Source organism: Flavilitoribacter nigricans DSM 23189 = NBRC 102662 (assembly GCF_002646595.1).
Lineage (GTDB): Bacteria > Bacteroidota > Bacteroidia > Chitinophagales > Saprospiraceae > Flavilitoribacter > Flavilitoribacter nigricans.
On sequence record NZ_PDUD01000057.1, the window covers coordinates 1 to 57,671 of the forward strand.

Sequence of the window (57,671 nt, forward strand, 5' to 3'; positions counted from 1 at the left end):
TTACATACCGAACGGCTTTTTGAAGCAGGTGACTCATCGGCCTTATCTCGCTCTTCCTACTCTTATTCTAATATTCTTTCACTATTTTGGGTTCAATCGCAATGTACGATGACTCATGTCTGATATTTTCCTTCCGGCCTACCGGCTCGCGGCTCAAAGGTCCGTTTCTCCAAAACTTACCGCCAGGTGACGATAGGTCAGTTCCATAGGCGGTTTGTTAAACAGGAAGAAAAGAAAGACCATACCTTTCCCTTCCCGGAACAGGGTAATGAGCTGACAGGTCTGCTTGTTGCTGAATTCCTCTTTGGGCGTGAAAGTGAAAAGCTTTCCCCAGTCTGCCCGAAAATCTTCCTTCAGTGATTTTTCCGAAAGGGATATCGTCGAGACGATGGCGTCTTCCTGGTTGGACGCCACCTGCATCATTACCTGCATGGCTTTGACGTGGGGAGCGTAAAAGGTACGGTTCTCTACCTCAAAGGGGAGGATCTTGTACCGGATCTCCATTTTCTCTTTCCGCGAACGGATGGAGAAGTCATAATCCATCCAGCGATTCTTCAGCGGACGGATGTCTTTGTAGTCCGCTTCAACCGGCAATACCAGCTGAGCGTCCACTTCCGTCAGTAACTGATTGAAATCATCACTCAGATCGACCCTTTGCGCTCCGAGAGCGCCGGGCAACAGAAAAATGGCACCAAGTATAACACAAAAGCAAATAACTTGAAAGCGGGATAGTGTCATCGCAAAATAGGTTTTTCGCTGACTAAAGTACAACTTCCTGCTTATGCAAACAAACGATCTGTAATTCCGTCACAACGACCCGCAAACAGCTGGGATTCCCGGCCTTGCCGCGTATCGGTAAGGAAATTATCGTCTTGCCTTGCTGGTTGGTTAGTTACTCGGTGCGCCTGGGTTCAGGTGGATAAAGGCGGTTACAAGTTAGGTGGAACAGATTCGTTCGGAGAGATCTTAATTTTGTCCTTAATAGATTGGATAAGCGCGGGAGAGGGTTTTCTACGGTGGATTTTTCCTTTGATAAATTCTCTAAATGACTTTTCCTGACTAAGTATTCTTAAATAATGAGGATTATCTTTTATCTCTCGGAGCAGTGCTCTTTCTTCGCGTTCACTTAATTCATTGTCCAGGTACATCGTGACCTTTTTGACGAGCTCCAGATAATTTTGATCTCTCATGACGTTCTTTTTTTACTTGCCGTCCTGTTTCGTTCCCTTAGACCAATGATCATCCACAAATGCCCGGTCCGAGCCGCCAATACATCCACACCCAAAGGGCGCCGTACCGGGGCCTAAGGGGCGGGGAGAGGTATATCCTGCTGTTCGATTATTTTTTTGAACTCGGATCATTGTTTTAACATTTGTCGATAAAGCCTGCCGGTAACTGTGTGCCAAAAGAGATCCATGGAAACTGGAGTTTCCGGTTTCTCTGGGGCAGTCTTAGGGTTACTGGCAGGCTTTTCGGGGAAATACGCCAGGAGGCGTTCGGTTAAAGAATGATGATATAAAAGCAAAAATGAGGATTGAGGAATAAGAACCGAGCAAAGATACTCATTTCTTATTCCCCTTTCCTCATTTCTATTTTTGCCGCTTGTCCTTATAGCCTAAGGTCGAAGCATAATTTTTCAATTGTTCTTTCAACATATTCCGTGCGCGGTGCAAACGGGACCGTACCGTACCGATCGGGATGTCGATGATCTTCGAGATCTCTTCGTAGGTAAAGCCTTCGATATCGCACAGCAGGATCACTACACGGAAATCAACGGGCAGCGCATTGATGGCGTTGGTCACTTCGTCGCCCATCATATGCTGGAACATCTCTTCCCGCAAATCCAGGTAGCCGGAGTACTGGGTATCCTCTTCGTCGTGGAAAGTAGCCACTTCTTCGTAGTCTACCCGCGTCGGCTGTTTGCTGCGCTTGCGGTACTGGTTGATGAAGGCATTCTTCAGGATCTTGAAAAGCCAGGCTTTGGCGTTGGTTCCCTCGTTATAGTGCTTGATAAAGCGGTATGCCTTCAGGTAAGTTTCCTGTACCAGGTCATTGGCATCTTCCTCATTGTACGTGAGGTGATACGCAAAAGTGTATAATGCATCGATCTGAGGCCAGAATTCCTCCTGGAAGATGCGATCGTACTGCCTGGTTAGGTTTTCGTTAGTCATTACCATCATAAAGATAGTTTTTTTTAAGAATGGTCCAATAGCTGGATGACATTCCCTGAAAGAAAATACCGCTTATTATGGCGGAATACAATGTGACTAACCGGACGCAGAATTTAAAAGTTCCCCGCTCATCTTTTTTTTTAATTATTTTATCGACTTCTTTCGTCCGTAATTCAACACTCTTGTTAAGATCGCGTTAAACCATAGTGGGATTGTATCCATGGATGCAGCTATCTGGTTAGATTTATACTCCTTAGGATAGTGGTCTTCACGCCCTGGTCAGCAGCCCTCTGCTCCTGGCCGGCGAACTACTGACGAACGACCGCTCCACACAAACAAAAGATCATTCGACTAAATACCAACGCAATGAAACAACTTTTTTCGATGCTTATCGCCGGAATGCTTGGAGGCCTGATCACTTTTGGCGGTATTTACCTGCTACAAGACGATCAGGATGCCGCAAACCTGAGCGCATTACCCACCAGCCATTTTGTGAAAAACGTCAACCGTAGCCCGGTTACGGCCCCAACTACGAAATTCCCTTTTGATTTTAAGGATGCCGCCCGCAAGTCTATGCCGGCCGTGGTGCATATTTCATCCAAGGTCAGCGGCAACGGACAGGAAGAGGGTATGAACCCGCTGCGATACTTTTTTGATAACGGAGACGCTCCCCAGGTCGGTACCGGTTCGGGGGTGATCTACACCTCAGACGGATACATCATCACCAACAATCACGTGGTGGACAACGCCGATGAGATCGAAGTAACCCTGTTTGACAACCGGACCTTCGAAGGCCGGGTGATCGGCACGGATAAAAAGACGGATCTGGCCATCGTAAAGATCGAGGGCGTGGATCTGCCGACCCTGGAAGTAGGGGATTCCGATTCGGCCGAGATCGGCGAGTGGGTACTGGCCGTGGGCAATCCCTTCGATCTGACCTCTACGGTCACCGCGGGGATCATCAGCGCCAAAGGCCGGAGTATCCGGATCCTGGGCGGAGGTGATGCGATCGAGGCTTTCATTCAGACCGACGCCGCCGTGAACCCGGGAAATAGTGGGGGAGCGCTGATCGACACCGACGGCCGCCTCCTGGGCATCAATACCGCCATCGCCACCCGTACGGGGGCCTACCAGGGATATTCTTTCGCCATTCCCGTCAATTTGGTGACGCGCATCGTGGACGACATCATCGAATACGGAAGTTTTCAGCGGGCTTACCTCGGGGTCAGCATTGCCGAAATGGACAGCGAGGATGCCGAAGAACTGGGGATCGACCTGAGTCAGGGCGTGATCATCCTGGATCTGGTAGACGGCGGATCGGCTCAGTACGCCGGCCTGTTGCCCAAGGATATCATCACCCGCATCAATGGGAAAGAGATCAAGGGCGTACCCGAATTGCAGGAAACCGTCGGTCGCGCCAAGGTCGGCGATCAGATCATGGTAACCGTCATGCGACGCGGCCAGGAAGTAGAAGTACCGGTGCGCCTGAAGGCCTACGACAACTAAATTTTTGAGATAAGTCATAAAATCCGGACCGGAAAGGAATTTTTTTTTAGGATCAATAACCCCTTTCCGGTCCTGATACCGTCTCCGGGAATCGAATATACCCGCAGTGGTTCCGGGAAATCAAATTGCCTCCCGTTTCAAAATCCGTATGATTATAGGAAGATCTTCCGTGATCCGGCAGTAGAAAATTTGCCGGTGACGTACCAGCGGGCGCTGGGCAGGGAATAAGATCCGGTAAGGAAAGGCCTCCGGAAATTTCGTGTACAGACACGGACCGCTGGCAAGATGTACTAATTAAAGGCCCAAACCTTTAGGGAATTTTAATTTTTTTGTAATTTTGCCAGGTCTTTTTGTGAAAAATTGAAACATTTTTCTCGAAAAAGGAGTTTCTATCAGAACAAAGACTAATTTAGAGTCTGTTCAAAAAGCAAATTCAAGGGTACTACCCTTTAAAGATACTTGTTTAAAGTTGGTTTTTCGTTTTGTTTTGATGCGTCTGTCGCGCTTGGCGAGGCAGACGTTTTTTATTGCGTTTATCTGAAAAGATCCTTAACTTAAGTCTTTCATAAAACGCGCTCAAATGATATACCAACTTTTCTTAGGGGAAAGGGGTGGACTTGTCGATCAGTTCGGCAAGCTACTGGACCTTTTTTTCCCAGACTTTGTCTAGCCTGTGATGCCCACCTTCCACCGGGAAACGAGATTTTCTGTCTGTTTTGTCAACATCGGTTCCCCCGTACAGACTTCCATCTGATACTGGAGAATCCGTTTACAAAACGATTCTGGGGTCGTTTACCCTTACATCATGCTTGTAGTTTATACCATTTTAACAAAGGTGGCCGGGTGCAACGCCTGATCCACCAGCTCAAATACCACCACCGGCCGGAGATCGGATACCAACTGGGACTGATCCACGGACGATATCTGCGGGAAAGCCCGTACTATTCCGATGTGGATCTGGTGGTGCCCGTTCCGCTGCATCCGAAAAAACACCACACCCGCGGCTACAACCAAAGCGATCACTACGCGCGTGGACTGGCCGAGGGATTGCAGGTGGACTGGGCGGCCGACGTACTGATCCGCCGGATCTACACGCGTACCCAGACCAAAAAATCACGACTGGAACGACTGGACAATGTAGAAGCGGTATTTGGCCTGGCGCCGGGCGCAGCTATTGCCGGACGCCACCTGCTGCTGGTGGATGACGTCATCACGACCGGTGCAACCCTCGAAGCCTGCGGCATCGCTTTGCAGAAAGCTCCCGGTGTACGATTGAGCATGGCGACGATCGGTTTTGCAACCTGAATAGCCACGGCGGGATCGGACCGGGTAGCTCGGTTTTGTATTATCGCAAATTTGCGTATCTTTCGATATGTTTTAAAATGCATATTGAAATGTCAAAAAGGCCGCACACTGAGATCCGCATCCGTATCTACACGGAAGACGAACCGTTTCTGGGGATCGGTCGCATTCAACTGTTGGAAAACATCATCGAACACGGCTCGATCGCCAAGGGCGCGGCGGCCATGAATATGTCTTACCGAAAGGCCTGGCAACTCGTGGAATATATGAATGCCATGGCGGAACGCCCGCTAGTTGAAAAAAGACTGGGCGGCAGCAAGGGAGGAGGCGCTTATGTTACCGAAACCGGGCAGGAGCTGATCCGGAAATTCCACGAACTACGGCTAAGTGCGGAACAATTCGTAGCGCAGAAAGCAAAAGAAATAGGATTATAAATTTTTTAACCATCAGTATGTATTTCAATACATATCGTCATAAACGTCTGCTGCCCGGTCTGCTATTCGGTCTGCTGTTACTGGCCTGCCAGCCGTCCCGGGAAGACAAACTGACCATTGCCACGGCGGCGAATATGCAATTCGCCATGGAAAACATCATCGCGGAATTTACCGAGACTACCGGTATCGCCTGCGAAACGGCGATCAGTTCGTCCGGCAAACTAACCGCCCAGATCGAAGAGGGAGCACCCTTCGACATTTTCATTTCCGCGGATATGAAATACCCCACCCGGCTGTTTACGGAAGGCCTAAGTCTGGAAGAACCGAAAGTATACGCCTACGGCAAACTTGTACTCTGGAGTATGATCGATAATCTGGAGCCCAGTATTGAACGGCTGACCGATCCGGAGATCCATCATGTAGCGCTGGCCAATCCAAAAACTGCTCCGTACGGGGCCGCCGCTGTTCAGGTGCTGGAGAAGTATCAGTTGCAGGAGGCGCTACAGGCGAAAATGGTGTACGGAGAGAGTATTTCCCAGACCAACCAGTTCATTATATCCAGGGCGGCGGAATTGGGCTTTACCGCGAAATCGGTAGTGCTTTCTCCCCAGATGAAAGGCAAAGGGAAATGGAAAGACATTGATATGGAGCTGTATTCCCCCATCGCCCAGGGCGTTGTGATCCTGAAACACCGGGATCAGAACCTGGAGGCCGCAAAGCAGTTCTATGATTTTCTCTTTTCCCGGCAAGGCAAGGATATCCTTTCGGAATTTGGTTACGAAGTCGGGCAGGAGATCAGTCAGGAATAACCCCTCTTATTTTTTTACATTTTCTCCTTTGGATATTATTGGCAATATTTAACTGCGGTTATCTGTAGGTACAAATGGCCGCAAACAGACGGTTACGACAAAGTACCGTTAAGAAGTCCAACCTACGTTTTATATTTGTCAGACAAAACTTACGATCAACTTTACAAAATTTCCAAGCAAAATGAAAAACCACATTCTGTTCGGCCTATTGCTGACCGGCCTGTTCTTTAGTTGTCAACAAAGTGCCGATAAGAATACCCTTCTCGCGCCCGAGGAGCTGAAAAAAGTCGTACTGGTGGGCGGTTCGCTGATCTCCGGCATGGAGGAGTACGGTTTTTTTGAAAGATCGCTTACGACCTACTTCGCCAGTGAGGACCTTAGTTTTAGAAATATCGGCTGGCCGGCGGATGACGTTTACGGTAAGGCCCGATCTCAGTTCGGGTCCGCGCAAAACACCAGATCCTGGGCACCACCCTCGATGGAGGCAGGTTTTGGATCCAAAGTACTGGTGGAGCACATTGAAGAAACGGCCCCGACTACCCTGATCATCGGATACGGAGGGGAAGCGGCATTTGTTGAAAGTGAAGCTGATTTTAATTTGTTCACCAGCGGTTATATCCGACTGTTGGATACGGTGGAGGCTAAAGGCCGGAAGATCATCTTACTCTCCGCTCCCAAACACGAAGCGGTTTACGCTTCGACCGAAACCTGCAAAAAGCAAAACGAATGGCTGGGCCGGGCCAGTGATTTCATCCGGGAACAGGCCGATACCAGAGGCCATCATTTTGTCGACCTATACAGCGAACTGATCACCAATCCCGATCAACCGCAATTTACGGACAACGGCGTGCAGCTGAACCGGGCAGGCTATGCCAAAATGAACGAGATCCTCCTCCGTCAGCTGGAGATACCGGAAAAGCAGCATTTTACCATCAATATCGATAAAAAGGCTGCCATACTTAGCACGGCAAACTGTGAGATCACCGACTGGACACCTACGGTGCGCGGCGTGAGTTTCAATCTGACCCCCGAACAATTACTGTATTCCGGCCGGATCATTTCCGAAGAACCGGTGGCGGTATATGTGAACGGGCAGCTGGTGGCCAACAGCCAGGATACACTCTCGTTGATCCGGCTGGTGGCGGATTCCCTGCAGCAGGAGCGGATCACCAACACGATCAAAGAGAAAAACCGGCTGCACCGCTATCGCCTCCGACCTTTGAATGAAGCCTATATTTATCTGTTCCGCCGCCACGAGATGGGACACCTGGCCTACGAAATGGATAACCTCAAATTGCTGGTGGAAGAAAAGGAACGGGAGATCAGCCGACTGCTTTCCTCCAGCCGTACCTATGATGTAGAGATCGAGTTGATCCAACCCTGGCAACCGCCGAAAAACTATCCGGAAGACGAAGTCCCCGCCTTCGTTCCCGAGCCGGATATTGCCGCCGAGCTGGCGGCTTTTCAGATCGCGGATGGATACGAGATCAGTCTTTTCGCTGCCGATCCGATGATTGCCAATCCCATCAACATCAACTGGGACACGAAAGGCCGGGCCTGGGTGGCCACCAGCAGTACCTATCCGCATATCATTCCGGGCCGGGAACCCAACGACCGGATCATCATTCTCGAAGATACCGATCAGGACGGCGTAGCGGACAAACACACCGTTTTTGCCGAAGACCTCTTGGTCCCACACTCCGTAATGCCCGTTCCGGGAGGAGCATTCGTTACGGCGACGACCCAACTACTCTTCCTGGCTGATACGGACGGCGACGATGTGGCCGATGAACGGCGCGTTATTTACGACGGCTTCGGTAATGCGGACGTGCACCACATGATCCACGGGCTGCGCTGGGCGCCCTGGGGCGACCTCTACTTTACCCAATCGATCTATATCAATTCCTTTGTGGAAACGCCCTACGGTCAGCGTATACTCAACGGATCGGGTACCTGGGCCTTTCGCCCGGAAACGGAGCGGCTGGAGGTCTTCAGCCGGGGATTGATCAATCCCTGGGGCCAGACTTTTGACCAGTGGGGCCAGTCTTTTGCCACTGATGGCGCGGGTTCTTCCGGCATCAATTACATCTTCCCCGAATCCGCACACGCTTCGGCGGTAGGTGCCGCTCAGGTCTTACCCGGCCTGAACAGCAATACGCCGAAAAATACCGCTGCCGAGATCGTTTACAGCCGCCATTTTCCGCGCGACTGGCAGGGCAGTATCATTACCAATGACTTCCGGGCTAATCGGACGGTACGGTACCAGATCAGCCCGCACCAAAGCCACTATCAATCGGAAGAAGTGCAGACCATACTGCGTTCCGAGCATCGCTCTTACCGGCCGGTGGATGCCAAGATCGGCCCGGACGGCGCCCTGTATATCGTGGATTGGTACAATCCGATCATCGACCACGGAGAAGTTGATTTTTACCACCCGATCCGGGATAAAACGCACGGCCGGATCTGGAAACTGACCCGAAAGGGTAGTCCGCTACTGTCGCCGATAGATATGCAGGGGGCGGCCCCGGCCACCTTACTCAACTATCTGAAATCCCCGGAACAGTTCACCCGCCTGCAGTCCAACCGGGCCTACGTTGAACAAGAAGGGGATCCCACACTGGTCATCAACTGGATAAAAAAACTACCGGCCGGCGATCCTGCCTCCGCTACCCACCGGCTGGAAGGGCTCTGGCTACTCACAGCCCTGAATCACTACGAAGAGCCACTTATTCTGGCAGCTCTACGGGCGGCCGATCCGCGCGAAAGAGCTGCTGCCGTCCGCTTACTGGCCCACTGGAAAAAGCAAACGGATCACCTGCCCTTATTGGCGGAGCTGATCCGGGATCCGCACCCGCAGGTCCGCTTGGAAACCCTGCACGCTTTGCGGGAAATGGGTGGCGCTCCGGCATTGACCCTGGCCATGCAGGTACTGGAACAACCGATGGACGAGTATCTGGATTTCGCCCTGAATTTGACCCTCAGCACTTTGAAAGGGGCCTGGCTGCCGACTTTTGCAACGAAAGGCGACCGGTTTGCCTGGGATGTGCACAAACAACTCTATGCCCTGGTAGCCGTGGAAGATACGATGGTAGTTCCTCCCCTGCTCGATCTGTTGGAGCAGGCTGATCTGGACTCCACACTGGTTGAAAAAGGCTGGTCGCTACTGGCCAAGATCGGCAATTCGACGGCCCGGAGCGAAGTGTTTCGCAAAGCGGTTGCCGATGAAGATATTGCTTTACTGAACGCCCTGGCGAACGCGCCGGCGGCCAGGAATGCCGTACCCGAAAATCTGGCTTTACTCGAGTCGGTCCTATCCCACGATAGTCTGGATAACCGGATTGCGGGTTTGCGTCTGGCGAGCCGGTGGAAAGCCGGGCAGTACGAGGCCCTGATCTCGGATAGGGTGGAGACGGCTTCCGATCTGAGCGAAAAAGTGGTTGCCTGCCGGGCCCTGGTGGCAATGGATCAGCTCGACCGGGTCCGTAAGCTGGCGCAATCGGCGGATGATCCCGCCGTTCGGACGGCTGCCTGTGCGGTCTGGGTGGAAAAAGCTCCCGAAGATGCCGTGGAGCGGGCGGTGGATCTATTAGCGGGGCTGGAAGATCCCGAACAGGCAGAATTGATCTTTAATACGTTCAGAAGGCAGGGAGACGGCCCGGAAATACTGCAACGGGCACTGGTGGGCAAACAGCTACCGGAGTCGGTTGCCAGTGTCGGCCTCCGGGTAGTACAAACCTCCGGCCTTAATTTGTTCGATCTGGAGGAAACGCTGCGTGCGGCGGGGGGCATTCGCGCCATCGGTATGGAAATGTCAAAAGCGGAGAAGGAAGACCTGATCCGGGAGGCGGTCGAATCCGATCGTCCCGGCCGGGGGCGGCAGATCTATCGGAAAAAAGAATTACTGTGCGCTACCTGTCACCGGATGGATGGGATCGGCGGGCTTACAGGGCCGGACTTAACTACCGTCGGGTCTTACATGACCCCCAATTCCATTCTGGAGTCCATCCTAAATCCCAGTTCGGATATCAAGCAGGGATACGAAACGGTTTTGCTAACCAAAACGGATGGAGAGATCATCAGTGGTCTGTTACACCGGAAAACCAATAACGCTACTTTGATCCGCTTGCCCAGCAATCAGATCATTGAGGTGCCGGCGGCGGAAATCGCCCAGATCGACGTCAGCCCCGTCTCCCTGATGCCTCCGGGACTGACCCGGAATCTGCACCGGGATGAACTCAAGGACCTGCTGGCGTTTCTGATCAGCCTGGGTAAGGAGCAGTGACCGATGGCTGGTGGCCGGCCAGAAACCGTCAGATCTTTACATTTGAACATTTTCACCTCTGGGCGTGATGAGATTTGCACGTTCAAATAGTCAAAAAAAAGACAAAGCAGGATTCCGGGCCGGTCTCCCGGCTCACTATTTAAATTAAGTCTAAATAAATTTGGGCAAATGGGGTCGGCGGCGTAATTTTGCAGGTGATTTAATAAACAGCAGAAAGTTTTCAATTAAGGGCCCGTATGGAGACGATCACCGTGGTATTAGCTGACGAGCAGCATCTGGTCAGAACCGGATTAAAACAGGTTTTGGGGCAGGCCGGAGATATCAACATTACCGGTGAGGCCGGTGATGAAGAAGAACTGCTGGCTTTGTTGCGCGAGCAGAAGCCGCCGCAGATCGTCGTAATGGATTACAACCAACCGGACAGCTTCAACCACAATACCGTAAAGGAGATCAAACAGCTGGCTCCAAAAACGAATATCCTGATCATCTCGGCCGATAATGAAAAGCGCAGTATTTACCGGGTTTTGGAAAATGGGGTCAATAGTTTCCTGACCAAAACCTGCGGTGAAGAAGAGATCCTCGATGCCATTCACGCTACGGCCAAGGGAGAAAAGTTCTTCTGTACCAAGATCGTGGACTATCTGCTGGAAAAATCATTCTCCAAAGAAGAAGAAAACTGTGAGCCCACGCCGCTGACCACCCGCGAGATCGAGATTGTCCGGCTGATCGCCAAAGGATTGATCGCCAAAGAGATCGCCAGTGAGCTCAATCTAAGCGTGCACACCGTTTATACCCACCGCAAAAAGATCATGAAAAAGCTGGCCATCAGCAGCTCTTCCGAACTGGTACTCTACGCCGTTAATCAGGGCATTCTGGAAGAGCAGTAAATTTTTTTTCAAAATTTCTCAAAATATTTTCCTGTAGTAATTAACTGTATTTCAGTTAATTAGACTTGGTGTTGATTTTTAAATAATAAAAAAAATAAAAAAAGATCAGCATCAGGCAGCGAATCTTTCCCGAAAGGGGTCTAATCAATAACTGTTTGCAAATTCCATGAAACGATAATATAGCTGCCAAAGGGCAGCCCAAGAATTTTCACAGCGATTTAATACCTGAACCGGTTGGGGAAGCCTGCCTGCTTCTTATTGGTAGGTTTCGGCAGCGTAATCCCAAAGATCCTAGGGACTTCGATAGTGCCGAATTTTAAAATACACAAAGTGCTGGCCTATCCCGACCGGTTCTTTTTCCTGAAAGCGGACAAGAAATAGCGAGAAATGATTCAGGAAAAGATCGCAACCAACATCGAACACTGTTTTCCTTCAATAGATTTTTCATTTCAAGGCCGCCAGCTTCCGGAGTTGGCGGCCTTTTTTTATTCCAAAAAACGGAATTGATTGGTATCTTAGACGGACGGCGATCTTGCCTGACCGATCAAAATTTTCCATATGGGCCGGTTGATCCATTTCTGTAAAACCTTCATCTTCTTATTCATCTTTGCTGTGCTACTTGGAAATTGCAGCGCCGGTAGCAAACAGGTCGCCTACCGGGCCGACGATCAAGAGATTGACACCGGTTACGACACCCGTAGTTCCGACGAGTTTGGGGGATCGGCCGCCACGGTAAAAAATCCCGGTAATCATCTGGATCTGACGGCCCACCTGCGCAAAGTAGTCGGGGTAAATGTCACCGGCTCCGGCTCAACGGCCAAAATATCGATCCGGGCCAATCAATCGACCACTTTTCAGTTGGGCACCGCACCTCTGTTCGTGGTGAACGGAGCCTCTCTGGGCCACAACTACGCCAACGTCTATCAGTTGGTCAATGTAGACAACATCAAAAGTATAACCGTATTAAAAGATAATTCTTCGACCTCGATCTACGGTCGGGAAGGAGTAAACGGCGTGATCCTCATCAAGCTGAAGTAAAGGAGGACTGCATAGCCAAACTTCCTTTGGATACCGCGCTTTCAGAGGAAAAAAGGGTTTTAGGAGTACTACTATCTGTAATATTGGTTGCGGAATGTTTTCAGGTAACGGATCTGCCGGCATTCCGGCCAACGGCAAAGTAAAGAATGGCGCCGATATAGGGGATAACCAGGATGATGACCAGCCACAACAATTTCTTATTCATAGGGTAGGATCCTTTGTAGAGGTCTACGAGCGCCAGAACAACCAGTATAAAGAGCAGGATAGCCCCGATCACATAAATAGCGACCGATCCGGCCACAATGCCGGCCATAGCTTCTTCACTGCAACTGGAAAACAGGGTCATCAACAGTACGACCAACAGGCTGGTTAAGGGAGGGAGGCGGCGATCCATAATAGTATGTTTTTGTGTGTGTAACCACCGCTTCCTCTGACATGTTCGCAGAGCCGTTTCAGGCCAGAATATCCTTCACCACATTACCGTGCACATCCGTCAATCGGAAACGACGTCCCTGGTATTTGTAGATCAGGCGTTCGTGGTCGATACCCAGCAGATGCATTAGGGTGGCCTGGAAGTCGTGCACGTGTACGGGATCCTTGACGATATTGTACCCAAAATTGTCCGTCTGCCCGAAACTAAAACCGCGTTTCACCCCGGCTCCTGCCATCCACATCGTAAAGCAACGGGGGTGGTGGTCCCGACCGTAACTTTCTCCCGTCAGCTTGCCCTGGGAGTAGACCGTTCGGCCAAACTCACCGCCCCAGATAACGAGGGTATCATCCAGCAGTCCCCGCAGTTTCAGGTCCTTGATCAGGGCTGCCGTGGGTTGATCCGTTTTTTTGCACTGATTGCGCAGCGAGTTGTTGAGGAAACTGTGCTGATCCCAGCCCTGGTGGTACAACTGGATGAAACGCACATCTTTTTCGAGCAGTCGCCGGGCCAGCAGGCAATTGGCCGCATAGGTGCCCGGGTCCCGGCTGTCCGGGCCGTAGAGATCATATACCCAGTCGGGCTCGCCGGAAAGGTCCGTTACTTCCGGTACGGAGGTCTGCATCCGGTAGGCCATTTCGTACTGGGCGATCCGGTTGTCAATTTCGGGATCGTGGTAGGCGTCGCGCTGGAATTCGTTGAGCTTTTTCAGGTAATCCAGCATTTCCCGCCGATCCCGGCCGTCGTATCCCTCCGGATTATTGAGGTATAGCACGGGATCTTTGCCGGAGCGGAACTGTACCCCCTGATGGCGGGTCGGAAGAAAACCATTTCCCCACAGGCGGGCATAAAGGGGCTGCCCGCTGGCATTTTTGGAAACAAGTACGATGAAATTCGGCAGGTTCTCGTTGAGCGAACCCAATCCGTAGCTCACCCAGGACCCGATCGAAGGGCGACCGGCAATCTGATTGCCGGTTTGAAAAAAGGTGATGGCCGGATCGTGGTTGATCGCTTCGGTATGCATGGATTTGATAAAACACAGCTCATCGGCAATCTCGGAGGTATAGGGCAGCAATTCGCTGATCCAGGCTCCGGACTGTCCGTGTTGCGCGAAATCGAAGACGGAAGCCGCCACCGGAATGGAGGACTGGCCGGCGCTCATACCCGTCAGGCGTTGCCCCCGACGGACGGAATCGGGCAGGTCCTGGCCGTGCATACCCGTCAGCTCCGGCTTGTAATCAAAAAGGTCCATCTGAGAGGGGCCGCCACTCATGAACAGATAAACTACCCGCTTGGCCCGGGGAAAATAATGGGGGAGTGTAGCCAGAAATTCATCCTGGGCCGCTTCCAGCTCATCGGAGTGGGGAGCCTTGGTGCCCGGACTTTGCTTACAGGAGCCGACCAGCGAACCAAGAGCCATCGCACCCAGCCCGAGAGAGGTTTTGGTCAGAAAGTGTCTTCTGCCCATTTGTTTTTCCAGATCATTCCAGTCCAAATTCATTCCACTTATCTTTTGATGATTGACGCATCGGCGTTAATAATGGTGCTGGCCACAACGGTATTGGCCGCCAGTTGGGGTTGGGGCAGTGCCGGATCATTCTCGGCTTCTCCCGCGTTGAGCCATCCGGTCATTTTTTCCGGATGTTCCTGAAATTTACGGAATTCGTTTTCCCTCAATTCCAGTAAGACGGCCAATTCCTCGTCGCTGGGCTTCCGCCCGGTCATGAGCCGGAAAGCCGACTGAATGCCCGATTCCGGATCATCCTCGGTGGAGATCCGCTGGCCCAATAGTCGCGCGGCCTCCAGATAGATCGGATCGTTGAGCAGCACGAGGGCCTGGAGCGGGGTACTCGTCTTCTGGCGACGTACCGTACAGTTGTCCCGGGCCGGCGCGTCGAAAGTGGCCTGGGTAGGGTGAGGGACAGTGCGTTTCCAGAAGGTATACAAACTACGCCGGTAGCGGTCTTCTCCCGGACTGGTCTGGTAATTTCCGCCGTTGATCCGCCAGAGGCCGTCCGGCTGGTAGGGTTTTACACTGGGTCCGCCGATCTTTTCGCTCAGCAATCCGCTGGCCGCGAGGGCATTGTCCCGCAGCATTTCGGCGGTAAGTCGCCGCGAGGGACCCCGGGCGAGCCATTTGTTCTGCGGATCATCCCGGGCCAGATCGGGCGATGCAATAGATGATTGCCGGTAGGTGGCCGACATGGCGATCAGTTTTACCATTTGTTTGATATCCCAGCCGGATTCCCGGAAGGTGATTGCCAGCCAGTCCAGCAGTTCGGGATGGGACGGGAGTTCGCCCTGATTTCCGAAATCTTCCGCCGTCCGCACCAGTCCCCGTCCGAAGAATTGTTGCCAGAGCCGGTTGACGGCCACCCGGGCGGTCAGCGGATGGTCCTCGCGGAATAACCAGCGGGCCAATCCCAGCCGGTTCGGCGGCAGATCATCCGGGAAAGGCAATATATTTTCCGGGGTGTTGGGTGTTACCGGCTCTCCATGGGCATCGTACTGCCCGCGATCGAGAATAAAAGCGGGGCGCGTCACGTCCATTTCCTGCATCACCATAAGTTCCGGCAACGTATCGGTAGTGCTGTGTACATTCTTTCGCAATTCCCGCAGCGCGGCCAAGTGTTGGTTGCGCCCGTCGGCAAGGGTGGTCAGGTAGTAGAGCTGAAGTTCCCGCTGATCGGCAGTGGTCAACTGGTCGTTAGCTTTTTGCAGGATGGCCTGAAATTGGTCAGGAGTCATCACCTGGCGGATCTCCAGCGGGCTCAACTCGCGGTCAAAGACACGAACATCATTAACCACGGCTCCCTTGATGCCGATACCGCGCCAGCGGGCACCGATCTGGAGACCGGCTTCGGCCTGCCCGCCGAAATTGAAGAGAATACTTTTATACAGATGATCATTTTCTACTTCCGTCTCAACTTCCTCCCCGTTCAGAAAGAGGCGGTACCCGGCGGCGCTACTGGAACCGTCGTAGGTGACGGCCAGGTGGACGAATTGATCCCGGGGCAGGTCGGGGCCGTATTCAATAATGGCATTGTAGGGGGCCGTATGGGCCATCAGTAATTCCAGGCGATTGTCTTTTAGGGCGAGGTGATAGCCGCGCCAGTTGTACAGAGCCGCTCCGATACTCTTATGGAAAATAACGCCATTCTTCAGTCCCGCGGGGACCTTCACCCGGATGCTGACGGAAAAAGGTTCGGATCTTTCGTACGCGCCGATCGTGCCCAGGTCGAGCCAGGCATCTCCGTCGAGGGCCAGCCCGCGGCCTTTTTCCGTTTCCGCCATTTGCGGCGTAGTGCTTACCCGTTGGGTTTTCATTTGTCCCTGCTGGTAGGGAGGGAGTAGGTTGGCCAGTCGTTCATCCTCCAGCGGGAAATGTGCTACCAGCCCTCTTGGTACAGATGGCGGACTATAGTGCAGACGCCCTTCCTCCAGCCATTGGTCAAAATCCGCTCGCTGCGCCTGCTCCCAGTCAGAAATATCCCGTTTTTTTCCAGCAATCTCCCGGCTAATTACGGCCCGGATACTGTCTACCCGTTCGTCGCTGAGCAGCATGGTGGGCACGGGCGTTGCATTGTCCCAACTGATCTGTCCAGCTTCCCGTACGTTGTTAAAAAAACTGAACAGCTCGTAATAATTCTTCTGGCTGATCGGATCGTATTTGTGGTCATGGCAGCGGGCGCATTCCATGGTCAGCCCCATAAAGGCTTTACCCAGGGTATTGGTGCGATCGGCGACGTATTCCACCCGGAATTCTTCCTCGACGATGCCGCCCTCCATATTTTGCTGGTGATTGCGGTTGAAGGCTGTCGCCAGGATCTGCTCCCGGGTAGGATTGGGCAGCAGGTCGCCGGCAAGTTGCCAGGTGACGAACTCATCGTAGGGCATATTTTCGTTAAAAGTCCGGATCACCCAGTCCCGCCAGGGAGACATATCCCGGTAGCGATCTACGGTATATCCGTGCGTATCGGCAAAGCGGGAGAGGTCCATCCAGTCGGCAGCCATACGTTCGCCGTAATGGGGGGAGGCGAGCAGCCGGTCCACGGCCAGTTCGTAAGCATCCGGAGAAGAGTCGGCCAGAAAAGCGTCCATTTCGGCAACGGTAGGCGGCAGGCCGGTCAGGTCCAGGCTCACCCGGCGCAGCAGCATTTCCCGATCCGCTTCGGGAGCCGGCTCCCAGTCCTTTAATTCCAGTTTTTGCCGGATAAAGTGATCGATCGGATTGTTGGCCTGGTCGGGGAAGGACGTCTCAGGAACGTCTGGTTTTTGGGGCGGTATGAAGGCCCAGTGGGGTTTGTAGACGGCCCCCTGTTCAATCCAGCGAATGAGCACGGCTTTTTCCCGATCGCTGAGATGAAGTTCGGAATCGGGCGGCGGCATTACCAGTTCCGGATCGCTGGAGACGATGCGCTGTACCAGCTCACTGCCCCGGATGGAGCCCGGTTTGATGGCCCGTTTTCCGGGACTCTCGGGCAGTTCCGCGTAGGCGGTTTCCGCCTGATCCAGCCGTAGGCCCGCTTTTATTTTGGCTTTATCCGGTCCGTGACAGGCAAAACAGCGATCACTGAGGATCGGCTTGACGTGGATATTGAAATCGAGCTGCTCGGGAAGCTCCGCTTCGGCCGCCAGGACAGCATCCGGTAGCGGTTCGCTACAGGAAGCCCACAAAAGGACGAGGGTGAAAAAAAGTGGAAATTTATCTTTGATCATGAATGCATATAGTATATTTCTAAAGGTAGTAAGATTTAAAAACAAGACTCGGAAAGTTACCTAATTTTCTAAGTCTGCCATATTTACGACAAAATGAAAACCATTTATTCTACTCTTTTAACGCTGGCTTTCCTGCTTGGGCTTATCAGTTGCCAAAACCAGGCCGATGAGGCGAACACCGCCGCCAAGCCACCCAATATTTTATTTATTGCGGTCGATGATCTCCGCCCGGAACTCAATTGCTACGGGCAACAGCAGATTATTTCGCCCAACCTGGATCAGCTGGCGGCCGAAGGCTTTCTTTTCGAACGCGCCTACTGCAATGTGCCGGTTTGCGGCGCTTCGCGGGCCAGCCTGCTGACGGGACTGCGGCCGAAACCCGATCGTTTTCTGAATTACAATACCTACGCCGACAAAGATGCACCGGACGCCATCAGCCTGCCGCAGCATTTCCGGGAGAACGGTTACCGGACCTTCAGCTACGGCAAGGTTTTTCACCATCGCGATGACAAAGCCGACAGCTGGACGGATGCACCCTGGCATCCCGCTTTGGATCTGGGCCCCGGGGCGAGCTGGCGCGATTATCAGTTGCCGCAGAATGTGGCGCTGGATAAGGACGGCGACGACAAACGCGGACCGGCTTACGAGCGGGCGGCTGTTCCGGACAGCGCCTATTTTGACGGGAAGATCGCACTGCGGGCCACCCGGACCCTACAGACCCTGGCCGGTCAGGATCAGCCCTTCTTTATGGCCCTGGGTTTTATGAAACCGCATCTGCCCTTCAACGCGCCGGCTAAATATTGGGATCTCTATCCGGAAGCATCGATCTCTACCACAACGGTACCCGATCAGCCGGAGGCGGCTCCGGGCCAGGCCTACCATAATTTCGGAGAATTGCGCCACTACGCCGGGATACCGGACGAAGGTCCGGTGGCGGATAGCACGGCCCGAAAGCTGGTCCACGGCTATTACGCCAGTGTGTCCTACACGGACGCCATGATCGGTATGGTACTGGACGAACTAAAACGCCTGAAACTGGATGAAAATACCATCGTGGTCCTCTGGGGAGATCACGGCTGGAGCCTTGGTGAGCACGGCCTCTGGTGCAAGCACTCGACCTTCAATGTGGCCATGCAGGCCCCTTTATTCATTAAGGTGCCGGGCCGCAGTGGTGGGAAGCGGATCGGTGCGCTTACGGAGTTTGTCGATATTTATCCCTCGCTGTGTGATCTGTCAGGACTGCCCCGGCCGGGCCATTTACAGGGGGATAGTTTTGTGCCGCTGCTGGACGATCCCACCGCGCCGGGAAAAGAAGCGCTTTATTGTCGCTGGATCCGCGCCGACGCCGTTAAGACGGACCAGTACCTGTACACCGAGTGGTTCGATAAAGATGGGAAATCGATTGGGCGGATGTTGTACGATCATCTGGCGGATCCGCAGGAGACGGTCAACATAGCGGAAAAGGCGGAACACGCCGATCTGGTGGCCGATCTCAGTGCCCGTCTGCGGGCGCAGCGCAGTCGGCCGTAGCTTTACTTTAAAAACGGAAGGCGCCCGGCCGAAGCCGGACGCCCCCGCGGAGTCGTCGAAAAACTACCAGATCTTTAGGTAAGTGGAGTGATGACCGGCAACTGCCGGCAAGGGCAGGTCCGGACGGTTAAAGACCTGGTAGCGACGGCCAATCATCACCGACAGATCGACGGGATCGGGCCATTCAGTTGCTGAACGGAGGATTGTTCCGGAAGAGTTTCAGCATTCGCCTTTTGGCCCGTAGGTCGGCTTTGCCGTTCAGCCCGGCTTCGAAAGCCAGTTCAAAGACCTCGCGACCCAAGTCAATATCCTGCAGGATCTCGCTTTCCTCCCGCTCCGTATCGTTAAGTAAAAAGGCGATACGGGGCGGACGCCGGAACACGCCCGGTTTCTGGCTCCGGTCGTGGCTGTCCGTAAGTCGCCAGCGCAGCGAATCGAAATCAAAGCCCGTCCGTTCAAAAGTCAGTATATTGTTAGGGTGTCGCCCGTAGCGAACGCTGCCTCTGCCTTCCTGGTAGAGATCCAGTCGCCAGCCCGAGCCGTCGCGCAATCTGATCAGTACCGTGTCTCCCTTTAGCCAGTAGTTTTCAACCGTAGATTCAGAGGAGGGCGTCCATTGACAACCAAAAAGAAAGCCCAGCCCCAGAATGAGCCAGGTCACGCTGGAAAAATGTGTCCTCACAACAGTATCGATTTTTATCGTTTAGTCCCTTTGTTCAGTAGATCCAACCATTGTGGATAAAATACCCAATGGAGCTTTACGACAGTCGGTGGAAACTTCGCCTCTAGATTTAAAGAGGTGGGTTTCAACCCATAAGATGCAGATGTGTTTTATTTTGGTGTGTAATGCGGCCGATGTTTGAAAGTCGGCCCGGAATTTCGGGGAGTGGTTGTTCCTGACCCTGGAAATTGTGTGAATCTTGTCCTACATTTGCAAAAAAAATAAAAAGCGTGATACAATTTTCGCGATTTGAACTGGATAACGGCCTGAAGATCCTGGTACACCGGGATGAAAGTACCCCAATGGCAGCCGTTAACGTGTTATATAATGTCGGTTCCCGAGATGAATCCCCGGAACGGACGGGCTTTGCCCACCTGTTCGAGCACCTGATGTTCGGCGGCTCGGCCAATGTTCCCGACTTTGATGAGCCTATCCAACTGGCGGGCGGAGAGAACAACGCCTTCACCAATAACGATATCACTAATTTCTACGATGTACTGCCGGCGGAGAACCTGGAAACGGCCTTCTGGCTGGAGTCCGACCGGATGCTGAGTCTCAACTTTGACGAACAGGTCCTGGACGTACAACGGAAAGTAGTCGTGGAAGAATTTAAGGAAAGCTGCCTGAATCAGCCCTACGGCGATGCCTGGCACCATCTGTCGGATATGGCCTATAAGGTGCATCCCTACCGCTGGCCGACCATCGGGAAGGTCCCCAAACACGTGGAGGATGCGACCATGGACGACGTCAAAGATTTTTATTTCAAATACTACCGGCCGAATAACGCCATCCTGGTCGTAGCCGGTTCGGTCGATCCCGATGAAGTGTACGCGCTGGCCCAGAAGTGGTTTGGTGAGATCCCCAAAGGGGAAGTGCCGCTGCGCCGACTGCCCTCGGAACCGCCCCAGAAGCGCCTGGAAAAGCGCATCAGCGAATCGAGTAACATTCCGACGGATGCCCTGTATCTGGCCTTTCACATTCCCGACCGGCTGCATCCGGACTACTACGCGGCGGATCTGCTGTCGGATATCCTCTGTAACGGTCCGTCCAGCCGCCTGTACCGGCGTCTGCTGAAACAGGAACATCTCTTCGCCGCTATCGATTGCTACGTGACGGGAAGTATCGATCCCGGCCTGCTGATCATCGAAGGACGCCCCTCGGAAGGCATCAGCCTGGAAAAAGCCGAAGCGGCCATCTGGCGGGTACTGGAAGAATTGAAGGCGGAAGGCGTATCCGAACGGGAACTGCAAAAGATCAAAAACAAGGCGGAATCCAATCTGACCTTCTCCGAGCTCAATGTACTCAACAAAGCGATCAACCTGGCCTTTTACGAGTTGCTGGGCAACGCGGCGCTGATCAACGAGGAAAACTTTCACTACCAGCGCGTCAATGCCGACGATATCCAGCGGCTGGCCCGGACGGTGCTGACTGAAGACAATTGTTCGCAATTGTATTATCGTTGCAAGGAAGGAACCGTGGAGGAAGTGTAAACCGGAAGCGGAAAAGAAATGGAATACGGTGTAGGGAGCTGCTCAGGTCGGCTCCCTACACCGTATTTTTTTACTGACCGAACAATTCCGCCAGTTTGGCCTCCAGGCTGCGTCCGCGGAGGTTGCGGGCGAGGATTTTGCCTTCGGGGTCTAGGAGGATCGTTTGGGGAATAGAGTGTACATCGTAAGTCTGGGCCACTTCATTGCTCCAGCCCTTCAGGTCACTGACGTGGTGCCATTCCAGTTGGTCTTTTTCGATCGCCTGCAGCCAGCGGTCCTTTTTGTTATCGAGGCTGACGCTTAGGATCTCAAAGCCTTTATCTTTATACTGGTTGTATACCCGTACGACGTTGGGATTCTCCTTCCGGCAGGGGCCGCACCAACTGGCCCAGAAGTCGATCAGTACCACCTTGCCGCGCAGATCACTCAGGGTAAGCATTTCGCCCTCGGGCGTCTCCTGGGTGAAATCCGGAGCGGTACCGCCCACCATCAGACTGCGGGCATCTTCCAGTTCTTTTTTCATTTGCGCCGTCACTTCCGGATCCGACTCCTGGAAGGTCTCAATGAATTTATCGCTGAAATATACGTAGTTGCCGTGGGTCTTTTGCTTCAAAGCCGCCAGTACCCCGGCGTAGGCCATTTTTTGGGTAGCGGAAGCTTCCGGGATGCGGTTCAGGGCCTTTTCGATGTATAACTGGTGGGCGTCATCCTCCATACCTACGCTGCTAAGGGTGGTGGCATACCCTTTAAAGCTTTCGTACGTCCAGGGGATGCGGCTGTAGATGTCTTTCTCAAAATCGGCAAAGCGGAAAAATTCCTCAGCGTAATAACCCAGTTCATTATCGTACGCTTCGCCGTTGTGGGGAAAGCTCAGATAAGTATTGAGGGAAGCGATGCTGCCGAAGAGGGGATTTTCTTCTTCCAGTTGTTTCAAAAAACCGAGTCGTTCATCATCCAGGCTTTTGAGCTGGGTCATCAGATCGTCGGTTTTCTCCTGATCTACGCGGGTGGTCTGAATGCTGCGGATCAGGATGGAATTCTGCCGGTTGAACGCTTCCATTTTATCCTTCAATTCCCGGTAACCGTCGTTGATGGGAGAATCGGTGAAGGCCAGTTGCCGCAGTTGGCCGCAATTGCCCGCTACCTTGACGGACGCTTCCTGCCCCAGAATAATTGGGACCGCTTTGCGCTCGGTGGGGCCGAGGTAATAAAACTGCGGATCGGATTCCGGTAGGGTGAAGCGGAAACTTTTGTCGGCGATGTCCGCGGACTGTACCAGGTTGAAACCAAAACCGTCAAACTGATACAGATGCATGGTATTGCCGCAGCCGGTGACTTCGGCGACCAACGTAATCTCTTTCCCGCTGTCGGGCATCAGGGTAGTGGCGCCGATCAGAACAGCAACCAGCCAGCTAAAACTAAAGAACTTTACCATTATTCGATTTTATTTTACGGTATCCGGGCCAACACCAGTACGATGCCGGTTTACCAGTTAGATATTCGGATATACTTTTCAGAGGAATATCAATGTGGGAAAATCCATTCAAAATTAAATCAATTATCACGGAAAGACAAAATTGTTCCGATTATCAAAAGATTCCTTAACATTATCGGGTGAAAAGGCCCCGCTGGTCTAATTTCCCATAGGCATATCGACCTCTTATTACAATTTTGTGTTCTATGGTTAAAGAGTGCGCGTAGACCTTTCCCGCGAAAAGCGTTGGAAAACGGGGAGTTAGGTAAACCGATCCCGGACTTCCCTGCTTCCACAGATCTATGCTGGACTCTTTTCAGTTGCCCGGCAACTTAAATTGATTAAGAACATTTTTGGATTTCACCCCTTGGGTTATGATAACAAATTCAAAATAGGTTCTAATTTTAAAACTATATCCAAGCGAAAATAAATTATGTCTTATCAAAGAAGATTCGGTACCGGTGGTAATCCCTTTGGCTCCATAACGGGGATCATCATGGCCGTATTATTTTTTTTAGTACTGTTTTACCTGACCAAGATCGTTTTTAAGATCCTTTGGTTCATTTCTCCTTTGCTGTTCATCGCCTCCCTGATCATCGATCATACGGTTTTTCTGGGCTACGCCAAATGGCTGGGCGGTATGGTAAAACGCAACCCCCTGATGGGGATCGGGGCCATTGTTTTGTCGGCCTTACTCTTCCCGCTCACGGCAAGTTTCCTGTTCGGTAAAGCCCTGTTCCGCAAAAAAGTAAAAGATGCGCGGCAGGAGCAAGAGAACCGGGTTCGGGGCGAACTGATCGATTTCGAAGAGATCGTAGAGGACGAAGAGGAGTTCAATGACGAGGCGCTGCGTTTGCCGCCGATGGAGAAAGAACCCCGACCACGGCAAACCAATCGTCCGAAGGACAATGAGTACGATGATCTTTTCAGTTGATCCGGTCGTTGATACCGGTTCCTAACCGCAGGTAGAGAGACGCGCTTTAAGCGTCTCTCTACCTACACTTTCCTCTTCTCTTTATCCCCTGCCGGATTTGTTTTAACTTCACCGGATAGCAACGGGTCCGGGTTTGCGGACCCCAACTTATAACCACAAACTTTCCGGCTTGGCCTTCTTCGTTCTGCTCGCAATCATTACCGGTCTGGCTTATTTTGGGCTGATCCGGTTTCTGCTGGACCGCTGGGAACGGATCCCGGAATGGCAACTGCCGCCGGATTTTCAGCCGCAGACCACCGTCAGTGTCCTGATCCCGGCCCGGAACGAAGCCGATAACATACTCAACTGCCTGGAAAGTTTACTCCGACAGCAATTCCCAGCTCATTTACTGGGAATCATTGTAATTGATGATCATTCCACGGATGATACGGCCCGGATCGTACGAGAGCTGGCGCATCCGCAGGTTCGACTGCTTCGGCCCGACGGCCCAGGAGGTGGGAAAAAGAACGCACTATCCCACGGTATCCGGCACGCCAAAGGGGAGTGGATCCTCACTACCGATGCCGATTGCCTGCTGCCACCGCACTGGATCGCCGCTTTTGTGGCCTACATTCAACTCCACGATCCGGTCTTTATCACCGGCCCGGTCGTATTCACGTACGAACCGCAGCCCCTGGAACGCTTTCAGGCACTGGATATGCTGGGCACCATGTTGATCACCGGATCGGGTATCCAATCCGATACCATTTATATGAGTAACGGAGCCAATCTGGCCTATCCCAGAGCGGTGTTCTTGGAAGTGGGTGGTTTTTCGGGTATCGACCATCTGGCCTCCGGGGATGATATGCTACTGATGCACAAGATCAAAGAACAGTACCCCGGCCGGATCGCCTTTCTCAAATCTCCGCTGGCCACAGTACTTACGCCGGCGGTTTCGACCTGGCGGGCGTTCGTCCAGCAGCGGTTGCGCTGGGGCACCAAGTCGGGGACCTATCAGGATAAAAAGATCATCGTTGTATTGGCGCTGGTATTTTTCCTGTGCTGGGGCATTTTGCTGAGCCCGGTGCTGGTCATTTTTTACGGCTGGATGGGGCTACTGCCCGGTCTGATCCTGCTGGGCGGGAAGATCATTGCTGATCGTCAGTTGCTGGGGCGGGCGGCCCGTTATTTTCAGCGCGAAGCGTTGATGCGTCATTTCTGGCCGTCCCAGTTATTGCACATCCTGTACATTGCCGGTATTGGGCTGCTGGCTAATCTGGTCCGGCGTTATGAGTGGAAGGGACGAAAGCTGCGTTAAGGTCGATTCAATAGCTGTAGCGGTCATATTTCACCTTACCGGATTTCCACTTGTTTGGTCGCCGCCTCCAATTGCGGGCCAGTAAACGGATCGGGAACTATTCGCTCCAGGCAGTCGTTGCTTAGCGGTAAATGAACAATTGGTCGCAATTAAATCAAAACCATGAATCTTTTGCGTCGAAATTATGCCGCCGATAATACCTTCAGCACATCACTGATCCTCCTTCCTTTTTTCCATTCCCATTGATCAAGATTCGCCCAAAAACTCCCCCGGAGGGAAAAAATCTCACCGGGCCGGCAATTAGCACGCCGGTGAAGGGAGCCCGGTTTGCCGTTTATCATAATTCTAACGATATTGCGGCCGATTTTACAAAAAGGGCTGAATATTATTTTAAAACAGTTTCCTGAAATCATCATTGATCAATCTAGCGTACGGCTCCATCCGTACGGCCGCAGCCGGATACCACGGGCAAGCTGGCCACTGATCGTTGACAAATAATAAACATGAGAGTTAATACGCCAAAAGGCACCCGGGATTTTACCCCCGAACAGGCACAGAAACGGCAGTACATTTTCGATACCCTGCGCCGGATCTTTGTGCGCTTCGGTTACCAGCCGATCGAAACACCGGCTATGGAAAACCTGGAGACCTTAACCGGCAAATACGGAGATGAAGGAGATCGGCTGTTGTTTAAAGTACTGAACAACGGCGATTTTTTGAAAAAAGCGGATAAAAGTGCACTGGAAGCACTCGATAGCAATAAACTGGTCAGTTCCATTGCCAAACGCGGTCTGCGTTACGATCTGACCGTACCTTTCGCCCGCTTTGTGGTGCTGAACCAGAGCCAGATCAGTTTTCCCTTTAAGCGCTACCAGATCCAGCCGGTATGGCGGGCCGACCGCCCCCAGAAAGGCCGGTACCAGGAGTTTTACCAGTGTGATGTGGATGTGGTCGGTTCCGGATCTCTGATGTACGAGGCCGAACTGGCCCAGATCTACGATCAGGCTTTCGCCGAACTGGGGATTAAAGTGGTTATTCGCCTGAACAACCGGAAGATACTCGCCGGCATCGCCGAAGTGGCCGGCATCTCGGATAAGCTGACGGATATGACCGTGGCCATTGATAAGCTGGACAAGATCGGCAAAGAAGGCGTTCGCAAAGAACTGATCGGCCGGGAGATCCCAGAGGCTTCCGTGGACCGGATCGAGGAATTTCTCAGTGTTAGCGACCTGAGCGAGTTGCAGCCGATGCTGGCGGACAGTGAAGTGGGCAGTCTTGGCGTACAGGAACTCAATACGGTCTACGAATTTTTGGAGTCCTACAACTTCAGCAACGAGCTGCGTTTTGATATTACTCTGGCCCGGGGCCTGAGCTACTATACCGGCTGCATCTTTGAGGTCGCTGCCGATCCGGAAGCGTATCCGGAACTTCGCATGGGCAGCATCGGCGGCGGTGGTCGCTACGATGATCTCACCGGTATTTTCGGATTGAAGAACGTCTCCGGAGTGGGGGTTTCCTTCGGCGCCGAACGGATCTACGACGTCATGGAGGAGTTGGAACTGTTTCCGGAAGAAAGTATGGGCGGCCTTCAGCTACTTTTTGTTAGTTTCGATGAGGCTACCCACCGCTACGCTTTCCGCTGGCTGAACAAGGTAAGGGCCGCCGGCCTCAGAGCCGACCTGTACCCGGAACCCGTCAAGCTGGGCAAACAGATGAGATACGCCGATTCCCTCAACGTGAAATTCGTGGCCATCGTTGGCAGCGAAGAAATGAAGAACGATCAGGTAGCCCTGAAAAACATGGTGACGGGCGATCAGGAAAAGGTGAGTTTCGAAACCTTATTACAAAAGTTTCAATAGATCATTCCATCATGCCGAAATATTCCTCTCTTCAGCAGGTTCAGCAGGCACTCCATTCCGGTGCGGAAAGTTGTGAAGGGCTGGTGAGTTATTATTTGCAACAGATCGAGCAGCACGCCGATCTGAATATCTACGTGGAAGTATACGCGGAGGAAGCTAAAGAGCAGGCCCGTAAACTCGATCAGCGTTTCCGGGAAAACCCGCAGGCACCGGGGCGTTTGCACGGCATGGTGTTGTCGCTGAAAGATGTGCTCTGCTACGAAGGGCACGGCGTGACGGCCGGTTCCCGTATCCTGGAAGGTTTCGAGTCTCAATTTTCCGCCACGGCCGTAGCCCGCTTGCTGGAAGAGGACGCGATCGTTATCGGCCGGGTGAATTGCGATGAATTCGCGATGGGATCCACCACGGAAACTTCTGTTTACGGTCCCAGCCGGAACGCGGATAACCCGGACTATGTACCGGGTGGTTCCTCCGGCGGTTCGGCCGTAGCGGTGCAGGCGGATACCTGCCTGGCCTCCCTGGGCACCGATACCGGTGGCTCCGTGCGGCAGCCGGCAGCATTCTGCGGTATCATCGGCGTGAAACCCACTTACGGACGCATCTCCCGGTACGGGCTACTGGCGTACGGCTCTTCCTTTGATCAGGTCGGTGTGTTGGTGAACAGCGTGGAAGATGCGGCATTACTACTGGAGATCATGGCCGGACCGGATGAGTTTGACAGTACTTCCAGCCAGACACCGGTACCGCCCTACAGCGAGCAACTGGATTTTGCCGGTAAGGCCCGTATCGCCTATTTCCCGACGGCGCTGGAACATCCCAGCCTGGACCCGGAAGTGCGCGCGGCCAGTCAGCAACTGATCGAACAACTGCGGAACGAAGGGCATACCATCGAAGCGGTAGATTTTGATTATCTGGATTATATCATTCCCGCCTATTATGTATTGACCACGGCGGAGGCTTCCTCCAACCTGTCCCGCTACGACGGCATTCGCTACGGGTACCGCAGTGGAGATGCCCACAGCCTGATGGACACCTATAAGAAATCGAGAACCGAAGGATTCGGTACCGAAGTGAAACGGCGCATTATGCTGGGGACTTTTGTGCTGAGTGCCGGTTATTACGATGCCTACTACACCAAAGCCCAACAGGTAAGACGCCTGATCCAGGAAAAAACGCTGTCCATTCTGGAGGAGTACGACTTTATCCTGATCCCCGCTGCTCCGGGTACGGCCTGGAAACTGGGTGACACGGTAGATGATCCGGTAGCCATGTATCTGGCGGACATTTTTACGGTACAGGCCAATATGGTCGGCATTCCGGCGGTAGCATTCCCGCTGGCGACCCATTCCAACGGCTTGCCCATCGGCCTGCAACTCATGGCCGGAAAGTTTGAAGAGGCCCGTCTTTTGGCATTTTTACACGATGTAGTGGAAAGTGTAACTTATTCCCGCCAATAGCGTTTATATGCTGGAAATTCCCGCCGGTGCATTGCGTTTGAGATCGTATAAAAACCGGTAATTATGTGAGATGTTGAAAACTTATGACATTATTGTTCAATAGGTTAGCTTCGTCTTTACTAACTTTGCCCCCGTTTTTAACATTATGCAGATGAAACTTCCACACTACACGTTCTACACATTGTTCATCTTATTCGTTGGACTGGTGGCAGCTCAGCCGGCCTGGGCCAATGATACGGACCCGGAGGATGAGATCCCCGAGTACAACGAAGAAGAGGTCAAAAAACGCCTGGAATATCTGAGTCAGGACCTGGTAGAGGTCAAGTACGTCACCGCCGTAAAAGGTTACATTAAAGGCTACGTACTGCGCAACCGCAAGCACTCCGAGATCGTTCTGGGCCGATCCATCCAATATTTTCCCATTTTTGAGCACTACCTGGAAAAACACCAGCTACCGGAAGCGCTGAAGTACCTGCCCATCGTGGAGTCGGCACTGGATCCGAAAGCGATGAGCTGGGTAGGAGCCGGCGGATTGTGGCAATTCATGCCCGCTACCGGAAAGGAAAGAGGGCTCGATATCAATAAATACGTGGACGAGCGGTACGATCCGATAAAATCCACGGAGGCGGCTATGGTTCACCTGCGCCGTCAGTACGACCGCTTTGACGACTGGGCGCTGGCCCTGGCGGCCTACAATTCCGGCTCGGGCCGGGTAAGCCGGGCGATCAAGCGGGCGCGGAGCAAAAACTTCTGGCGCCTGATGCGCTACCTGCCGCGGGAAACGCGCAACTACGTACCGGCTTTTATCGCCGCTACTTACCTGGTAGACTATTTTGAATCGCACAATCTGAAACCGGAATATCCGGAGCTGGACCTGCAGATCACCGAAACGATCCGGGTATACGACAATCACAGCTTTTACCGGATCGCCCAGGTGACCGATCTACCTCTGGATATTATTGAAGCGCTGAACCCATCCTATAAGAAAGGATACATCCCGAGCAGCCGGGAAGGCCATTACCTCACTTTGCCCATTCGCGTCATGGAGGCGTTCAAGGCTTATGTAGCCGCTTCCCGTCCGGATAGCAAGCAGTTTATGCCGGTATTTTCCGGTCCGGTGTATTTCACCCGGCCTTCCAATCAGGCTAAGCCCAGCTATATCAAATCGACTTATGTAGTGATAGAGGGCGAAACGCTGCGGTCCATTGCCAGCGATCTGAAAGTGAGCGTTCATCAGATCAAGGCCTGGAACAAACTCAAAAGCAGTGAACTGATCCCCGGCCAGGAACTGATCGTGTTTACGCCCGAAAAATTCAAAAGGCTGATCGACCGCGAAGAGACCATGTCGATTCTGGCCCCCATCGCCGTCTCCAGCCTGAAGGAACTGGATGGATACGGGTTCCGGAGTTATATTCCGAAGGGTGACCAATTGGGGCATTTCTTTTATTTCCCGATTCCGGAAAAAATGCGCCCGGATGAACTGGCGGCTTATCTCCGGCAGGAGGATGCCGAAGCCTTCAAGCAACTGAACGGTCTCGAAAAAAATAAAAAACTGAAGCAGGGAACCTGGGTGAAAGTGAACCGATAGATCCGATCCTTCCCTTATCCCACAGAACGGGCCGAAGCTACTCGCTTCGGCCCGTTCTGCTTTGGAAATGGAGGGAACTGAAAACGGATTGCCGGACGCTGGAAAAAAACGAAACGTTACGAGCTGCTACCGCCCTGATCCGGAGCGCAGGTCGCTCGGCCGACGTGAACGATTTAAAAATTATTTTTTTTATACATATAGACAATAAGCTGGAAAGCCAGCCCGTTTTATGCTCGTATATTAAACAATACCTAAAAATCTTCTCTTATAGACCGGAATTATACTTTAGATTAACTAACGATTCATAACTACATTTCTATCAGCAGTAACCTTTACTTTTTACCGGTTTTTCCCAATTAATGACATCAAGCTAACCCCTTCACAATAGGTGAGCCCAACAATTCTACACCTTGTTTTTTAATGGACTGATCCGTTAATAAGACAGGTTCCATGAGCGTATTATTTTAACTATGAGATGTTACACCTATTTGCATTTGGAACGAACACCCACCGTCTTCCAAAAGTGATGACCCCAAAACCAATGAAAGCAATTCGCCAAAAGTGGCGACCTGCGGATGAGTGAATACCCAAAAGACCAAGTACCCAAAAAACCTGAACCCTAAAACCAAACTCACTTTTCCGCAAAAGCAAAAATGCCTTGGGAAAAACGTTCCCAAGGCATTCCAAATGAAAAAATTCGTTCGTTGAGAGAGTAGTTTGAACCATGCAGCGGCGGTCAGGGAAATTGACCCTGCCGCTGCCTTTTTTCTCAACGAACAACAACACTACCCCCGCAAAAGCTGCTGGTCCTTGAACGACCAGTGGCTTTTTTTGTGCCCGGAGATCAGCCGCTAAGCTTAGCGAATGGCCTTATACACCACATCCTGTACACGGGGCCGGAAATTGGCGCTACCCAGTTTGCGGTTGTACATACTGGGGTAAGTGCGATTGGACAGGAAAATGAAGATCAGATCCTGATCGGGATCCACCCAGACGGCCGTACCGGTGAACCCCAGGTGCCCGAAGGTCCGGGTTGAAGCCAATCTCGATAAATTAGCCGGTTTATCGTTGTTTAATTCCAGCATATCAAAGCCGATACCCCGGCGGCTGTCTCCCGTAAAACGGTGCGTGAAATCATTGATCACTTCCTTTTTGAGATACCGGCGACCACCGTAATGACCACCCCGGCGAACCATCTCCAGCAAGATCGCCAGATCGTTGGCATCGGCGAAAAGGCCCGCATGACCACTCACGCCGCCCAGCATGGCAGCTCCCATATCGTGGACGTAAGCCTGTACTTTCTGTTGCCGCCAGTACTGGTCTCTTTCCGATGGTACGATAGTGGTGGGATCGTATTTCATCCAGGGATTGTAGGTAGCGGTTTGCAGGCCGAGCGGATGGTAAAAATTTTGTTCTACGTACTGCTCGATGGGCGTGCCGCTGACCTGGCCAACGGTTCGGCCCAACATATAAAATCCGAGGTCACTGTAAACATAGTTCTTGTTGGCGCGCAGTTCGGAGTGGATGATCTGTTGCCAGATGCTGTCCGCAAAATCCTGCCGCATGAACAGTTTTTCGGTCACGGGAATCGTATAATCCCCCGAGGCGGCGGAGCGGTAATATTTGCTGGATGGTTTGGGATTCTTTTTGGTACCGGACAAGGTCTGTTCAAAAAAAGGGATCCAGGGATGTAATCCCGCCCGGTGGGCCATGATCTCCCGGGGAACGAGGTCCTTTTTATTGGAATTCGCCAGATCCCCAAAGTACTGGCTCAGCGGATGGTCGATATCCAGTTTGCCCTCTCCCTGCAGCCGCATAATGGACATCGTTGTAGCGGCGATCTTGGTCACGGAGGCCAGATCGAAAATATCATCCCGCTCCATCACCTGGGATTTACTGTAAGTGTGGTGGCCGTAGGCCTCGTGAAACACCACCCGGCCGTCTTTTGCGATCAGCACCACTGCGCCCGGAGTAGCTCCGGTATCGATGGCATTCCGGATGAGGTCCCCGATCTGAGACAGCGTATCGGAATCCATCCCGACGGCTTCCGGCAGCGCGTAGCCCAGGCGAATGGAGGCCCGCGTACTTACTCCCGTATTGAAGCGGCTTTTATCAGAAGCCGTCACCGGCAGCCGGCCGCGGATAGGGAAGGCCCCGAAGAGGGCCTGGGCAGCCACATCCTGACTGGTACCGTCTTCCTGGTAGGCTTCCAGCACCCAATCGAGCTCATCGAAATATTTCAGGCTGTAGGGATTACCGAAAACGACCAGTACTACTTTGGTCTGTCCGGCCAGCCGGCGCACGAAGTTGATCGTACTCTGCGTAATACCGTAATTCTGGCTGGCGCGACTGCTCATATTGTGCAGGCCGATAATCACCACATCTTTTTTCGACAGGGAACTCACCAACTCGTCGGCCTTGCCGCCGCTGATCTCTTTTCCGACCTGCAGGTGGGGCATTTCCACGTAATCGGCCAGCCGGTTTTGGAAAGGCGTCCGTACTCCGGAGCCGATGCTGAGCGAGGCGTAGGTAGTGGTATCCAGATCATTGAAAGGGATCAGATCCCCGGGATTGCGGACCAGGGTCATGGCGTTTTCGAGCAAGGTCTGCTTCAGGGCCAGAGCCTCCCGGTTGTTGAGTTCCTCCCGCACATTTTGCTGGGGGATGGGCGTGAAACGGGTCAGCCCCAGGCGGTATTTGGCCCGCAGGATCCGCTTGACGCTGGCTTCGACCTGGGACGGATCAATCTTTCCGTCCGCCAGGTAACGTTTGATCTCGCGCAATGCAGCGCCGAGGTCCTCCGGCAGGCAAAGGACATCCGCACCTGCCATTACGGCTTCGGCCTCGGTCTCTCCGGGAGCGAAGTGTTTGGTGACCCCCTTCATTTCCAGAGCATCGGTATAGATCAGGCCGTCAAAACCTAAAGAATCCCGCAGCAGACGTGTAACGGTGGCGCGCGATAGGGTAGTGGGGCGATTTTTCCGACTGTCGAAAGCCGGTACGCTCAGGTGGGCGATCATCATGCCGGTAAGTCCCCGCTTGATCAACGCTTTGAAGGGATACAGTTCGATGCTGTCCAGCCGCGCCCGATCGTGCGTGATCACGGGCAGGTCCAGGTGAGAATCCACGTCGGTATCACCGTGGCCGGGAAAGTGTTTGGCGCTGGTGAGCAGACCGGCCTCCTGCATGCCGCGCATGTACTGGTAGGACTTGGCGGTCACATTGTAGCGATCTTCTCCGAAAGACCGGAAATTGATCACCGGATTCGCCGCGTTGTTATTGACGTCTACGACCGGGGCAAAATTGATGTGGAGACCGGTGCGCAGCAGTTGTTTGCCTACTTCTACTCCCATATCGTACAGGAGTTGGTTGTTCTGGATCGCCCCCAGGGTAAGCTGGTAGGGGAAGCTGATCGTACTGGTCTTCATCCGCATTCCAAGCCCCCATTCGGCGTCGATGGCCATCAGCATGGGAATCCGGCTTTGCTCTTGGTATTTGTTAATCAGCCGGATCTGTTCTTCGGGAGAACCCTGGAAGAAACACATGGAGCCGACGTGGTAGTCCTTTACAAGTTGTTCGACCTTGGCTACGTGATCGGGGCCGAGGTCGGAATGGGCACGGATCATAAAGAGCTGGCCGATCCGTTCGTCTTCGCTCATCGCATTGTAGATCGAATCGACCCAGGCCTTTTCGCCGGCATTATCCGGGCTTTCCGGACCCGGTGCGGGGGCCTGAAAGGCATAAAGGCTGAGGAATACAACGGTCAATAATAAGATGAAAAATGGTTGGCGGTTGGTCAATTGTGTCATTACTATTTAAATACTTCTCTTCGGTGAATGCTCAAATATAGTTCTATTCGGGCTATTGTGGTAGAGTTTGGGGTGGACGGTTGATGGTTGATGGTTGATGGTGGACGGTCGATGGTCGACGGTTGACGGTGGAGGGTTGAAGGTGGGGTGGTTGTGCGCGCCTGAAATAGGTTGACAAAAAAACGAGTGTACATGCACTCAAAAAACCTTAAATTCAGGCACATGAAAAAGTCAAAGAAAACTCGATCTTACCTTCGGGAACGACGCTACTTCAGCGAAGATTTTCGTCGATCCCGCGTGAAAGAATATGATGAAGGTCAGACAAGTGTCAGCGAAATTTGTCGGGTGTATGGCGTCACTAAATCGGCGGTCTATAAATGGATCAAGAAATATTCGCCTCACTACCAAAAAAGCATTACCAAGGTAGTTGAGGAAAAAAGCGAGACGCAAAAACGCTTGGCTTTAGAGCAAAAAGTCAAAGAATTAGAACAATTTATTGGCCGTCAGCAGGTTCAGCTCAGTTATTATGAGAGGTTGTTAGCAACAGCTGAACAACGATACAATATTGAGCTGGAAAAAAACTCCGACTGGAAGTCCTCGAATGGTTTTTCACACACCGATCCCAACACCAAATGAGTATGGAATCACTCTACCAGGTTGTGGGGATCAGCCGTCAGGGCTTCCATCAACATCGTCGACGCCTTCAGTGGCAAGAACAGCAAGTGGATTCCATCATTGAACGGGTGAAGCATTATCGGCAATTCCATCCCCGAATGGGAGCCAGGCCCATCTATCAACTGATGAGTGCCCATAAAAGTGATCAACAATTGATCGAGCATTTGGGGAGGGATAAGTTTGAATCGATCTTGATTACCAACGGTTTAGGTATAGAACCAATCCGTATTTTTCATATTACCACTTACAGTGGAGCTTTTAGGTTCCCTAATTTAACCGAAGGGCTGGAAATTAACGATATCAACCGAGTCTGGATTAGTGATCTGACCTATTACCGACTCTTGGACGGATGGGCTTATCTCACTTTTATTCTGGATCTCTATTCCCGGCGTTGCCTGGGATATGCGCTATCTCAAACCCTGGAAACTGAGCAAACCACCATGAAAGCTTTGAAAATGGCTCTAAAAACCAGAGGGAAGCATAATTTTGATCAGCAACTGATCTTTCACTCAGATGGTGGCGGCCAATACTATGATAAAGGCTTCCTGAAACTACTTCGCCAATACCAGATCGTCTCCTCAATGGCCGAGTGCGTTTATGAAAATCCTCATGTGGAGCGATTTCACAGTACCGCAAAAAATCAATATCTCATCCCCTGGGGTGTCAACTCGGTTTGTCAACTCCAAAAACGGATGCCACAGTTCATTAAATTGTATAACCAGATGAAACCACATCGAAGCCTTAAGGGCAAGAGCCCGCTCGATTTTGAAAAGTTTATTCAACAAATTCCGCTATGTCAAAGACCGGTGGAGTTATTTAAAAAAATAACCTAACTTTTATTCATCAAGCGAGTGGAATGTACACTCGTTTTGTGTCAACCTATGTTAGGCGCGCACAGGTTGGTGGTTTTGCGGTGGACGGTAGAAAAAATTAGCCGCGAACCCTACGATTCGCGGCTAAGCTGGACTATTTCAATCGCCTGATCCTACTGTAGGGCCTGGATCTGCTCCAACAGTTTTTCCGTGCCGGAATAATCCATGCCGTCCTTTTTGGCAATTTCGATGGCCTCGTTGGCGTATTTCAGGGCATTTTCCTTATCCTTTAATTTCAGGTAAAGGGCCGCCAGCGTATCGTTATTCATGTAGTTACTGTTTTGCTCGACGGAGTTTTTGGCCCAGTCTTTGGCTTTGGTCAGTACGGCCGGGTCTTCGCTCAGTTCGTATACGCGCCAGGCGAAAGAATTCAGGGTACCCCAGTCGCTGGTCTTATACTTATCCATGTGTTTGACAACTGCATCCAGGAATTTCTCCTGATCATCCGCCTCTTTCCCACGGCTCATATTGGTGATCACAAACTCGCCGCCGTATTGCTCGGCCTGCGCTTTGGGGAACACTTTTTGGTAAACGGTGGAAACGGTAGCTTCATCTGAGAGCTGATCGCGGTGTTTGCGGTAAAGTTCCATCATGGCCGCCCGCTTCAGTTTAGCATCTACTTCGGCGATGCCGACGGCCTCACCGAGTTCCTGGCGGTGCTCGATGATGTATTGCAGTAATTCGTCATTCACGTCGTCTCCGGCCATCTCAATGATGAATTCCGCATTTTCCGCGGTAGCCCAGTTGTCCTGGGTTTCCAGGTAGAGATCTACGGCCTCTGCCTGCTCCTCCTGCATATAAGCAGCCTGCATGCTCTTGGCGTATTTTCTCAGAAAAGCGGGTTCGCGGTTCCCTTCTTTGAACTGGCTGATCACCTTACCCAGTTGCTGGTCGGGATCCGTAGCGGCCTCACCCAGTTGGATGAATTTATCCGCCGACTGGCTGCCCAGCCCCTTGTGGACCATATTTCCCTTACTGTCAATGAACAGGAAAGTCGGATAAGCCCGTACACCATAAGCCTTGGCAAACAGTAGCCCTTCGCCTTTTTCCATGTCGATCTTTACGTTGACGAAATTTTCATTGTAAAAGTCGCCCACCTTTTCCTGGGTAAATACGTTTTTGGACATCACCTTACAGGGGCCGCACCAGGTAGTGTAGGCATCCACAAAGATGATCTTATCCTGCTCTTTAGCCAGTTTCAGGGTTTCTTCCCAGTCGACGTGTTCGAACTGGATACCGGTAGCGGCGGTGTGGTTATCCTGCGCCTCCACCATGAGGAACAGACTGAGCGCGAAAAGTAGACAGGTGATTTTTTTCATAGTGAGAACAAGGTTTGTTGTTAAGAAATGAAATAGAAAGATACGATTTTAAAAATTAAACTGTTCTTTGGTGTCTTACAACAATTTATAACGAAAATAGTGCTCTATTGCCCCTGCCGGCGCTGCGCCTCAATATTCGGATCGATCTCCTTCGCCCGGTCAATATAGATCTGACCCACCTGGGGCTGGCCGGACTGAATATAGGCCACGCCCAGATCAAACCAGGCCGTTGCGCTGTTGGGCGTCAGTTCCGTGACCCGGCTGAAATAATCGATGCTTTGCTGGTGCTGGCCGCCCATACCGGCGGCTACCCCGAGCAGACGGAGGGTCTCCGCCTCGTTCGGTCGCATTTGCAGGGCCTGCTGGAGGTACTGCGTGGCCAGTTGCAGGTTGCCCCGGGTTTCGCCGGCATATTTTCCGGCATCCCGGTAGGTGATGGCGAGGTTGTCTTCCGCCAGTTGATCACCCGGTGAAATTTGCAGCGCCTGCTGGTAGGCGGCTATGGACTGATCGAACTGTTTGAGATAATTATAGGCATTACCCAGCAGGACATAAGCTCCCTTATAGGTAGGATGCAGGCGGATGGCTTCCTGCAGGTGCCCGACGGCCTCCTGCCACATAGCCTGTTGGGTGCTCTCGTTCCCGGGTTTGAGCGACTGGGTGAGCAGTTCTCCGCCCATGGCATTGCGCAGTTTGGCGCTATTCGGTGAATGGTAAATATCCGTGGAGAAAAGGGTGAAATTGTCTTCCCAGGCCTGGTTGCGCACTACCGTTTTGATGCCGAACAGCAGGGCTATCAGACTTATACTCGCGAAAACGGGTACCAGCTTTTCTCCCAGCTGTTTTTGCAACCGCCAGGCCAGTATGGCTATCGCCAGACAAAAGCCCACAGAAGGCATAAAAATGAGGCGCTCGGACATATTGGTACCCACCGGGAAGAGAATATTGGAAACAATGGAGATCGTCAGTAAAAAGAACAGGATACTGTAGCTGACCGGATCCCGGCGCCGGAATCCCCGGACGGCGTAAACGATCAGACCGATATAGGCGATCAGGCTGAGCAATACCTGCCAGTCTCCCCAACTCATCAGGTAAATATGTTTAGGGTAGTAATCGTGCGTGAGCGGATGGGGAAAGACGAGCAGCTGCAGGTATTTTCCCAAAGTATAGAGAATGGTGGCCATTTTCTCCCCAAAACTGAAGGGCACCCACTGGGTGCCTACGATCTTGAGAAAGGGATTGTTCATCAGTTCCCGGGGGGCTTCACCCAGCGAAAAACCCAGAATGGAAAAGCGAATGACGAGGAAGACCACCGCCGCTACCGCCAGTGGCGCCAGCTGCTTCAGGATATTTCCGGTCTTGGCTTTGGTGAAAAAGTAGAAAGTCAGTGGGACCACGGCCAGAAAAGTGATGGCATTTTCCTTGCTGAGCAGGGCCGCAAAGAAAAGGACGCCGGCGAGTAGGTTCCAGCGCGGTTTCTTCTCCAGGTAGGCCCGCAGGCAAAAATAGAGGGCACTGAGACTGCCGAGTAGGGAGATGATCTCATCGCGCCCCTTGATATTGGCTACGACCTCCGTATGGATCGGATGGGCCACAAAAAGCAGCGTGGCGGCCAGGGCGACAAAGTAGGCTTTCCCCGCACTGAAACGCAAGCGAAAAAGGCGCAACAGCAATAAATAAAGCACGATGCCGGTGAGTCCGAAATACAGGATATTCATCAGGTGACCCACCCAAGGCTGGGTACCGAATAGCTGAACTTCTATCGCAAACAGCAGCAGGGTGAACGGCCGGTAACGCCCGCCGGCTACCAGCTGGGCTTTACCTTCCTCCTTGAAAAAGCCGAAAAAGGTATCCTTGCTCAGAATACCCGGAAATCCGCTGATCCCTTCGGAAGTATACATATTCTCGGTGATAACGATAGCATCATCGAGGGCATAGTCGTGGGATAAGGTATTTGCGTAAAGTAAAAAGGCCAGACTGAAGATCGCGATCAGATGCAGCCTTTGATTGGTGAGCCAGGCCGGGAATGATTCCGTGCCGGAAGTAACCGAAACCTGGGGGCGCGCACCGGTCTTTTTACCTTTGGATATTTTCTTTCGGGACATAAAATAGAGACCATTTGAATCCCGAAGATAATAAGAAATTTAAGAGCTGTTCAGGGAATTGTCGCCAGGGGACGGAACGGAAGAAATATCGGTAATAAAAAGCTGGGAGAATGGGACAGGTAAGGAATAAAGAGGCTGGTTCCGCACCGGAGGATCACCTTCGGCGGAAGGAAGTGTAAGGGTTCGATAGTGGGGATCAGCCGCAGTCAACTACTGCCTTCAAATTGTCGCGGGCCGATCAGCGATAAAAGATCAGGTAAGGGGGAACCGGGCGCACTGCTCAGTCGCTCCCTTACCTATTCTTCTGGTTGGGTGATTTGCCGGTATGGTTTCGGCAAAAGAAACGGAGTAAGGCTGCTATCCAATAACGCGTACGTCAGCGGCGTGCAAGCCTTTTTCGCTGAATTGGAGGACAAATTGCACTTGGTCTCCTTTGGTTACTTTATCCTTGAGTTCGGAGGCATGGACGAAAACGTCCTTGGTCGTCAGTTTGGATTGGATAAAGCCGTAGCCCTTGCGGGTGTTGAAGGATTTGATGCGGCCAATTTTTTCTAGTCGTTTTTCCGTTTTGAAATAGGATTTTACTTTGCTTAACATGGTTTATAAAATTGTTTGAACTCGAGGTCAGGGTCTATGGGTATATTCCGGAAAGTCGCCGGTGGGAGGACGGGACCCGGATGCTCCGTCGTTTACGGACAAAATGTCGGTAAATAACGGAGCAACGGAGCCGTGGGTGCACTCAGCAGAGCGTCACCTAGTGCCAAGGCACTATCCTGAAAGCGCTCCCGGAGGATGCTAATTTGTTCGGACCTAACCTCATCAATTAAATTTCGGGTATCATTTTAGAATGCCGCGAGCGCAGACGGCGCAGGCCGCGTTCTTTGATCTGGCGGACTCTTTCCCGGCTGAGGCCTACGTAATCACCGATCTCATCCAGGCTTTGCGGATGTTTGTAACCAATGCCGAAATACATAGCCAGCACGGTTTTGGTACGGGGTGGCAGGGTGTCGAGTAATTCCCGTACTTCGATCTCCTGGGATTCGCGGACGGATAATTCGTGGTCCGGACTGGGGATGATACTGTCGGTCATCAGGTTCATCAGCGAAGTATCGCCCTCGCTGTCGACCGGAGCATCCAGTGATTTACACTTCTTATAATTTTCCAGGCTCTTTTTAACGATATGCAGACTGAGGCCGGTTGCCTCTACGATCTCTTCGTAGGTCGGCTGGCGGTTATGGGTTTGCAGGAAAGATTCCGTTTCCCGCATGATCTTACTGGTATTAGTCTGCTGGTTGGCCGGTAAGCGGATCTTTCTGGATTTCCGGGAAATGGCTTCTAATATAGATTGACGGATCCACCACACCGCATAGGAGATGAATTTGAAACCTCTGGTCTCATCGAAACGACGGGCGGCTTTGATCAGCCCGAGATTACCTTCGTTGATCAGATCTCCCAAAGCAAGGCCAAGATGCTGGTACTGTTTGGCTACGGATACTACGAAACGGAGGTTGTGGGCCACGATCTTATCCAGCGAACCGGGCTTGCCGTCACGGTAATCCTTAAAAAGTTCGAGCTCGCCCTCGGGGGTCAGCACTTCATAGCGGGAAATCTCTGTGAGGTATTTTTCAATGGACTTTTCGTCCCTGCGGGTAATGGAGTTAGTTATTACTAATGCTCTCATACGTTTGTTTGAATAAGTAATGGATAATGATTAAAAAATTGGGGTCAAGGCATCTAACACAAAAAAAGACGATCACTTTCATCTCCGACGATGGAAAGGATTTGTCATTTCAGGCTTGAAGTGTTCTAATTAACTCATTAACGGAATTGAGGTCCGATAACCAAAATGGTAGATGCTGAAAGTAAAAAGGTAATGCAAGTCCGTACTATAATGCTCACTAAAAAATCGTGGAAAATTGCGGCAAAGCGGAGTGCTCTGTTCCTGGCAATTTCAGTACTTGCAGACGTAATTAGGCATCACCTATCGAAAAGTGTACTTAGTAGAACCGATAGGAGTGAAAACTGGAAATATCAGATGAATTGTGTTCGGAGATATCTAAGAAATCGCTGTATTTATTTGCCATAACAACTTTTTAACACATCGGGTACGAATTAGTTGTCTTAAAGTAGGACTTTTTTTCAAAAAAGCAAAAAAAGTCGCAAATAGCTGTAAATCAGGCTAGTTTGGTCAGTAATTGCTCCCGGTTAGCCTGAGCTACGGGAATGGATTGCCGGTTGATGAATACCAGGTTTCCCTCCATATATTCCACCTTATCCAGAGCAATAATGTAGGAGCGGTGCACCCGCAGGAAGGACTGATCCGGCAGCATTTTTTCCAGATTGCTCAACTTCTCTTTCGGGGTGATCACCTTGTCGGAGCAAACGATCTTAACGTAATCGCCGTAGGCCTGCAGGTAAAGCAGTTCGTCCAGAGGCAGGCGGTACAGTTTGCGGTCCGCCTTCACCAGCAGATGGCGCGTTTCTTCCGTAGCATGGGCCGGCTGATTTTGCGTGCGGTGGGCCTTTTCCACGGCTTTCAGGAAACGCCCGGGGGCAATGGGTTTCACCAGATAGTCCACCGCTTCGACTTCGAATCCCTCCACGGCATACTCGGGATAGGCCGTGGTAAAGATCACCTTAGGAGGGCGGGCCAGGGACCGGATCAGCGCCAGGCCGGAGAGCTCCGGCATGTTGATGTCCAGCAGGATGAGGTCTACTTCGTGTTGCTGCAAATAGGCAAAAGCCTCCAGCGGATCGGTAAAGCTGGCGGTCAGCTGCAGCAGTGGATTGAGCTTAACGTATTTTTCCAGCACTCTGACGGCCAGATGTTCATCGTCGATTATTATGGTGCGCACTTCAAAATAATTTACGGGGTAAAATGTAAAGTCATGTCCACTTCAAAACTGTCGGCATCCTCGCGGATATCCAGTTGATGCCGGCCAGGATACAACAATTCCAGCCTTTTGCGGACATTTTCCAGACCAATGCCCCCAACCACTGGAAGTACAGGCGCATCGTCCGGGCCGTTTGGAGCTATCGTGTTGCGGATATGGAACTCCAAACCTTGTTCCTGCCCCACAAAGCTGATGTGGATCGCAGCATCCCGGGCCCTGCCTTTCAATCCGTGTTTGAAACTGTTTTCAATGAAGGGAATAAAAAGCAGCGGCGCTACTTGTTGCGCTTCCGTGATACCGTTGACCGAAAGTTCAATCTGTACCTCCGGACCGGCTTTCAAACGTTGCAGGGCCAGGTAGTTTTGGATGTATTCCAGCTCTTTGGTGAGCGGTACGTGCGGGGCCTGGCATTCGTATAGCATATAGCGTAAGTTATCCGAAAGTTGCAGCAGGTAGGCCGGCACCTTTTCATCGGCGTCCAGCGCCAGGGAATAGACATTATTCAGGCTGTTGAAAAGAAAGTGGGGATCCAGTTGGGCCCGGAGTGCCTGCAGTTCGGCGTCCAGTTTTTCGCGTTCCAGCCGGTTGATCTGTTTTTCCTTGTTGGCCAGGTCAAACCAGGACTTGGATAGTTTAAACAGCGTACTGGCCACCGCGTAGATCAGCATGAACTGCAGCAGTTCCCCGTTCCGGTAATAGCTGATGAAAAAATAATCGGGAAACAGCCAGTCCGCCAGATAGTCGAAAGTCAGGTGGTTGATCGCCACGCCCAGTACCAGTACCAGCAAAAAGCTCAGACCGTACACCAGATAGCGGCCGGGTTTAAGCAGCCGGGGGATCAATAGCCAAAGCTGAAAGTACACCACTACCCAGAGGCTGATCTGAAACAGGGCGGTATAGATCAGGTCGGAGGTGGTATTTTCCGGGCTCTGGTTAAAGATCCGAAACAGGACGTAGGTGGATAAGATCCAGAACCCCCCGTGTTGTAACCAGGGGTGCTGGATCAGTTTTTTCCAATCGATCATCAATTCAAGACTTTAGGTAGTACTAAAGTTTCGGAAAAATCCAGTAACTCGTCCCCATATTTGGTAACAAATTCCTGCAGTTCTTCCGGTTGAGCGGTCAGCACGAACTCCTCCATCCCCACTTTCTCGTAATCGATGCGGGCCCGCCGCTGCTCCAGCAACTTGCCGATCTTATCGCCGTCGAAGAAAATGAGTTCCAGTTGATCGTTATTCCAGACTACCCGCGCAAAGTTGTGAACGTCCATGCGGGGCGCCAGTACGTTGAAGTCGAAAAGGTCCCCGTAATCCGTCCACCGCTGAAAGTCGAGGTAGTAGTGGTTGCCGAGCTTGACGAGGTGCGCTTCGGAGTCGGTAACGGTATCTTCCTTTCGGTCGACGTGGGTGAGTTTGTAGTAATCCTTTTTCCCTACTTTTTTAAAAATGAAAGATTGCTCGTCTTTCTCCCAGGTGCCGATCAGGGAGGCTTCAAAAACCTGGGTGTCTTTGGTGTACAGAGGGTGCAGCGAGTAAATACAGGAGGAAAAGAAGAGAACGCCGATAAGGGCCAGGAGGCCAAATTGCTTTTTCATATTTCGGAACTTTTGAACGTTAGTGATGGTCCAAAAGTCAGGCATTGGGCGCTGAGACGCAAATAAAGTCGTTGAGATGGGGGATTTGGGCGGTGGATGGTTGGTGGTGGACGGTCGAGGGTCGATGGTTGACAGTATGTAGGGACCGTCCACCGTCCACCGTCCACCATCTACCCCAACATCAAATCCCCACTCGTCCGAAACGCCTTATACCGGCCCTTCCCAAATTTGCTGCCGTTGAACTGCATCGTCGGCCGCAGTTTCAGTTGCTCTTCTTTGGGGAGCTGGATGAAATCACTGCATTTTTCGGAGCAGCACTGGTGGTATTGTTCCGCGCAGGATTCGCACTGGATAAACAGGATATGACAGGCGTCGTTGATACAGTTGACGTGGGTGTCGCAGGCTTCGCCGCACTGGTGGCAGCGGGAGATCACTTCCTCGGTGATCCGTTCGCCCAGGCGCTCGTCGAAAACGAAATTTTTGCCTTTGTATTTAATGGGGAGGCCCTGCTCCCGACACTGGCGGGTATATTCGATGATACCGCCATCGATCATGTAGACGTTTTTAAAGCCTTTGTGCAGGTAGTAGGCACTGGCTTTTTCGCAGCGGATGCCGCCGGTGCAGTACATGATGATATTTTTATCCTTTTCCTGCTCCAGCATGTCTTCTACGAGGGGCAGTGCCTCGCGGAAAGTTTCCACATCCGGACAGATCGCGCCTTCAAAATGGCCCACTTCGGATTCGTAGTGATTGCGCATATCCACGATGATGGTCTCGTCTTCATCCAGCAACTGGTTGACGGACTGGGCATCGAGATGTTTACCGCGTTTGGTCACATCAAAGGACTCATCATCCAGACCGTCGGCTACGATCTTGGTGCGTACTTTGATCGTCAGTTTGTAGAAGGATTTTCCGTCGTCGTCCACTGCGATGTTCAGGCGGATACCGTTGAGGAAGGGAACGCTGTACATGGCCTCTTTAAAGGCTTTCAGGTTGCGACTGGGCAGGGAGATCTGTCCGTTGATCCCTTCGTCGGCTACGTAGATCCGGCCGAAGACACCCAATTCGCTCCAGTCCAGAAATAACTGGTCCCGGAAGGCCTTCGGATCCTCAATGTGGTGATACTGATAAAAGGAAAGGGTAGTGCGCGGCTCGGTGCTTTCTTCCATACGCCGCTTGAGCTCGTCTTTGTTGACGATGTTCCGTAATCTTTTCTTAGTCATTATGTTGTAGGTACGGTTAAACAATTGGTGACAAGTTGCAGGCTTGTGGTTTCGCGGGGAAACTGCTGCTAACAGTACCGAAATCGGGGGCAAAGGTAAGGATAATCTGCAGAAAATCCAGTTAATTTCTAAACCTGGATAGAGCGATCGCATTAAAATGGAAGGACATAAAAAATCGGCTGAAATAGCCGCTAGAAAGGCGTGGTATTTTCCCTGATGCTCAATTTAGGGTAATGACTTGTCGTAAGGCGGGCTGGGAAGCGGGCAAAATGGTGGGAGAGGGTGCCAGGTTCGTGGGAAGGATAATTTTGCCCGGCATTTTGGGTACTTTTTTGCGCAAAAAGTACCAAAGCAATTAGATGCGATTGCCCTAAAAACCGGAATGATCCGCCGGTCGTACTACTGGCTACCGGACAAAACGAGAAAGACGAGATGACCAGTAGATTGGGAGAAGGCGAAGTGGCATTGCTTTCACCCACTCTCCCCATCACCTTGTCTCCTGGCCATCCCCTCCGCTATTTTTTAAAAGATGTTCAGTAGCATGTCCGCCGCTCTCAGAGCTTCACGATCCGAAAAGTCCGTCGGAAATCGCCGGTGTCGTCCCGGATGACCAGCCAGTAGACACCCGCGGCCCGGTCGCGAAGGTTATAGCGCAGTTTTTCCTGCTCACCTCCCAGATAGGCCTTGCGGTGCCGTTCGAGGATCCGGCCGTTGACGTCTACGAGTTCAAATGCATAGGTGCTGGCGTTTTCTACCTGAAAGTCGACCGAGAGCCAGTCCGTGGCCGGGTTGGGGTAGGGGGCTTCCAGGCTTAATTCTCCGGCGGGTTCCCCGCCGAGTTTCAATTCATCCAGCGCCAGTTCGTAGGCACCGAGCCCGTGGGTGGCGACCCGCAATTTCCGGTTGGAGGGGCTGTAGCTGAGGTCCATCACCATGACGGCTTCCGCAATGTCCTGCGAGATCCATTCCCAGCGCTGCCCATTGTCCTGAGAGGCAAACACGCCCAGATCATTGCCTATATAAAGATGCCCGGGGTGTAGGGGATCGATGAAGATCGTATTAGTCGGCAGATCGGGCAGGTTACGGTCGATGGCGGTCCAGTTGCGACCTCCGTTAGTGGTACGAAAAACGTGCGACGAATTATAACCGCCAAATACAGCAAATATGGTATCCTGACTATTGGGATGAAATTCGAGGTCCGTACAGATCCGGTCCGGCAGACCTTCCATGCGTTGCCAGGAACTGCGGCCGCCGCTGGTGCTTTTAAAAACCGCCGGAGCCTGACTGCCGTCCAGTGAGTTAGTGCTGAAATACAGCAGATCGGGATCCGAGGCCGAAACGGCAATCTTCAGTATAGCATTCCGGCCGTCTTTCTGGGAAGAAGCCTGTTCCCAGGTGCCGCCGCGATTGTTACTGACGTACAGCCGCTGGGCGCCGGCGTACAGTTGTGTAGGCCGGGAGGGAGCCAGTTTAAACGGGCTGTTGAAATTTCGGGTCTCTGCGGCCGAATTGCCGATGACTAACCGTCGAAAGGTCTCGCCCCGGTCCGTAGAGCGCAAGACATTCAAATTCTGTAAAGAACCGTAGATAAACTGGTCATCCTGCGGGTCGATGGCGGCCGTCATACCGTCGCCGCCGATGCGTCGGGCCCAGGCTGCGGTGCCGTTATACACTACGGTTGAATTGTCCTGCAGGCCGCCGATCGCGAGGTTGGAATCCCGGGGCGCACTGGCCAGATCGGCGTAAAACTGCTGGGTTTGGTAGCCGCCGTTGCGCGAGGTCCAGGTGATGCCGCCGTTGATGGATTCAAAAATGCCACCATCGGTGACCAGGAAGACCCGCTGATCGTTGTCCGGGTGGTAATAAGCTCCGTGAATATCCGCGTGTACATAATTGTCGGGCCCCTCGGGAGCGCCGACTGCGGTACGCCCGAAGGTCCACAGTTGCCAGTAGGTGCGTTGGTCGAGGGCTTTGCCGCCATTTCCCGAAGTCCAGGTATCGATGCCAACGTAGACCAGCCGCTGGGGGTCGCGGGGATGGATCGCCACATCGTGGGCGTACCAACCCTGCCATTTCGCTACATCCTCCGTATTCATCAGGGCCCAGTTATCGCCCCGGTCAATCGAGCGGAACAGGCCAATGGAGGATTCGTTATCGGCAATGGAAACGTATAGCCAGTCGGGTTCGGAAGGAGCCAGACTGATCATGGCCTTCCCGCTGTATTGGGTGGGTAGACTGTTCAGGAGCTCAAAGGAATTGCCGCCATCGGTGGAACGGTATATGCCCGTTTCCGGACTGCGGTAGCCGCCGTGGCTGGCGTAGATCACATTCGTATCGAGCGGATGCATCTCCAGGTCGGTAGCCATGATCCGGTCGGATATCTGTCGCCAGGTGTTGCCGCCGTCCCGACTACGAAAGATGCCCTCGGTGGTAGCGGCCAGTACGGTTGCGCTCCGCAACGGATTATAGATGATCTTCCAGACGCCCCGCAGGTCGGTATTCCGCCAGTCCAGGGACACCTGCCAGCTTTGGCCGCCGTCGCGCGATCGGAGGATACCCATGCCGTAACTGCCCCGGTGAAAACGATCATCAATGGCCGGCCGGGCCGCCTGGTGATTGTAGACTTCCCCGGTGCCGATAAAGATTTCTTCCGGCCGGTCGGGATTGATAGCGATGGTGCTGACGCCAAGAACCGGAAACCCGGTACGGACCCGTTCCCAGGCCTGGGTGCCTTTGCCACCGGAATGGGAGACCCACAATCCTCCGCTGGCCGAACCGACAAAAAGTAGCTCGGGATCATTCGGATGGAAAGCCAGACTGAGTGTACGGCCACCCACGTTCTTAGGCCCGAGCGCTCGCCAGGGTTCCCCGCTGCGCAGGCTCAACTGAGGCTGCCATTCCCGGTAGGCTTGCTGTAGCTTGCGGGAATGGATCCGGCCGTCGGGGTAGGTCCGCTGTATACTCCAGTATTCCATAGCCTGACCGGCACCACTGGCCTCGTGGGGTGCTTCAACGCAGGAAGAGAGGATCAACAGGATAAAAAAGAGACAGGGAAAGCATGTTTTCATGTGGATACGGATAGCGAGCTTTTGAGGGGCAAAGGTAATGCCTTAAAACGGTTCTTTGCAGGGGCGAACCAAAATGGGAGGAACTGAACCGGCCGAAAAGTCTGCCAAATTGCCTGCTTTTATCCGGATTTAAGGAATCAGGAGAGCCCCGGATGCCGCATTTTTTCTACATCAAAAAGCTTCCGGTTTCTTTGCTGTCAACAAAACAAGATAAAATGGAAGCAATGAAAAAAACGCTTACCTGCGTACTCTCGATCTGCTTTTTCGGCCTCGTCCTTCCCGGAGTTTACGGCCATTCGGAACAATTTCCGGCCGAAGAGCGGGTCGAATACTACGCAACCATATCCCTGCGGGAATCCCCTTACCCCGATTTTAAAGGCGTGGTCCGGCTGGGAGAAAAGGAGGCGATGCGTCGCAATCATTATCGGTTATATTACGATGAGCAATTTCGCCTGGTCCGGATCGGATTTTATCTCGGTAACCGGCTGCGCGAACCCAACCACACGGCCAATTACTTCTTTACCACCCCTGTACAGCAGCTTACTTACCGCGACGGTCAGGAGATCCGGACCTTTTCGGATCGCTTCGGCAATGCCGTTAGTCAGCGGGGAGCCTTCCGCGAGGTCTACCAACTGGACGAGCAGGGCCGGCGGACCGGTCTGCATTTTGAAGATGAAAGCGGAAACCGGATCGAAAATGACTGGGGCATTGCCCACTACACCTGGGAACACCAGCCGGACGGATCGGTGATCGAGCAGCGCTTTGATCTTACGGGGGCATTGCAAAGCCTGCGGCCGGGTTTTCCATTCTACACCATCCGCCTGTACTACGAATTTCACGGAAGTTTGGCCCTGATGCAAAACATAGACAAGCAGGGCAATTTAGTGAACAATGAATCGGGCGTTGCCCAGGATAAGCTCCTGTTCGACAGGGCCGGGAAATGGTATGGCTGGCGGGTATTGGATAAGGATCACCAACTGAAAAGCGGTAACGGACCCAATGTGGCCCGGGGCATCAATATCCCGGATCGCTACGGCTACGAAACTTCCGTGCGCTACGAGGACGATCGCGGCCAGGACCGGAAAAATGCCTACGGATTCTGGGGAAGCAAACGGATCTACGACCGGTTCGGCAACTATGACTACACCCACTTTACGGACAGCACCGGGCAGCCGGGACTGAATACGGAAACCGGCTACTGCTACGCCGAATATACCTGGGACCGCGCCGGATTCAAACGTGTAAAAACCGAATTACTCGATACCCGGCGGCGGCCGGTGCTGCACGCCAAAAGCGGTTTCTCTACCATCACTTATTCCTACGATGAGCACGACAACCTGATCCGGGTTACTTACCTGGGGCTGAACGGTGAAATGGTCAACCGAACGGACAACGGACTGGCTTACATCGAACATACCTACGATGAACGGCATAAACGCAAGGAGACCAGGCGGTTCAATAAAGCCGGGGAGGAGATCGAATAAATGAGGAATTACAGGATAGGCAAAAATCCGGTCTGACTTCCGGTGCCGGCCCGCGGCTATCGTTTAAATTCCGTATATTTAGCCGCAAATCAGGCATGATCAGAGGCATGACGAATAACGCGCTACCACAACTATTTTACCGGGAATTAGAAAAGGCCCTGACGGGAACGGCTATGGAGCCCGCAGTCAGAGTGGAGGCACTTTATCGTCTGCTCAATCTGTTATTCGTCGAAGCTACCCGGAAAGAAAACCTGCACTTCACCACGCTCTTCGCCCGGATCGCCTATACCTGCCATAAATATCAGCTGGAAAAACGACTGCAGTACTACATTCACCAGTTCCGGAAGCGGGCTCCCCAGGCCAGTCCGGAAGATCTGGAAGACCTGCTGTCGCTGGGCACCAAAGTGATGGCGGATACCATTCAGGCCATTTTTGCGGAGGAGCCGCCCGCTGCGGTGCAGCAATTGATCCCCGCAGACTGGACGTTCCCGTTTGTCGCGGTGGAAGTGAAACAGTATCTGCCCAAATTGCGGGTGCTGGCGTTGGAGGAAGACCGGCCGAACTGCCAGCTGCTGGCCCGTTCGGAGAACCAGCCGGAAGTAGTGATCCCGATCGCCTATAACATTGCCGATCACAACGAAAATTTCAATCCGACGATCGACCTGATCCGGGCGGTTATGGGATTTCCCGTACTGCTGAATTTGATCGATGTAGAGATCGGGGCGGATGGCGTCTACCGGCCGCGTGCCTTTGTGGTAGAACCAGATTTTCTGGTGGAAGTGACCGCCGTTTCCGAGTGCTTTCAGGTGCAGGGGACCGATCCCTGGGGTTATCTGCTGAAGAAATTCCTGCCGTTCGAATCCACGGCTCCCCTGATGATCGGGCATATTGCCAACTTTTTCCTGGACGAGCTGATGACCGAGCCCGAATCAACCTTCCAACAGCTTGCTCCGCGTACCTTCCAGTTGAACCCGCTGACCTTTTGCCTGTTTTCCGACCGGCAGATCCGGGAGATCCTGCAAAAATCCCAAAAGCATTACCTCCATCTCAAAAGGATGGTGATGCAGGATTTTGCGGAGGAGGGTATTCACCGCGAAGACTGTTACCTGGAACCGTCCTTCTACTCGGAAACCTACGGCCTGCAGGGGCGACTGGACCTGTTGTACCGTCCGGTTGGAGAGGAATCCAAAACGGCGATCGTCGAACTGAAAAGTGGCAAACCCTTTATGCCCAATGTGTACGGCCTGAGCGCCAGTCACTTTACCCAGACCTTACTCTACGACCTGCTGGTGCATTCCGCATTCGGGCGGAAGACCAAAGTGGCTAACTATATTCTCTATTCCGGTCAGGACGACCGGCAGCTTCGTTTTGCGCCTACCATAAAAGCGCAGCAGTACGAGGCCATGCAGTTGCGTAATCAACTGGTAGCTCTGGAGCGACTCTTGTCCCAGCTCGGGCAGCAGGAAGATAAAGATCTGCTCGATCAGGGCCAGCGCCTGTTCGGCCGTTTGTCGCCGGTGCACTTCCCGAATATGCGGGGTTTTGCGCGCCGCAATCTCGAACAGTTCGAAGCCGTCTACCGGCGACTCAGCGAACTGGAAAAATGCTATTTTATTTCCTTTGCCGGGTTTATCGCCCGGGAACAGGCCCTGGCCAAAACCGGCGCTTCGGATCAGGAGGGCATCAATGGTCTGGCCGCGCTCTGGCTCAATTCGCCGGAAGAAAAACTGGAAAATTTCGACCTCATCGAATACCTCGAACTGGAGGAAAACCGCTCCGGCGAGGAGGAACCCATTCTGATCTTTCAACGCACGGAGCGCACGCACCGGCTGGCGAATTTCCGGCAGGGCGATATTGCCGTGCTCTATCCCCGGCAGGAAGATCAGATCGGCGTGCTGGCCAGCCAGATCTTCAAATGCTCCATCATTGATATCGATCAAAAGCAGGTGGTGATCCGCCTGCGTTCCCGGCAGTTCAATGACCGCATCTTTGCCGATTTTACATACTGGAATCTGGAACACGATCTGCTGGACAGCAGCTTTACGGGGATCTACCGCAGCCTGTTTGCGTTTTGCGGTCACGCTGCCAGCAAAAAGCAATTACTGCTGACGACCCGTCCGCCGGATCAACCGCAAGCCGTAACATTGGGCCCGACGCCCGGCATGACCCCGGATCAAAGGGAGATCCTCGGGAAAGCGCTTTCCGCCCGGGATTATTTTTTACTCTGGGGACCGCCCGGTACCGGCAAGACCAGTGTAATGCTGCGCTACATGGTCGATCACCTGCTGCACCGCACGGAGGAGAATATTCTGCTGCTGGCCTATACCAACCGCGCCGTGGATGAGATCTGCGAATCGATAGAACGCATCGGCCCGGAACTCCGGGACCAGTATCTGCGCATCGGGTCCCGCTACTCGACGGCACCGGCCTTTCGGGATCAGTTGCTGCGTTCGAAAACCCAGAAGATCAAATCCCGGAAAGCACTGCGCGAACTCATCGACGGGCACCGCATTTTCGTTTCTACCGTTTCCTCCATCGTGGGTAAACCGGAATTGCTGCAGCTGAAATCTTTCCAGACAGTGATCATCGATGAGGCTTCCCAGATCCTGGAACCGATGCTGGTGGGGCTGCTGCCCAATTTTGAACGCTTTATCCTGATCGGCGATCACAAACAATTACCCGCCGTAGTGACGCAGGATACCGGCAGCTCGGCGGTCCGCGACGAAGGACTGCAACAGATCGGCCTGAATAATCTGCGCAACTCCCTTTTCGAGCGCCTTTTCAAACGGTGTAAAGCCGAGCAGTGGGATTGGGCCTACGCCCAGTTGCGCCACCAGGGACGCATGCACCAGCACATTATGGAGTTCCCGAACCGGCATTTTTACGAAAAGACACTGCAGATCCTGCCGGAAGGCATTCCGGTCCGAGAACGCCAGCTGCAGACCGGCTTTCTGCACATCCCGCCTGATGCCGATGGTTTACTAAGCCGCCTGGGTAGTCGGCGCATGATCTTTATACCCACACCGGTGGACGAAAGCACGCCTTTGCAAAAGACCAATCAGCACGAAGCGGAACTGGTGGGCAAACTGGTCAGCCTGCTGGGTGAAGTATTTGCCAGCGAAGGTAAAGAACTGGAAAAGGATCGCATCGGTGTGATCACGCCTTACCGGGCGCAGATCGCCCAGATCCGCTACGCGCTGGAAGCCCGGGGACTCAACCCGGACCTCATCACCATCGATACGGTGGAACGTTACCAGGGCGGGGCCAGGGATATCATATTGCTTTCTCTGTGTACCAATTCCAGCCGCCAACTCGAACTCTTATCCACACTCAGTGACGAAGGAGTGGACCGCAAACTCAATGTAGCCCTCACCCGGGCGCGGGAACAGATCGTGGTGCTCGGTAACCGGGAACTGCTGAGCCGGCACGAAGTATACCGCAAATTGCTGGATTATTGCGAAGGGGAAAGTGTCCCCAGTTGACATGTTCACTATCTCACTGATTGCCCAAAAGGAAAAACTGGAAGCCCCAGGTGAGTCCGAACTGATGGTATCCGTAAGTGAAATTGCTTAGATAAAATACACTGCCTTCCAACGCGACGGTCGGTCGCAGAAAATAATTGAAGCCGCTTCTGAAAGTAAGTATACCCGAATCGGGATACCGGGGTTGATCCGTCCGGGAAGTTCTTAAATGCTCCCGGGCAAAGCGGGCTGACCCTTCTGCAAAGAAGCGGGTGGCCTGTTCGGGCCTGCCCGTGTAGAACCGCAGATAAGGCTCTGCACCGATGACCGTAGACTTGTAGTAATACTTAGTGAGATCCCGCAGCAGATTGCTTTCGTAAATGTGGGCAAAAGGTACCCCCAGGCCGACGACCAATTGATCCGAAAGGAAATAACCCACCCGTGGGGTAAGGGACATCCGGAAGCTGGTAGCACCTCTGGCGGGCCGGAGATTTATCTCGGGATCAATTCCTCCGATCATCCAGCTGCCTTTTCCCCGTTCGGGGATCTGCCTGACGGCGGAAAAACTCCGGTTGGGATCCAGGTACCAGGATAAGCCGGTAGAGAGCTGATAGACCGGCCTCTGGACGAAATACTGCCAGGTCCGGTTATCAAATATCACGGCGAGTTTGGTTTGCAGGACTATGTTCGGGCTTAGAAAGGCGTACCAACCCAGGCCGGTGAATATTTCGGTATACGGATCGCTGTCGATCTTACGACTGGGGATGGAATTGAAGCGCGGGTTCAGGAAAACAAACCAGTTGTTATTTTGCTGTTGAGGATTGAAAATATACTGCACTTCCGGTGCGATCCGGAGGCTATTTACTCCGTCCTCACGGCTGCCGGTCATTCGTACATTGCCCCCGATACTGAAATGTGGAGAGAGGAAATATTTCAATTCCGGCAACAGATTATATCCCAGATCGGGATTGCCGCCTTCGGGATAGGCCGTCAGATGCAGATCGCTGTTACCGATGAAGGCGCCCCGGCTGATCTGCGCGGAAAGGCCCACGGATAAGAAGAGAAGTGGTAAAATTAGAAAGCGCATAGTGGTATAGCTAGTCCGGATTGCAGCAGCAAGCGGATTGGTTAGGTGAACCCTCGAAAATAAGCTTTTGCGGTGATCTTTGAATGAAAAGAGACCTTTTTCCGACCAACGATAATATCCTTTTTTTAGGGATGCGGAACGAAGGAATAGGCCAGGGTGATCGCCACCCCGGAAAACGAAAAATTACCGCCCAGACCGAAATTATCGAGCCCATTCCGATCATCGAAATTGAGGTTTACGCCCAGGGAGGGAATGCCTTCGAGCGACACGTAAAACCGCTCGCTGAAATTGTACTGAAATCCCAGGACGTAGCCGATGGCGGGCTGGACAGACAGGTTCCAATAATCATTCGGATCAACCCCGTCGGAGGTATCGGTCCGGAGGTTATACATTACCCGTATCCGGGGTTCCCAGCCGTGTACCCAGTACAGGTTTTCGGCGAGGCCTTTGCGCTTTTCCCGCCCGATCGCAATGCCCAAATTGGTAGCAAAGTGGTTGTAGTCATCATACTGATCAAAACTCAGGGCAGCCACCGTCAGCCGGATGCGTTGGAAGCCATTGGCCGTGCGTTGCTTTTTGTAAATAAAGTCGAAATACTGCAGCCCTCCGAAACGAAGCCCGATTTCCCGGGTGTCGGTTTGGGCGTTTAGTAGGGACGAGAAGAGCATGGCTGCCAGGAGCAACCAGAGTGTGTGCGTTTTTAGAGGCGTCATGTTTTTGTTTTGAGGTTTGAGGAGGTGTCAGGGGTCAGGTTTTGAGGGGTCAGGTGTCAGAGTCCAGGGGTTGAGGGGTCGGATTGCTATGTTAAGATACGGCCGGAATGCTTGACTATTCAATTTCCGGAAGGCTTTGGCAAATGTTTAACCCGCTTTATGTTTCATTCACTTTCCCGGGCCAGGAAAAACTGAAATCCGAGCTGGATGCCTCCGCGGGTGATGTCCTGACTGGCGTCCCAGTTGTAAAAGGCGGCGGCTTCGAGGGCGGTGGTCGGGGTGAGGAAATGATTGATGCCTCCGCTCAGGGTGAAATTGTACCGGTTACGGGGGACAAAATTAAGTCCGAAATTGATCCGGTCATCCAGGCGGGTACGCAGGTAATTTACTTCGGCATTGAGAAAGGGGCGCACCCGGGAATTGCTCATTTTGGGGTAGAAGCGGAAAAACGGAGAAAGCCCGACGATCTGGGACTGGATTCTGTCAGTGAAACCAAAGCTGACGCCAATTTCCGTGAACTGATAGTCGAACGGCAACCCGATCCCGGCCATGAACATATCAGAAAAGAAATAGCCGATACGGGGCGTCATGCTGAAACTGAACTGGCGATTCAGACCGTCCGCCAGGTAATTGACCTTCAGATTATTCCCCCCGATGAGCCAGCTTCCTTTTCCGATCCTGGATTGGAAATTTGGTTCTTCATAGGCATTCAGGAAGAGAAGTAGACCCGTTTCCAGTCCGAAGGTGGGGCGGCTGAAAAACGGAGCCTCCGGGTTGCCCGGATTTTCCTGATAAATTGCAAAGAGTTTGGTTTCCAGCGCTACATTCGGGTTCAGGCGGGCCTGCCAGCCCCCACCGAGAAATAGCCGCACCTGATTGTCCAGGCCTAATTCTTCATCGACCGGGAAAAACAATTCGGAATGAGTGAAGGCAAAGAAATTGCTCCGGTCATTACGCGAGGGGAAATAGAACCGGATCTGCGGATCAACGATCAGCAACTGCACACCTTTTTCGAAGGTAGCACCCAGATTGAACCGCCCGCCCACCGTGAAGTGATCGGTCAGAAAATAATGGGCTTCCGGGAATAGAGAAAACCTGAGTAAATTCGGATTGGACTGGGAGGCGAGTTCCATCCCTCCGCTCCAGAGCATGGCGCCGCGGGAAAGCTGGGCGCGGGCGGAAGTAAAGAAAGCAATGACTAAAACGAGCGTAAAAAGAGAGCGCATAGCGTTGAGGTTTAAAAGGCCGATTTCCGGCTTGCAAGACGCGGATTTCAACGGCAGCAGAGTCGATAAACGGCCTCGTTAGGTTAAGATGTTTAAAAGTCGTTTGGTGCCGGGAGCTATCCGGCGGTAGCGTCAGCTCATTAAGGTAACGCAAAAATCAAAGGATGGAAAAAGTTTTAACATTTCTTGGCAGGAAGATGACCAAATCCGGCAGGTCCGCTTTGGGTAAAATAAAAAAGGATGAAGCAAGCCTCAAGCTCACTTCATCCAAGAGTCCCCCTTACTATTGTTCTTGTGTATCGTTTGGGTCAAGGGTCTAACTCAAAAGTGTGTGTGTCTGTGGCTATATACGGGCGGGATTTGCCGGCCGGATCTCCAAAAGGCAAATTTTTTAATATTTTTTTTATCAGGATGTGTATCTAAGGGATGTTTAACAGCTTATGAGTCTGCAGGCTGAGCCGCCACCTCGGGTTTTTGAGGCAGTATTCCAGGGTGAGTTTTGTGTTTTTCTCGGCTGCGGGACCGTCCATGGGTTGTAAAAAGAAGTTTTCGAAATCCAGGTCCAGGTAGCGTTCGGGTTCGGCTCCGGGCTGCGGAAAAACCAGTTTGATCTCATTGGCTGCTTTGATCACCAGTTCGGCTCCGGCCTTGGGACTCACACAGATCCAGTCCAGTCCGGCCGGCGGTTCGATGGTGCCGTTGGTCTCCACGCCTACCTCCAGTCCCTGCCGGTGAAACGCTTCGATCAGGGGCTCATCCAGTTGCAAAAGCGGTTCGCCGCCGGTGCATACCACATAGGGCTGCCCGAACTCATCATCCGGCCAGCAGCTTTTGACCAGTCCGGCCAGTTCTTCGGCCGTATAGCGTCCGCCGAGTACGCCGTCCGTTCCCCAGAAATCCGTGTCGCAGAACTGACAGATCGCTTTGTGGCGGTCTTCTTCCCGGCCGCTCCACAAATTGCATCCGGTAAAACGGCAGAACACGGCCGGCCGGCCGGTATGGGCGCCCTCTCCCTGAAGGGTATAATAGATCTCTTTGATTTTGTACATATTCAATAGTCCGGTTTCAGTAAGCCGCCGGGCAAAAATTATTGATGACCTTCGCCTCCGGGCGGATAGCCGACGATTTTCGACTTGCGGCTGATCGGCACAAAAATACCCCTATGAAATGAAAAGACGTTGCATTTTGATGTGGATTAGTATTACCTTTGGTCTTATTGTCACATTTCCGCAACATTGAATACCAGATTACGTTTTTCCATCCAAACTACCGTGTAGACTGACTACCAACGAATATGCAATTTTTATTTCCGACATTTTTATGGGCCTTAGCGTTTTTGGCCATCCCCGTGATCATTCACCTGTTTTACTTTCGCCGGTTTCGAAAAGTATATTTTACCAATGTGCGTTTCCTGCGCGAGGTGAAAGAAGATACCAGCGCCCGGTCCAAACTGCGGAACATTCTGGTATTGATCGCCCGCCTCCTGGCGTTGGCGTTCCTGGTGCTGGCCTTCGTTCAGCCCTTTATTCCCCAGGACAGTGAAGTGAAAGCCGGTCGCAAGGCCATCAGTGTATTCGTGGATAATTCTTTCAGCATGAGCGCACTCAGCGAAGATGTGCCACTTTTGGATAAAGCCAAACAGCGCGCTCGCGAGATCGTTCAGGCCTACGGGGTGGAAGACCGCTTCCAGGTTCTGACCAATGATTTTGAGGGACGTCACCAGCGGCTGGTCAGTCAGGAAGACGCACTGGCGCTCATCGATGAACTCACCGTGACACCCAATGTCCGGGAGTTGAGCAAGGTCGTTACCCGGCAGCAGCAGGCGCTGGAGACCGGCGATATCGAGAACCGCTCCACTTATATCATTTCCGATTTTCAGAAAAATATTACCGATATCCAGGATTATGCGGATACCACCGTTGCCCTGAATCTGGTGCCGTTGCAAGCGGTACAGGAACGCAACATCAGTATTGATTCGGCCTGGTTTGACGCACCCGTTCAGATGCTCAACCAGAATAATCCGCTGGTGGTACAGGTCCGGAACCTCAGTACGCAGGAGGCCGAGAACATCCGGCTGTCCATTCGCTACGACGGGCAGACCAAACCAGTGGGTACCATGAGTATCCCCGCAGAATCCGTGGTGCTGGATACGGTCAACGTCAGTATTCTGCGCCCGGGGCGTTATGACGCCGAACTGGCGATCACGGATTATC

At 52.6% G+C, this 57,671-nt stretch carries 41 protein-coding genes (1 of these 41 running past the window's edge); 19 read left to right on the forward strand and 22 right to left on the reverse strand.

Annotation, left to right across the window (positions count from 1 at the left end; genetic code table 11):
* Positions 1-153 precede the first annotated feature (153 nt).
* The 3 genes from CRP01_RS37640 to CRP01_RS37650 all read right to left on the reverse strand — a co-directional run bounded on the left by CRP01_RS37640 (position 154) and on the right by CRP01_RS37650 (position 2,180).
* A complete protein-coding gene (locus tag CRP01_RS37640; protein WP_099155267.1) occupies positions 154-738 on the reverse strand; it encodes a hypothetical protein in 585 nt (194 codons plus the stop codon).
* Positions 739-929: 191 nt separating this feature from the next.
* Positions 930-1,190: a hypothetical protein gene (locus CRP01_RS37645; RefSeq protein WP_099155268.1), complete on the reverse strand. Its 261-nt coding sequence runs from the start codon at positions 1,188-1,190 to the stop codon at positions 930-932.
* A 399-nt stretch (positions 1,191-1,589) separates the two neighbouring features.
* Positions 1,590-2,180, reverse strand: coding sequence for a sigma-70 family RNA polymerase sigma factor (locus tag CRP01_RS37650; RefSeq protein WP_233752827.1), 591 nt, complete (start codon positions 2,178-2,180; stop codon positions 1,590-1,592).
* Positions 2,181-2,537: 357 nt separating this feature from the next.
* Between CRP01_RS37650 and CRP01_RS37655 the strand changes: the two genes are divergently transcribed.
* The 7 genes from CRP01_RS37655 to CRP01_RS37685 all read left to right on the forward strand — a co-directional run bounded on the left by CRP01_RS37655 (position 2,538) and on the right by CRP01_RS37685 (position 12,429).
* Entirely contained in the window at positions 2,538-3,677 is a 1,140-nt protein-coding gene (locus CRP01_RS37655; protein ID WP_099155269.1) for a S1C family serine protease, read from the forward strand.
* 843 nt (positions 3,678-4,520) lie between these two features.
* A complete protein-coding gene (locus CRP01_RS37660) occupies positions 4,521-4,982 on the forward strand; it encodes a ComF family protein (protein WP_185154595.1) in 462 nt (153 codons plus the stop codon).
* 89 nt (positions 4,983-5,071) lie between these two features.
* Complete coding sequence (locus tag CRP01_RS37665) at positions 5,072-5,413, forward strand: winged helix-turn-helix domain-containing protein (RefSeq protein ID WP_222845912.1); 342 nt, start codon at positions 5,072-5,074, stop codon at positions 5,411-5,413.
* 17 nt (positions 5,414-5,430) lie between these two features.
* Complete coding sequence (modA, locus tag CRP01_RS37670; protein ID WP_099155271.1) at positions 5,431-6,222, forward strand: molybdate ABC transporter substrate-binding protein; 792 nt, start codon at positions 5,431-5,433, stop codon at positions 6,220-6,222.
* A 181-nt stretch (positions 6,223-6,403) separates the two neighbouring features.
* Positions 6,404-10,504, forward strand: coding sequence for a PVC-type heme-binding CxxCH protein (locus tag CRP01_RS37675; RefSeq protein ID WP_099155272.1), 4,101 nt, complete (start codon positions 6,404-6,406; stop codon positions 10,502-10,504).
* 236 nt (positions 10,505-10,740) lie between these two features.
* Positions 10,741-11,391: a response regulator transcription factor gene (locus tag CRP01_RS37680; RefSeq protein ID WP_099155273.1), complete on the forward strand. Its 651-nt coding sequence runs from the start codon at positions 10,741-10,743 to the stop codon at positions 11,389-11,391.
* 558 nt (positions 11,392-11,949) lie between these two features.
* Positions 11,950-12,429, forward strand: a complete 480-nt coding sequence (locus CRP01_RS37685) for a TonB-dependent receptor plug domain-containing protein (protein WP_099155274.1) — start codon at positions 11,950-11,952, stop codon at positions 12,427-12,429.
* A 100-nt stretch (positions 12,430-12,529) separates the two neighbouring features.
* On the opposite strand, the gene CRP01_RS37690 is transcribed toward CRP01_RS37685, so the two are convergent.
* The 3 genes from CRP01_RS37690 to CRP01_RS37700 are packed head-to-tail and all read right to left on the reverse strand — an operon-like array spanning position 12,530 to position 17,578.
* Positions 12,530-12,823 carry a PLD nuclease N-terminal domain-containing protein gene (locus tag CRP01_RS37690; RefSeq protein ID WP_222845913.1) on the reverse strand — a complete coding sequence of 98 codons (294 nt, stop codon included), beginning with the start codon at positions 12,821-12,823 and terminating at the stop codon, positions 12,530-12,532.
* A gap of 58 nt (positions 12,824-12,881) precedes the next feature.
* On the reverse strand, positions 12,882-14,360 hold the full coding sequence (locus CRP01_RS37695; RefSeq protein WP_099155275.1) for a DUF1501 domain-containing protein: 1,479 nt from the start codon (positions 14,358-14,360) through the stop codon (positions 12,882-12,884).
* Positions 14,361-14,365: 5 nt separating this feature from the next.
* Entirely contained in the window at positions 14,366-17,578 is a 3,213-nt protein-coding gene (locus tag CRP01_RS37700) for a DUF1553 domain-containing protein (protein ID WP_099155276.1), read from the reverse strand.
* A gap of 93 nt (positions 17,579-17,671) precedes the next feature.
* Between CRP01_RS37700 and CRP01_RS37705 the strand changes: the two genes are divergently transcribed.
* Positions 17,672-19,108: a sulfatase gene (locus CRP01_RS37705; protein WP_099155277.1), complete on the forward strand. Its 1,437-nt coding sequence runs from the start codon at positions 17,672-17,674 to the stop codon at positions 19,106-19,108.
* A 184-nt stretch (positions 19,109-19,292) separates the two neighbouring features.
* On the opposite strand, the gene CRP01_RS37710 is transcribed toward CRP01_RS37705, so the two are convergent.
* Positions 19,293-19,790 carry a hypothetical protein gene (locus CRP01_RS37710; protein WP_143473717.1) on the reverse strand — a complete coding sequence of 166 codons (498 nt, stop codon included), beginning with the start codon at positions 19,788-19,790 and terminating at the stop codon, positions 19,293-19,295.
* Between the two features lie 269 nt (positions 19,791-20,059).
* On the opposite strand from CRP01_RS37710, the gene CRP01_RS37715 reads away from it, so the two are divergent.
* Complete coding sequence (locus tag CRP01_RS37715) at positions 20,060-21,319, forward strand: M16 family metallopeptidase (RefSeq protein WP_099155279.1); 1,260 nt, start codon at positions 20,060-20,062, stop codon at positions 21,317-21,319.
* 70 nt (positions 21,320-21,389) lie between these two features.
* Here the strand turns inward: CRP01_RS37715 and CRP01_RS37720 are convergent, their stop codons facing one another.
* The gene (locus CRP01_RS37720; protein WP_233752828.1) at positions 21,390-22,754 is read right to left on the reverse strand and encodes a TlpA family protein disulfide reductase; all 1,365 of its coding nucleotides are present in this window, start codon (positions 22,752-22,754) and stop codon (positions 21,390-21,392) included.
* 472 nt (positions 22,755-23,226) lie between these two features.
* Between CRP01_RS37720 and CRP01_RS37725 the strand changes: the two genes are divergently transcribed.
* The 5 genes from CRP01_RS37725 to CRP01_RS37745 all read left to right on the forward strand — a co-directional run bounded on the left by CRP01_RS37725 (position 23,227) and on the right by CRP01_RS37745 (position 29,928).
* Positions 23,227-23,727, forward strand: coding sequence for a hypothetical protein (locus tag CRP01_RS37725; protein ID WP_099155280.1), 501 nt, complete (start codon positions 23,227-23,229; stop codon positions 23,725-23,727).
* A gap of 169 nt (positions 23,728-23,896) precedes the next feature.
* The gene (locus tag CRP01_RS37730; protein ID WP_170110720.1) at positions 23,897-25,024 is read left to right on the forward strand and encodes a glycosyltransferase; all 1,128 of its coding nucleotides are present in this window, start codon (positions 23,897-23,899) and stop codon (positions 25,022-25,024) included.
* Between the two features lie 503 nt (positions 25,025-25,527).
* Positions 25,528-26,883 (forward strand): histidine--tRNA ligase, encoded by a 1,356-nt coding sequence (gene hisS, locus CRP01_RS37735; RefSeq protein ID WP_099155282.1) that lies wholly within the window; start codon positions 25,528-25,530, stop codon positions 26,881-26,883.
* Positions 26,884-26,894: 11 nt separating this feature from the next.
* Complete coding sequence (gene gatA, locus CRP01_RS37740; protein WP_099155283.1) at positions 26,895-28,340, forward strand: Asp-tRNA(Asn)/Glu-tRNA(Gln) amidotransferase subunit GatA; 1,446 nt, start codon at positions 26,895-26,897, stop codon at positions 28,338-28,340.
* A 151-nt stretch (positions 28,341-28,491) separates the two neighbouring features.
* Positions 28,492-29,928, forward strand: a complete 1,437-nt coding sequence (locus CRP01_RS37745) for a lytic transglycosylase domain-containing protein (RefSeq protein WP_170110721.1) — start codon at positions 28,492-28,494, stop codon at positions 29,926-29,928.
* A gap of 857 nt (positions 29,929-30,785) precedes the next feature.
* Here the strand turns inward: CRP01_RS37745 and CRP01_RS37750 are convergent.
* On the reverse strand, positions 30,786-33,737 hold the full coding sequence (locus CRP01_RS37750) for a glycoside hydrolase family 3 N-terminal domain-containing protein (RefSeq protein ID WP_099155285.1): 2,952 nt from the start codon (positions 33,735-33,737) through the stop codon (positions 30,786-30,788).
* 222 nt (positions 33,738-33,959) lie between these two features.
* On the opposite strand from CRP01_RS37750, the gene CRP01_RS37755 reads away from it, so the two are divergent.
* Both CRP01_RS37755 and CRP01_RS37760 read left to right on the forward strand, forming a co-directional pair.
* The gene (locus CRP01_RS37755; RefSeq protein WP_170110722.1) at positions 33,960-34,373 is read left to right on the forward strand and encodes a transposase; all 414 of its coding nucleotides are present in this window, start codon (positions 33,960-33,962) and stop codon (positions 34,371-34,373) included.
* Between the two features lie 2 nt (positions 34,374-34,375).
* Positions 34,376-35,245 (forward strand): IS3 family transposase, encoded by an 870-nt coding sequence (locus tag CRP01_RS37760; RefSeq protein ID WP_170110723.1) that lies wholly within the window; start codon positions 34,376-34,378, stop codon positions 35,243-35,245.
* 152 nt (positions 35,246-35,397) lie between these two features.
* Here the strand turns inward: CRP01_RS37760 and CRP01_RS37765 are convergent, their stop codons facing one another.
* The 9 genes from CRP01_RS37765 to CRP01_RS37805 form a co-directional block, all read right to left on the reverse strand.
* Entirely contained in the window at positions 35,398-36,603 is a 1,206-nt protein-coding gene (locus CRP01_RS37765; protein ID WP_099155288.1) for a thioredoxin family protein, read from the reverse strand.
* 104 nt (positions 36,604-36,707) lie between these two features.
* The gene (locus tag CRP01_RS37770) at positions 36,708-38,708 is read right to left on the reverse strand and encodes a tetratricopeptide repeat protein (protein ID WP_099155289.1); all 2,001 of its coding nucleotides are present in this window, start codon (positions 38,706-38,708) and stop codon (positions 36,708-36,710) included.
* 357 nt (positions 38,709-39,065) lie between these two features.
* Complete coding sequence (locus CRP01_RS37775; protein ID WP_099155290.1) at positions 39,066-39,305, reverse strand: cold shock domain-containing protein; 240 nt, start codon at positions 39,303-39,305, stop codon at positions 39,066-39,068.
* Between the two features lie 226 nt (positions 39,306-39,531).
* Complete coding sequence (locus CRP01_RS37780; RefSeq protein ID WP_099155291.1) at positions 39,532-40,389, reverse strand: sigma-70 family RNA polymerase sigma factor; 858 nt, start codon at positions 40,387-40,389, stop codon at positions 39,532-39,534.
* A gap of 493 nt (positions 40,390-40,882) precedes the next feature.
* Positions 40,883-41,563 (reverse strand): LytR/AlgR family response regulator transcription factor, encoded by a 681-nt coding sequence (locus CRP01_RS37785; protein WP_099155292.1) that lies wholly within the window; start codon positions 41,561-41,563, stop codon positions 40,883-40,885.
* 11 nt (positions 41,564-41,574) lie between these two features.
* Complete coding sequence (locus CRP01_RS37790; RefSeq protein WP_099155293.1) at positions 41,575-42,627, reverse strand: sensor histidine kinase; 1,053 nt, start codon at positions 42,625-42,627, stop codon at positions 41,575-41,577.
* Positions 42,627-43,196 carry a hypothetical protein gene (locus CRP01_RS37795; RefSeq protein WP_099155294.1) on the reverse strand — a complete coding sequence of 190 codons (570 nt, stop codon included), beginning with the start codon at positions 43,194-43,196 and terminating at the stop codon, positions 42,627-42,629. The genes CRP01_RS37790 and CRP01_RS37795 overlap by 1 nt, the downstream gene beginning before the upstream one ends.
* Positions 43,197-43,366: 170 nt before the next feature.
* A complete protein-coding gene (gene trhO / locus CRP01_RS37800; protein WP_099155295.1) occupies positions 43,367-44,419 on the reverse strand; it encodes an oxygen-dependent tRNA uridine(34) hydroxylase TrhO in 1,053 nt (350 codons plus the stop codon).
* Between the two features lie 554 nt (positions 44,420-44,973).
* Positions 44,974-47,487: a T9SS type A sorting domain-containing protein gene (locus tag CRP01_RS37805; protein ID WP_099155296.1), complete on the reverse strand. Its 2,514-nt coding sequence runs from the start codon at positions 47,485-47,487 to the stop codon at positions 44,974-44,976.
* Between the two features lie 224 nt (positions 47,488-47,711).
* On the opposite strand from CRP01_RS37805, the gene CRP01_RS37810 reads away from it, so the two are divergent.
* Positions 47,712-48,971 (forward strand): hypothetical protein, encoded by a 1,260-nt coding sequence (locus CRP01_RS37810; RefSeq protein WP_143473718.1) that lies wholly within the window; start codon positions 47,712-47,714, stop codon positions 48,969-48,971.
* Between the two features lie 95 nt (positions 48,972-49,066).
* Positions 49,067-52,453, forward strand: a complete 3,387-nt coding sequence (locus CRP01_RS37815) for a DEAD/DEAH box helicase (RefSeq protein ID WP_099155298.1) — start codon at positions 49,067-49,069, stop codon at positions 52,451-52,453.
* A gap of 13 nt (positions 52,454-52,466) precedes the next feature.
* Here the strand turns inward: CRP01_RS37815 and CRP01_RS37820 are convergent, their stop codons facing one another.
* The 4 genes from CRP01_RS37820 to queE form a co-directional block, all read right to left on the reverse strand.
* On the reverse strand, positions 52,467-53,519 hold the full coding sequence (locus CRP01_RS37820; protein ID WP_143473719.1) for a hypothetical protein: 1,053 nt from the start codon (positions 53,517-53,519) through the stop codon (positions 52,467-52,469).
* A 125-nt stretch (positions 53,520-53,644) separates the two neighbouring features.
* A complete protein-coding gene (locus tag CRP01_RS37825) occupies positions 53,645-54,232 on the reverse strand; it encodes a hypothetical protein (protein WP_143473720.1) in 588 nt (195 codons plus the stop codon).
* A 164-nt stretch (positions 54,233-54,396) separates the two neighbouring features.
* Positions 54,397-55,458 carry a hypothetical protein gene (locus CRP01_RS37830; protein WP_099155301.1) on the reverse strand — a complete coding sequence of 354 codons (1,062 nt, stop codon included), beginning with the start codon at positions 55,456-55,458 and terminating at the stop codon, positions 54,397-54,399.
* Between the two features lie 419 nt (positions 55,459-55,877).
* A complete protein-coding gene (queE, locus tag CRP01_RS37835; RefSeq protein ID WP_099155302.1) occupies positions 55,878-56,507 on the reverse strand; it encodes a 7-carboxy-7-deazaguanine synthase in 630 nt (209 codons plus the stop codon).
* A 245-nt stretch (positions 56,508-56,752) separates the two neighbouring features.
* On the opposite strand from queE, the gene CRP01_RS37840 reads away from it, so the two are divergent.
* Positions 56,753-57,671 carry the 5' portion of a BatA domain-containing protein gene (locus CRP01_RS37840; protein ID WP_099155303.1) on the forward strand. It continues 1,112 nt past the right edge of the window, so the window shows 919 of its 2,031 coding nt (coding positions 1-919); its start codon is at positions 56,753-56,755; its stop codon lies beyond the right edge, outside the window.

Excerpts from the sequence above, each read along its gene's own strand:
- CRP01_RS37640 (WP_099155267.1), bottom strand. The coding sequence starts at position 738 with ATGACACTATCCCGCTTTCAAGTTATTTGCTTTTGTGTTATACTTGGT.
- CRP01_RS37815 (WP_099155298.1), top strand. The coding sequence starts at position 49,067 with ATGATCAGAGGCATGACGAATAACGCGCTACCACAACTATTTTACCGG.
- CRP01_RS37770 (WP_099155289.1), bottom strand. The coding sequence starts at position 38,708 with ATGTCCCGAAAGAAAATATCCAAAGGTAAAAAGACCGGTGCGCGCCCC.
- CRP01_RS37665 (WP_222845912.1), top strand. The coding sequence starts at position 5,072 with ATGTCAAAAAGGCCGCACACTGAGATCCGCATCCGTATCTACACGGAA.
- CRP01_RS37680 (WP_099155273.1), top strand. The coding sequence starts at position 10,741 with ATGGAGACGATCACCGTGGTATTAGCTGACGAGCAGCATCTGGTCAGA.
- CRP01_RS37720 (WP_233752828.1), bottom strand. The coding sequence starts at position 22,754 with ATGGTAAAGTTCTTTAGTTTTAGCTGGCTGGTTGCTGTTCTGATCGGC.
- CRP01_RS37725 (WP_099155280.1), top strand. The coding sequence starts at position 23,227 with ATGTCTTATCAAAGAAGATTCGGTACCGGTGGTAATCCCTTTGGCTCC.
- trhO (WP_099155295.1), bottom strand. The coding sequence starts at position 44,419 with ATGACTAAGAAAAGATTACGGAACATCGTCAACAAAGACGAGCTCAAG.
- CRP01_RS37820 (WP_143473719.1), bottom strand. The coding sequence starts at position 53,519 with ATGCGCTTTCTAATTTTACCACTTCTCTTCTTATCCGTGGGCCTTTCC.
- CRP01_RS37830 (WP_099155301.1), bottom strand. The coding sequence starts at position 55,458 with ATGCGCTCTCTTTTTACGCTCGTTTTAGTCATTGCTTTCTTTACTTCC.
- CRP01_RS37760 (WP_170110723.1), top strand. The coding sequence starts at position 34,376 with ATGGAATCACTCTACCAGGTTGTGGGGATCAGCCGTCAGGGCTTCCAT.
- CRP01_RS37645 (WP_099155268.1), bottom strand. The coding sequence starts at position 1,190 with ATGAGAGATCAAAATTATCTGGAGCTCGTCAAAAAGGTCACGATGTAC.
- CRP01_RS37780 (WP_099155291.1), bottom strand. The coding sequence starts at position 40,389 with ATGAGAGCATTAGTAATAACTAACTCCATTACCCGCAGGGACGAAAAG.
- CRP01_RS37650 (WP_233752827.1), bottom strand. The coding sequence starts at position 2,180 with ATGATGGTAATGACTAACGAAAACCTAACCAGGCAGTACGATCGCATC.
- CRP01_RS37655 (WP_099155269.1), top strand. The coding sequence starts at position 2,538 with ATGAAACAACTTTTTTCGATGCTTATCGCCGGAATGCTTGGAGGCCTG.
- CRP01_RS37750 (WP_099155285.1), bottom strand. The coding sequence starts at position 33,737 with ATGACACAATTGACCAACCGCCAACCATTTTTCATCTTATTATTGACC.
- modA (WP_099155271.1), top strand. The coding sequence starts at position 5,431 with ATGTATTTCAATACATATCGTCATAAACGTCTGCTGCCCGGTCTGCTA.
- queE (WP_099155302.1), bottom strand. The coding sequence starts at position 56,507 with ATGTACAAAATCAAAGAGATCTATTATACCCTTCAGGGAGAGGGCGCC.
- CRP01_RS37695 (WP_099155275.1), bottom strand. The coding sequence starts at position 14,360 with ATGAATTTGGACTGGAATGATCTGGAAAAACAAATGGGCAGAAGACAC.
- CRP01_RS37745 (WP_170110721.1), top strand. The coding sequence starts at position 28,492 with ATGAAACTTCCACACTACACGTTCTACACATTGTTCATCTTATTCGTT.
- CRP01_RS37690 (WP_222845913.1), bottom strand. The coding sequence starts at position 12,823 with ATGGATCGCCGCCTCCCTCCCTTAACCAGCCTGTTGGTCGTACTGTTG.
- CRP01_RS37775 (WP_099155290.1), bottom strand. The coding sequence starts at position 39,305 with ATGTTAAGCAAAGTAAAATCCTATTTCAAAACGGAAAAACGACTAGAA.
- CRP01_RS37825 (WP_143473720.1), bottom strand. The coding sequence starts at position 54,232 with ATGACGCCTCTAAAAACGCACACACTCTGGTTGCTCCTGGCAGCCATG.
- CRP01_RS37810 (WP_143473718.1), top strand. The coding sequence starts at position 47,712 with ATGAAAAAAACGCTTACCTGCGTACTCTCGATCTGCTTTTTCGGCCTC.
- CRP01_RS37685 (WP_099155274.1), top strand. The coding sequence starts at position 11,950 with ATGGGCCGGTTGATCCATTTCTGTAAAACCTTCATCTTCTTATTCATC.
- hisS (WP_099155282.1), top strand. The coding sequence starts at position 25,528 with ATGAGAGTTAATACGCCAAAAGGCACCCGGGATTTTACCCCCGAACAG.
- CRP01_RS37790 (WP_099155293.1), bottom strand. The coding sequence starts at position 42,627 with ATGATCGATTGGAAAAAACTGATCCAGCACCCCTGGTTACAACACGGG.
- CRP01_RS37805 (WP_099155296.1), bottom strand. The coding sequence starts at position 47,487 with ATGAAAACATGCTTTCCCTGTCTCTTTTTTATCCTGTTGATCCTCTCT.
- CRP01_RS37755 (WP_170110722.1), top strand. The coding sequence starts at position 33,960 with ATGAAAAAGTCAAAGAAAACTCGATCTTACCTTCGGGAACGACGCTAC.
- gatA (WP_099155283.1), top strand. The coding sequence starts at position 26,895 with ATGCCGAAATATTCCTCTCTTCAGCAGGTTCAGCAGGCACTCCATTCC.
- CRP01_RS37705 (WP_099155277.1), top strand. The coding sequence starts at position 17,672 with ATGAAAACCATTTATTCTACTCTTTTAACGCTGGCTTTCCTGCTTGGG.
- CRP01_RS37795 (WP_099155294.1), bottom strand. The coding sequence starts at position 43,196 with ATGAAAAAGCAATTTGGCCTCCTGGCCCTTATCGGCGTTCTCTTCTTT.
- CRP01_RS37675 (WP_099155272.1), top strand. The coding sequence starts at position 6,404 with ATGAAAAACCACATTCTGTTCGGCCTATTGCTGACCGGCCTGTTCTTT.
- CRP01_RS37700 (WP_099155276.1), bottom strand. The coding sequence starts at position 17,578 with ATGATCAAAGATAAATTTCCACTTTTTTTCACCCTCGTCCTTTTGTGG.
- CRP01_RS37765 (WP_099155288.1), bottom strand. The coding sequence starts at position 36,603 with ATGAAAAAAATCACCTGTCTACTTTTCGCGCTCAGTCTGTTCCTCATG.